Origin of the sequence: Nitrosomonas sp. Nm58 (assembly GCF_900107335.1) — a bacterium.
Classification (GTDB): domain Bacteria; phylum Pseudomonadota; class Gammaproteobacteria; order Burkholderiales; family Nitrosomonadaceae; genus Nitrosomonas.
The window spans coordinates 57,672-115,342 of record NZ_FNPQ01000003.1; the positions used below are offsets into that span (position 1 = coordinate 57,672).

Consider the following 57,671-nt stretch of genomic DNA (forward strand, 5'->3'; position numbering starts at 1 on the left):
CCCCATCCTGCGCAATCCTATGGATAGCTGCAGGAAGCTCATCGACGTGCTCGATATAAATGGGTTCCAATTTTCCCTGCACTCTAATGGCGCGGGCGAGTGATTTGCTATCTGCAGCAACGATAGGATCCTCCCCAGCCGCATAGACCTCGGTCAGCAGTAATGCATCAGCGGTAGACAATACCCTGACGAAATCTTCGAATACATCACGCGTACGGGTATAACGGTGGGGTTGAAAAACCAATACCAGCCGTCGGCCAGGAAATGCGCCTCGCGCTGCGGCCATGGTTGCAGCAATTTCCACAGGATGATGACCATAGTCATCAATCAAGGTAAAGCTGCTTTGTCCGGGTAATTTGACCTCGCCATAGCGTTGAAAACGTCGCTCGACCCCTCCAAACGTCGCCAGAGCACGAATGATGGCAACATCAGCCACGCCAAGCTCGTTACCCACTGCTATGGCTGCAAGGGCATTCTGGACATTATGCAGGCCCGGCAAATTGAGCGTGACATCAAACTGCCGTGCTGTGCCATTTACACCCACTCGCGCACGGAAATGCATTCTGCCGCCATCATGCCGGATATCGGTCGCACTAATCTGCGCACTCTCTGACAAACCATAGGTTGTTACAGGCTTGGTCGTTGCCGGTAAAATATCACGTACATTTTTATCATCCAGACACAATACCGCCATGCCGTAGAAAGGTAAGTGCTCGATGAATTCGACAAATGTTTGTTTGAGCTTACTGAAGTCATGACCATAAGTCGCCATATGATCAGCATCGATATTGGTCACTACTGCCAGAATGGGCTTCAAATAAAGAAAGGAAGCATCAGACTCATCGGCCTCTACCACGATAAACTCGCCACTACCGAGTTTGGCATGGCTGCCTGCTGCTTCAAGTTTGCCACCAATCACGAAAGTCGGATCAAGCTCTGCTTCTGCCAAAATACTCGCAATCAAACTGGTTGTCGTCGTTTTACCATGGGTGCCCGCAACAGCGATCCCTTGGCGTAAGCGCAATAACTCCGCCAGCATCATGGCACGAGGCACTACCGGGATACGACGTTCACGCGCTGTAGCAACTTCGGGATTATCCGGCTTTACCGCGGTTGAAGTCACAACAACGTCGGCAGAAGCAATGTTCTCCTTGGCATGGCCAATATGAATTGTTGCCCCTAGCCCCTGCAAACGCTCAGTGGTCAGATTATTGGACAGATCCGAGCCACTCACGTGGTAACCCTGATTAATCATGACCTCAGCAATTCCTCCCATGCCGGAGCCGCCAATCCCTACAAAATGCACATGTCTAACTTTATGTTTCATCTTCCGGATTCTCCTATTTCCAGACAAGCTTCTGCGGCCATTCTGGTTGCATCCGGTTTTGCCAGACTGCGTGCAAGTGTTGCCATTGCCAGTAACTTTTTGCGCGTAAACCCCCTGATCAAATCTGCCAGATCTTCAGGATTCAATCTCCTTTGAGGCAATAATAGTGCGGCATTATGTTTGCTTAGAAACTGCGCATTCGCAGTTTGATGATCATCTACTGCAAATGGATAAGGAACAAGAATACTGGCTACCCCCGCCACCATCAGCTCAGATAGGGTCAGCGCACCTGCACGGCAGATAACCAGATCACATTCAGCATAGCTTGCAGCCATATCCTCGATAAAAGATACCAAGTCACCTTCTACGCCAGATTCAGCGTAATTCCGCTGCAGCTCATCCAAATGCTTTTTTCCTGCCTGGTGCGTGACCCAGGGGCGCTCATTTTCCGGAATCAGTTTCAAGGCCTTTGGCACAATCGTATTCAATATATGCGCGCCTAAACTGCCCCCGATTACCAATATCTTAAGTTTCCCGGTACGGCCGGCAAAACGTTGTTCAGGAGCTGGCAGCCGTAAAATGTCATCTCGCACCGGATTCCCGGTCACTTGTACTTTGCCGTTTGCGCCTTTTATGGCATCAGGAAAGCCCAGTAAAATTTTGTCAGCGATTTTTGCGAGAATTCTATTGGTAAGACCAGCAATCGCATTCTGTTCATGGATTAAGAGCGGCTTGTTTAACAATGAGGCCATGATACCGCCTGGAAAAGCAGGATAGCCACCCATCCCCAATACTACATCCGGCTGAGTGCGGATGATTATTCGGGCGCTCTGCCAGAAAGCCAATAACAATCGCCATGGCAACAATAGCCAGTCCATCGCCTTTTTTCCGCGAAGACCGGAAAACCCAATGAGTTCAATATGATAGCCATGCTGCGGTACCAATGCTGCCTCCATGCCATGATGCGTACCCAACCATACGATATTCCAATCTAACAACTTCATATAATCAGCCACCGCCAATCCCGGGAAAACATGACCACCCGTTCCACCAGCCATAATCATGATTGTTCGCGCCACCTTCACATCTCTAGAGTAGTTACCATAATCATCACACGCTTAATCCTTTTACTTTTTGCCGGTTCTCCCAATCCACTCGCAGTAAAACAGCAAGCGCAATACAGGTAATGACGATACTACTGCCCCCAAAACTCATAAGCGGTAGTGTCAATCCCTTAGTCGGCAGCACGCCCATATTCACACCCATATTGATAAAGGCCTGGAACCCTAGCCAGACGCCAATACCTTGCGCCACAAGTGCTGAGAAATAGTTTTCTAGCATGGCAGCGGTGCGGCCGATGACAAAAGCGCGCACGAGTATACAGGCAAACATCGCCATGACCGTTGCCACCCCCACAAACCCCAATTCTTCAGCAAGCACAGCAAACATAAAATCAGTATGTGCTTCCGGCAAATAAAACAACTTTTCTACACTCCCCCCCAGACCCACACCCAACCATTCACCTCGTCCAAATGCAATCAATGCATGACTTAACTGATAACCCTTGCCATAAGGATCAGCCCATGGATCCAGGAAACCATCAATACGGTTACTACGATAACCTACTGTTACAATTAATAAACTCAAACAAACGATTAACAGACCAGTCACTCCGGCAAACAGCTTTAGATTCATCCCCCCCATGAACATGATGGCAATCGCAATGCCAGTCACGACCACAAATGCGCCGTAATCAGGCTCCCGCAGTAACAAAAAACCTACCGCTGATATCAGCGCCAAAATAGGCAAAAGACCTTTACGCCAGTGATCCAGGTAAGCCAATTTACGCGCTACATAATCCGCAACATAAATCACCATCAACAGCTTCATCAGCTCAGATGGCTGAAAGTTGACTATTGCCAATGAAATCCATCGCTGACTGCCATTAATTTCACGGCCAATTCCTGGAATCAATACTAAAATTAATAATATAATTCCGACTAAAAACAAATACGGACAATATTTCCGCCATGCGCGCATAGGGAATTGGAAAGCAAAAAAACCCATCAATAGACCCACAAGCAAGTAAATGCCATGGCGTATCAAATAATGGTATGAGCCACTTTCACCATATTCCGACTCGGCGATTGCGATTGATGCAGAATAAACCATGACCAGCCCTAAGCTTAGCAATACCAGTGCCGACCAAATTAGATAGAAATCATAATCGGTTGTTATTTTCTGGCGATTAACAGCGGGTTGGTCTATCATGGATCAATGACTCTCCTGATCAGAACAAATAAACTTTTCCTCAATTTCTTTGACAGCAGCAATAAAAACCTCTGCCCGGTGGATGTAATTCCTAAACATATCCAAACTGGCGCAGGCTGGAGACAGTAGTACCGCATCACCGGGTCGTGCCAATAAAAAACTTATCCGTACAGCTTCATCCATTGCTGCAGCATAATGGATCGGAACCTGGCAATCGCTGATCGCATCAGCGATCTCTTTAGCATCACGACCAAGCAGCACCACTGCCTGCGCGTAGTCAGCTACGGGTTGCTTCAACGGAGAAAAATCTTGCCCTTTTCCATCTCCCCCTGCAATCAGCACAATGTTTTTCTGCATCCCATTCAACGCTACGATCGCAGATCCTACATTGGTGCTTTTGGAATCGTCATAAAAAGTAACATTATTAATAACAGCGATTTTCTGCATGCGATGAGGCAATCCCTTAAACTCACGCAAAGCTTTTAACAAGGGCTCATAGGGCAATGCTACGGCACGACACAACGCCATCGCCGCCAGGGCATTGGCAATATTATGCATACCCGGAATCATCATCTCTTTAGTGTTCAGTAAGTACATTCCCCCCTGAACTAGCCACAGATCTGCTCCACTTCGCAGCAGGCCAAAATCCATATCAGAGATGGGTTCATCCAAGCCAAAAGTCATCTGTTTTCTGCCAGGTATTGCCATGGCACGTACTGTTGCATCATTCCGATTCAGAATCTGGATACTTTTGTTATCACCGGCAAACAGTCTTGCTTTGGCTGCAGCATAGTCATGCATCCCTGCATAGCGATCAAAGTGATCTTCACTTAAATTGAGCACTGCCGCTGCATCAGCACCAAGATTTTGTGTTGTTTCTAGTTGAAAACTAGAAAGCTCCAACACCCAATACTGCGGCAATTTCCCTAAATCCATGCGTTGCATCAGTGTTTCCAATACCGCTGGACCAATGTTACCTGCCACTTCAACATCCCATCCTGCATTTCTAACCATGTCACCGACCATCGTTGTGACAGTCGTCTTTCCGTTCGATCCAGTAATTGCCAGAATTTTGGGTCTCGGTTGCTCAAGCTGATCCAGCGCCTGGACAAATAATTCAATATCTCCTACCACAGGGATTTCACGCTTCACAGCCTCTTGCACAAGCGGCTCAGCCAACGGTATGCCTGGGCTGATCGCAATGAGCTCAGCATCATCAAATACTTCTGCCCTGAATGGTCCGTTGTATATTTTTGTGGCAGGAATCACCTGTTCCAGTGCTTCACGATTAGGTGGCGCGGTACGGTTATCAGCGATACGCACCTCTGCACCCAGGCGGGTCAACCATTTCGTCATGGATAGACCGGTTTCACCCATCCCCAGAACCAGCACTTTTTTATCACGTAAATTCATCGCAGCTTCAATGTTGATAATCCCACTAATACTAGAATGATCGTCAGGATCCAGAATCTGACGACCACCTGATTCTCCTGCCATCCTTTCAATTCATAATGATGATGAAGAGGTGCCATACGGAAGATACGCTTACCGAATAACTTAAATGAAGCTACTTGCAGCATCACCGACAAGGCTTCCATGACAAATACTCCCCCCATGATGACCAACACGATTTCCTGGCGAATAATCACGGTTATCACACCTAATGCTGCACCCAGTGCAAGCGCGCCAACATCGCCCATAAATACTTCGGCCGGATAAGTGTTAAACCAGAGAAATGCCAGACCAGCACCCGCAAGGGCGCCACAAAAAACAGCCAGCTCACCTGCGTCGGGGATATAAGGAATGCCAAGATATTTTGCAAAGACAACGTGGCCGGCTACATAGGCAAAAATTGCCAGCGCACCACTGATCATGACCGTTGGCATAATGGCAAGGCCATCCAGCCCATCTGTTAAATTCACGGCATTGCTCGTTCCCACGATGACGAGATAAGTCAGCAGTACAAAACCAGATATACCCAAGGGAATCGCTACTTCTTTAAAAAATGGCACAATCATATTGGTCTGCTCCGGGAACTCGGCAATTGAAACGAGATACCATGCCACACAACACGCAATGAGTGATTGCCAGAGAAGCTTCGCTGATGCAGAAAGACCCTTGGAATTACGATGCACTACTTTGCGATAATCATCTATCCAGCCAATGATACCGAACCCCAAAGTTGTCAATAAAACAGTCCAAATATAATGATTAGACAGATCCGCCCATAACAGTGTTGTAATCATGATTGCAACGAGTATCAACGCTCCCCCCATCGTTGGGGTACCCGCCTTAACAAGATGAGTTTGCGGACCGTCATTGCGCACGGACTGGCCGATTTTATATGCCGTTAGCTTGCGTATCATCGCCGGGCCGACGATGAATGAAATCACCAGGGCGGTAAGTGCAGCCAGCATCGTGCGTAAAGTAATATAGCTAAAAACATTAAATGCACGAATATCTTGTGCAATCCATTGGGTGATTACTAATAGCATTTTTATCCTTAGAACAATACAGGTTGCTGATATTGCATTTGACTACCACTGCCATCCACTTCTCGTCAAGAATCCATAGCGCCTTAAACCTCTAATCGTCTTATCACCCGTTCCATCTGCATAAAACGCGAGCCTTTTACCAATATGGTGACATTGATGTCCAGTAACTTCTCAGCTTCCACCAGTAAGGCATCCATACTTGTAAAATGGCGGGCGCTGCTACCAAATCCAACTGCTGTATGCTTGCTTAGATCACCCAACGTAAGCAATTCCGTTATTCCGGCATGACTCGCTTCCACGCCAATCTGGTAATGGAAATCTGCTGCGCCTGTACCTAATTCCCCCATATCACCAAGCACCAGCACTTTTTTTCCAGGCGAATTAGCCAGCACTGCGAGTGCTGCCCGCATTGATTCCGGATTGGCATTATAAGTGTCATCAATTAAAGTCGCTTTGTATAAGCCAAGTTTCTTTTGCATACGCCCCTGCACGCCACTGAACGCTTGTAATCCTGCTGCGATTGTCTGTTTATCGATACCAACAGCAACCGCTGTCGCCGCGGCTGCAAGAGCATTGTAGATATTATGTTGCCCGGGTACTTGTAATCGCATCTCCTCACTCCCCTCTGGAAGTTTCAGTATCCATACATCTCCGGAAGAATCAGATTGGTGATAAGCAGTTACTTGCGCTGGACTATTCAAACCGAAATCAATGATCCGCCTATTTTCTGCCAGCTCGCGCCATAGTGAAGCATGATCATCATCTGCATTGATAATGGCTACTCCTGTATTGCTCATCAAGCCCTCAAAGATTTCACCTTTGGCCCGCGCCACCGCTTCTACTGAACCCAGTCCTTCAATATGGGCTGCGCCAGCATTGGTAATAACAGCTACGGTTGGTTTAGCCAACCGAGTTAAATAAGCGATCTCACCGGCGTGATTCATTCCCATTTCAATCACGGCATAAGCATGCTGTTCACGCAGCCTTAACAGCATTTGTGGCACACCGATATCATTATTAAGGTTACCTAAGGTTGCCAGCACACTGTCTGAAGCAGAATCGCTTTGATCAAGGTGTGTCTTAACAGCCTCACGAAAAATGGAGGCTATCATTTCCTTGACAGTCGTTTTACCATTGCTTCCAGTGACTGCCACGAGTGGCAATGAAAAGCACGTGCGCCAATAACCTGATAATTGACCTAGACCTAGTCGGGTATCACAGACTTGTATCCAGCCAAACTCTGATAGGGATTCTCCATTATCAGCCTTTTTCTCAACCAAGGCAGCAACGGCTCCTTTATCTCTTGCATTGGCAATAAATTGATAACCATCGAATCGTGCGCCGGGCAATGCTACAAACAGGTCGCCGTGTTTGATCGTTCGGCTATCGGTACTCACGCCTGTGAACAACACATTTTCACCCCACCAGTCTGCGTTAAGAACACGGGCAGCTTCCAGTACCGTCATCATCTTTGTGCCTGCAATTTCAGGTTAGTCAGGTCATGTAACACTTGTTGCGCAATTTCACGGTCATCAAACGGAATCTTTTGTCCCTTGATTTCCTGATACGCTTCAGATCCTTTACCGGCTATCAGCACCATATCCCCTTTACGCGCATTGTGTATCGCCTGATAAATTGCAGAGGCACGATCTTCTTCAATTGAATAATTATGGTGGGGTATACCCGAGACTATTTCGTCAATAATAGCTCGCGGCTCTTCACTGCGCGGATTATCACTGGTAATGATGACTTCATCGGCAAGCCTCGTGGTAATTTCGCCAGCTAAGCTGCGTTTTCCCCGATCCCGATCACCACCGCAACCAAATACACAAATCAGTCTCGGATTTCTTAAATCAAACTTATTTCTTGCTTGCCTGCTATAAACTGTTTCTCGTAGCTCCGTCAACACCTTTTCCAGAGCATCCGGGGTATGGGCATAATCAACGATTACCACAGGTTGATTTCCCCCGCCAAATTTCTCCATTCTGCCTGCAATCGGTTTAACCTGTGATAATGCAGCCACCGCCTCGTGGAAATCGATTCCATTCGCAAACAAAGTAGCCAGAACAGCCAGCAGATTCGAGGCATTGAATCTGCTCATAACATTAACCTGCAAGCTTCTCCGCTGCCCTTCAAACTCCACATCGAATTCCAGGCCATCGATGCTCACTTTAAGGTTCCTTCCCCGCAGTATCCTCAAGTTTTGTGGATGTCTTCCCATATTGTCTGGCTGGTTAAATCCATACCCGATAACTTGCATATCTTTGTGTGCAAGCTGACGAGACAATTCCATTCCCAGCATATCATCCAGATTTAATACTGCGCATTTAAGTGTTGGCCAGAAAAATAATTTTGCTTTGGCAGCAGCATAGGCATCCATACTTCCGTGATAATCAAGATGATCTCGTGACAAATTAGTCAACACTGCCACATCAAATTCAGCGCCATTAATTCTCCCCTGAACAAGACCATGGGATGAAACCTCCATCGCTACATACTCTGCACCGTCTTGCAATATTCTCGCAAATTCCGCCTGGAGCGACACTGCCTCCGGCGTCGTATTTTGCGACTGTTTTAGCGTTTCTAAAAATCCATTCCCTAACGTGCCAATAACTGCTGTTCTTTTCCCCAAAGCTGTCATTGCCTGAGCATACCAGTGGCTACATGAAGTTTTACCATTAGTGCCAGTAATGCCTACCAGCCATAATTCACGTGAAGGATATCCATAAACATGACCGGCAATCACTCCGGCTTTAGCTTGCAACCCTGCTACTGCACAATTGGGTATTTTCCATAGAGGATCCCAAGAAAATTGATTCTTCTCCCAAATCACAGCCTTAGCACCTACTGCAATGGCCTTAGGAATATCTTTACGCGCATCATATCTCTCACCGGCATAGGCAAGAAATGTATCACCTGGCTTCAACTTACGACTGTCCGCAGTCAAGTGCTCGACTGGCACGCCAAGCTGATCAAGAAGTTTGGCTACAAAATTTCCATCTGATTTCCGCATAGATTCTGGCGTCATCCCTCGCTCTTCAGCGTAACAGGCATAGGAGAAGTTACAATATTGCCAAGTGCATCATGTGGAACACCCAATTGTCGCAAAGCACCCGTCATCACTTGGCTGAATAGAGGGGCTGCTACGGCTCCTCCGTAATACTGACCTGCCGAAGGCTCATCAATCATGACTGCGACAACCAGACGGGGGTTAGATACTGGCGCATAACCAACAAATGTAGAGATATATCGGTTTTTTGCATAACCTTTCATACCTTCCAATGGCTTATGGGCTGTTCCTGTTTTTCCAGCAACCCGATAGCCGTTAACTTTAGCTTGTAACCCGGTACCACCAGGCTGGACCACGGTTTCCAGCATGCTGCTCATGGCCAACGCCGTTTTGCGAGAAATCACTTGCTGACCGACAGGGGGAGCGTCACGTTTCAATAGTGAAACAGGCTTTAACTGCCCTTCAGCAGCAAAGATAGTATACGCTCGCGCCAATTGCATTAAATTGACCGATATTCCATGACCGTAGGACATTGTGGCCTGCTCGATCGGTCGCCACTTATGATACGGGCGCAATCGACCGTTGACCTCCCCAGGAAAATTCGATCCTGTCGGCATACCAAAACCGGAACGGCTCAACATTTCCCACAATGTTTTAGGAGGTAATAGCAAAGCAATTTTTGCGGCACCCACATTACTCGATTCTTGGATAACTTGTGATACGGAAAGTGTTCCTTTATTACGGACATCACGTATGGTAGCGTTTCCGATCTTGAGTGTACCTGGAGATGTTTGAAACAACGTATCAGGGTTAATCTTGCCTGTTTCCATCGCAACAGCAACAGCAAATGGCTTCAGGGTCGAGCCCGGCTCAAAGACATCAACCAATGCCCTATTACGTGTTTTTCCTGCTCGTATACTTGATCGTTGGTTAGGATTGTACGTAGGATAATTGGCTAATCCCAACACTTCTCCTGTCTGCACATCCAGCACGATAACACTACCCGCCTTGGCATGATTGGCTTTTACTGCTCGCTTTAGCTCCCGGTGGGCAAGATACTGTATTTTACTATCAATCGATAACGTCAAATTTTGACCAGGCCTAGGCGAGCGAATTTTCTCGACACTCTCTATGACACGCCCGATACGGTCCTTAATCACACGACGGCTACCGTGCTCGCCAGTAAGGATATCTTCCCATCCCAGCTCCACGCCCTCCTGCCCCTTTCCGTCTATGTTAGTAAAACCAAGAATATGGGCAGCCACCTCACCTGTTGGGTAATATCGATAAAATTCCCGCTTAAGATACACACCGGATATATTCAAGTTAGCCACACCAGATGCCATTTCCGGTGACAACTGCCTTCTTAGATGGACAAATCTCTTATCTTGATCAGAAATCCGCTTACGAATATCGCCCACATCTATTTCGATTAAATGAGCTAATGCCTGCAATTGCTCCGGCGTAGCATTCACTTTCTGCGGATCAGCCCAAACAGATTTTACGGGCGCACTGATCGCCAGTATTTCACCATGCCGATCGGTTATTTTCCCACGTTGCGCATTCAATTCCACGATACGGCTATAGCGGGATTGCCCTTGTTGTTGCAAAAAATCCTTATTCAGCCCTTGCAAATAAATGGCACGTCCCGCCAACGCAACCAAACCCAGCAGCAATAGCATTATCAGCAAGCGTGAACGCCAGATAGGTAAAACTAAAGACAATGCAGAGTCGCGCCTCATGATTAACGAAACTCCTTAGAAGAAGTAGAATAAGCTGGACCTGCGGAATGACCGGGCAAAATAACCCGAATGCTTTGGGGTGTCGGCACGATCATATCAAGCTGCCCCCGGGCAATTTTTTCAACATGGCCATGCATTGCCCATGTTCTCTGTTCAAGTAGCAACTGATTCCACTCTATTGTCAGTTGATCAGCTAGTTCCTGTTCTTTCTCCAGCGATATGAAAAGCTTACGTGCTTCGTGCTGCGAGGTTACTATGCCTAACCCACAAATAACAAGAATTATAGCCAGGGAAATATTCAGTTTAATCATATAATTACTCATTAATTATGATTCTTTCCGCCACACGCATGACTGCACTTCTAGCTCGTGGATTAACCGCTATTTCCCGTGCACTGGGACGCAGTGCCTTACCTATTATTTGCAACCGCTGCTTACTCAGATCCTTCACCTCTTTATCACGCAGAGGAAGTTTGCGCGGCAACCTGTCTGGACTTGCTTCAGTGCGCATGAAACGTTTTACTATACGATCCTCAAGCGAATGAAAACTGATTACAACCAATCGCCCTCTTGGGTTTAATAAATCTACACATTGTGGCAAGGTTAATGACAATTCTTCAAGTTCTTGATTGAGATGAATTCGTATCGCCTGAAAAGTACGTGTTGCCGGATGCTGCTTTCCTCCCCGCTGATACTCATTCGTACGCACGACCGCTGCTACGATCTCGGCAAGCTGAATCGTGGTTGAAATGGGTTGCCGTGCTCGTGCCATAACAATTGCCCTTGCAATCTGCTTAGCATGCCGTTCTTCACCATAGTTTCTAATCACCTCTTCCAATTGCGGTTCTGTAACAGAATTAAGCCACTCTGCTGCTGTTTCTCCACAGCTGGTATTCATACGCATGTCAAGCGGCCCTTCCGAGCGGAAACTGAATCCACGCGTGCCTTCATCCAATTGCGATGATGAAACCCCAAGATCCAGCAGCACCCCATCTATCCGCTCTACCTTTAATGCTTGCAATTCCTCCCGCATCTTGACATAACTGCTATGTCTTATATCGAATCGCTTATCATCAATCTGCGCTGCCACTTTAACTGCGTCCAAGTCCTTATCAAACGCAATCAGGCGGCCTTTCTTACCCAATCGAGATAAAATCAAACGACTATGTCCACCGCACCCAAACGTCCCATCCACATAAACACCGTCTGTTCTGAGTATCAGCGCATCGACAGCTTCATTTAGCAAAACTGGCAAATGCACAGCAATACCACAACATTACAATGAGAATCCTTCAAGCTCGGGTGGCATATTGCCATCTTTGTAAACAAGTGCTGCCTCAATTTCCTGATTCCATTTCTCAGCATCCCACAACTCAAATTTTTCACCCTGACCTACCAATACAATATCCTTGGTCAAACCGGCAAACTGGCGTAATGGCGTCACTACCAGTATCCGTCCAACACTATCCATCTCAACATCACATGCATTACCCACAATAAGACGCTGCAAACTACGGCTCTGTGGATTGAAACTAGAAAGACTATTCAGTTTTTTTTCTATAGGTTCCCAGGCGGGTTGGGGATAAATCAGTAAACACCTTGAAGGATCAGCAGTAATCACCAAATTCCCGGCACAACTGGACAATAATTCCTCACGGTACCTTGCAGGCACCGCAAATCTACCCTTGCCGTCCAAGCACAGTTGTGTAACGCCACGAAACATGCTGCCCCTTTATTTCCCAGAAAACGTTACCCTACACCCAATACTCCCACGATTCCCCACTTTAATACTCTTAACCCCACTCTTTTCCACTCTAATCAAAAAAATGAGCTCAGTCAAGTAAAAAACCATGCACTTTTACTTTAACGACAAAGACTTAAGAGCAAGCGAACAAAACCTTAAAAATAAATAAGATAGAGGTAATATTGCGAGTAAATTGCCGATTAATATCGCTAGCGCATCATGTAAAATGATCTCTCGATCAAGCAACAAATTATTTTTAGCTACGAAAGCAAATACGGTAAAGAATGGTTTTACTCAGGAAAGAACAACGTGTAGCGCCCGTATTCTGGGAACAGGCGACGGATAATTTGGCAAAACGAGATCCCGTCATGCAACGGCTCGTTAGCCAGTTTAGCGAATCAACGCTTCACTCACACGGAAACGCTTTTACTACACTGGCTCGCGCCATTGTTGGCCAGCAAATTTCAGTCAAAGCTGCAGCAAGTGTATGGCATAAACTAGAGATTGCTTTGTCAGAGACCACCCCTGAGAACCTGTATAGCATCGATGCTAATACATTACGGGCATGCGGCCTGTCTGCTAGAAAAATAAGCTATCTACAAGATCTATCCCAGCGATTCATAAACGGCGGATACGACGAAACTGCCTGGCAGGAAATGAATGATGAGGCGCTGATTGCTCACCTTATCCAGATAAAGGGTATTGGTCGGTGGACCGCGGAAATGTTTCTGATCTTTCACATGCAGCGACCAGACGTATTACCATTAGACGACATCGGGTTGCAACGGGCTATCAGCATTCACTACAACGCCAATCAGCCAATAGAGAAGAGTAGAATACAAACCATTGCTACAAACTGGCAGCCTTGGCGTTCGGTTGCAACATGGTATTTATGGCGCAGCCTCGATCCCATACCCGTTGATTATTAGGCAGAAAGTATTCTATGAAGCATAGGCACAGCATCCATTGCATTCATTACCCCAGCCTGATTCTTGGATCTACCAGGGTATAGGATATATCGGTCAATATCAGGCCTATGATATAAAACAATGAGCCCAGAAAGACCATAGCACGCACTACGGCAAAATCCTGCGAATTGATAGCTTCGATGGTATAGCTTCCCAATCCAGGTATGCCAAAAAACGATTCGGCAATCAGGCTGCCAAGAAACAATAATGGAATCACTACCACTGCGCCCGTAAGAATCGGAATCATAGCATTTTTAAGCACATGTCTGAATAATACAATGCTTTCTGGCAAACCTTTTGCGCGTGCAGTCCGGACATACTCCTTATTCATTTCTTCCAGAAAAATTGTGCGATACCATCGCACATTTGCACCAGCACTGCTCACCACCCCGATGATAATGGGCAAAAGCAGAAATCTGCCTGCATCCAGTCCATTACCATAACCAGAAATAGGTACTAAATGCCATAGCTTACCCACAAGGAATTGTCCACCAATAATGTAAAACAGACTTGAAATCGACATGAGCGCCACACACAATACAACGCCCCAGAAATCTATATAAGTCATGCGAAAAAAAACCATAACTAGCGCAAAAGTAATATAAACCAGCAATCCCAATAAAAATACTGGCAACGCAATGGCTAAACTGGGCAGCATTCGGGATTTAATTTCGTGCGCAATATCGCGTCCATCATCAGCACGGCCAAAATCAAACACGAACATTGCAATCGATTTCTCAAAGAAAATAGTGCTCGTCAATTTTGCAGCACCTTCAGCCACTGTGTTATACAGCAAAGGCTTGTCATAACCGCGCTCTTGTTTCCATTTTATGATTGCCTCATCAGTCACATACTTGATACCTAGATGCATTCGCGCCATATCATCAGGAGTGTTAACTACAAAAAATAAGGTAAACGTGATGAGATTAACACCCACTAAAATTGGAATTGCATAGAGAACACGTCTAATAATGTAATTAAGCATATTGACTTAAAAATTACCCTATAATTTATGCAGCGGATCTCTTGAGCTCGACCGTCCGCTCTCTACGGCGATAAGCAATGACTCCAGGAACAAGACTTAATACAAGCACAGTTACTCCCGCTCCTATTGGCCATATCACCGGCTCATTCCATTCACGCCGCTTTTGCTCACGCAAAGTAGGATCAATACGCAGATATTTAATATTGTTATAAGACAATTTATTAGGTTTCACATTTCCATACCAAGCATGATACAAAGCATAATCTTTTGGGTGGTACCCCCACAGCCAAGGCGCATCCTGACGTAGCATTCCTACCATACGATCGATGATCTGCTCTCGTTCTGGACTATCTTCCATTTTTTCCATCTGCTCGAACAAGCTGTTATATTCGGCATTATCATAATTAGCTGCGTTGTTCCCACTATTATTACCAGCTTTACCCTGAGGGCCGTATAGTAAAAACAGAAAATTTTCAGGATCAGGATAATCTGCATTCCAGCCCCACTCAAAAATCTGGGCATTACCTTTGCGTATCTTGTCCTGAAAGCGATTATAGTCAGTGCTTCGAACAACCAGCTGAATATTAATTTTTCTAAATTGTTTGCGCATCCAGTCAAGTATTGACTTGTCATCTGCGCTACGTGCAGTGACATCGAAATACAATACAAGCGGCGCACCGGTTTTAGCGTCTATACCGTTGGGATAGCCGGCTTCCGCCAGTAATGCTTTGGCCTCATTGATCGACCTACGATGTGCCCGCCCGTCTTGCCATTTATAGACGATCGGATTGACTCCCTCCTCGCCTTCTCGATAGCCGGTAATCCCAGGTGGAATAGGGCCCTGTGCAGGGATGCCTCGACCATTGGCAAATATCGAGACGTATTCCTCATAATCCACTACTATTGAAATTGCTTGCCGTAATTTACGGGCAGACTGCTTTTCTTGCTTAGTACGTCCTCCCACAACCGGATCAAGCATATTGAATCCGATATAATAAGTAGAGGGCGCCACGGCTGTCTCCAATCGTATTCCCTGAGACTTCATCACTTCTGTTACTGTTGCCTCACCTTGGCCACTTAATTGCACTGCCTGATCAAAACTATCAGAGCCGATTCCTGAAGCATCATAATATCCCTGCAGGAATTTGTTCCAACGCGGAATACCCTCCTTCTCACGACTGAATATAATCTTGTCTATGAATGGAAGGGGTTTACCGGCATCCTCCAACAATCCATTTTCTACATCATCAGGCATACCCTCGGAAGGATAAAGCTCTCCCTGAAAATGTGGATTCCTTTCCAGGACCATAATTCGATTAGGATCATTCTCAATAAGCATATAGGGTCCCGTACCTATGGGATACCAATCCAGTGTAATATTTTTTTCTGCAAGCCCTGACTGAGCGTAAAAGCGGTCCGCTTCCCATGGAATGGGTGAAAAAAACGGCATTGCCAGCCAATAAATGAATTGGGGATACTTACCTTTTATCTTGATTCGATAAGTATACGCATCCACCCACTCCACTCCTTCCAATCGAAATTTGCGCAAATCAAGGTAAGCATCTTTAGACGCGGCATCAGCCTCCTTTCTTAAGGTTTCAGCATACTCTCTGAGTCCTACGATATAGTCTGCCATTAAACCCAATATGGGGGAATGCAATCTTGGGTGTGCCAAGCGTTTGATTTGATAAATATAATCCTCCGCCAGCAATTCCCGTATACCCGTTTGAGAAAAATCGGTAAGCTTGAAAATTTCTCGCAAATCCTTTCGGGTTAGATCGTGATAGAGGAACGCTCCCTGATCATCCCTTGCAAATGCTGGATGAGGCTGATAATAGATACCTGGCTTAATAGAAATCTCATAAACAGAATAGGCAATGCTTGAGACATCACTCTCGGCAGGCAAGAGTTCTCCATCCACGTCGAAATATTGCACCACAGGCATCTTGTCCACCGTCTGCGGGATAAGGGCATAGGGACGTTTCAAATAGTGATACTGCAAAGGAGGTTGGTATATCTGAGCAGTAAACAAAATTTCATTGGAACTATATGATTGAACGGGATCAAGATGTTTCGGGCGTTCGGCAAATGCATTGTAAAGAATATTTTTTCCGGAATCATCCTTCGGATAGGGATGATTCCATATTGTCCCACTACAGGCCGTCAGGAATAAAATCAAAATAATAAGTGGATTCATTTTAAGGAATCCTTAAAAAAGAAATTGGATATCCGGGATAAAAAAGTATCCAGGTCATGTCACTGCGATTGGAAATCAATTATTCAATATGATATCGATGATGAGTCACTGTATCTACAGTATTTAGTTTATTCTCACCGCTTTTTTACGGGAGATAGTGTAGAAAAATACGATGATAGGTAGATATACATTTATATTTAGCTGTTCGACAATTTAGCAATCCCCGCTATACTCCTTTATCATAAACCTTAAGCTATAATTATTTTAAATTCGACAAACGGAAGGACATATATGGGATTTCTAGACAATAAGCGCATCCTCATCACCGGGTTACTCAGCAATCGATCTATCGCCTATGGTATAGCCAAAGCCATGAAACGTGAAGGTGCACAACTTGCCTTTACCTTCCAAGGAGAAGATGTAAGAGATCGCGTTGCAAAACTAGCTGGTGATTTTGAGAGTCGCTTGCTGTTTCGTTGTGATGTAAGAAATGATGAAGAAATTAACCAGTGCTTTGAAGATTTAGCTAAAGAATGGGACGGCCTTGATGGCATTGTACACTCCATCGCATTCGCACCACGAGAGGCATTAACTGGAGATTATCTTGAAAGTGTAAATCGTGAAGCATTTCATATTGCCCATGATGTCAGTTCTTATAGTTTTACAGCATTAGCAAAAGCTGGCCTGGCATTAATGCAAGGAAGGAATGCTGCACTTTTAACACTCAGTTATCTGGGTGCTGTCCGCGTTATGCCAAGTTACAATGTCATGGGCCTAGCTAAAGCCAGTCTGGAAGCAAATGTACGATTCATGGCTTCCAGTCTGGGCAAAAAGGGTATACGCGTAAATGCAATCTCCGCTGGGCCGATTAAAACACTGGCCGCATCCGGTATAGGAAATTTTGGAAAGCTTCTGGGTTATGCTGAAAAGGTTTCCCCATTACGAAGAAATGTAACGACCGAGGAAGTTGGTAATGCTGCCGCTTTTCTCTGTAGTGATTTAGCAAGCGGTATTACGGGTGAAATTACCTATGTTGATGCTGGATTTAATACAATCGCTTTTGATCTCGATGAATAATAATCTTTTAAGCTGTTAGTAGCTTTCTTCCTGGATTTTTACATCGTATCGCTGCCTAAGGCCAAGTTGATACGATGATAATTCCTCCTGAACAAGCATCTGTTTTAATTGATTAGCAAGAGCCTGATATTGAGCCTTATCCTTATCTGAAGAAATTGGTTCAATAACACGATTAATACGGATCAAGTTGAAGTTGCCATCTGACCCCACTATTCCTGTATAAACTGGTAACTTATCTATTTCTGTTTGGAAAATAGTACGCAAAATACCTATATCTATCCCTTGCGGTTGCATATAAGATATCTCTTTAGCATCACCCCATGAAATTGATTCGTCTTTACCTGCCTGTAATAGAGCCAGTTTGGCTCTACCTTCTTTCTCAGCCATTTCAGTAGCGAGCTGTCGCTTCACTCGCTCACTGATTTCATCTCTAACCACATCTAATGATTGAATTGCGGCTGACTCGTGCTCCAATACCCTAGCAGAAACAAAAGTATCAGGCATTACTTCGATTGCTTCTGTATTGCGCTTATCATTAACAGCATCCTCTGAAAAAATCACTTCCAGCAATTTTTCGTTAGCAATGATGGCGGGTTCCTTCGATTTTCTATCGACCCACCCGCTTTGTTTAATTGACAAGCCAAATCTTTCCGCGGCTAGTTGCAAAGTATCACTTTGCTCGTATACCGTATTACTAAAATCTTCTGCAATTTCACCAAAATTACTTGCAGCCTTCTGACGCTTCAGAATTTGCTCAATGTCATCTCTTACCTCTTCCAAGGGCGCCACATTGGCCGGTTTTATTTCTGAAAGCTTGACGATATGAAAACCAAAAGCTGTTTCAATGGGACCTCGAATTTCATCAGGCTGCATCTGGAATAGTTCATCTTCAAACTCCTTAACCAACACGCCACGCCTTAAGAAACCGAGCTCTCCTCCCAATTTTGCTGAGCCAGGATCTTCCGAATGCTCACCTGCTAGCTCAGGAAATTTCGCTGGCTCTGCTTTTAATTGAGACAGTAAATTCTCCGCTTTGCCACGCGCCACAGCTTTCTCATCATCTGAAGCTGTTCCAGAAACAGCTATTAAAATATGACTGGCTTTTCGCTCTTCCTCCTGCCCATACTCACTTTGGTGTTCATCAAAATATTTTTTGATTTCATCTACGCTAACTTCTTCTTGCTGAGCCCATTCTTCTAGAGATAACACCAAATACTCGATGCGCACTCGCTCAGGCAAAAGAAAATCCGCTTGATGATTATCATAATAAGACTGTATTGCTGCTTCCTCCGGAATAATCTGTGATACGAATTGCTTCGGCTCAATCAGAGCTTGATTTATTTCACGCTTCACTTCACTTAAGTGAGCTACATTCCGGGCTACAGTCTCTGGAACCATCGCGCTTTTTGCAATTGCTTCTTGCAACTGCTGCTGCATAATCTCAGTCGCCACACGCGACTCAAACATCGCTGGTGTCATTTCCTGGCGACGCAGTAACTCCTCATAGCGCTGGTAAGAAAACTTTTGATCATCGTGAAAAGCTGAAATACTCTGAATCTCACGTGCCAATTGTGAATCCAAAACAGTCAGTCCGACATTAACTGCCTCGCGTTTCAACAACTTTCTCTGAATCAAGTTATCTAAAACTGCTAGACGCATCTCAGGATTATCTAATAGCGCGCTATCAAAATTATCTCCCAGCATATTACGCATAGTCTCATGTTGATTCCTAAGCGCTTGCTCAAACTCTCTCCGCTGAATCTCTTCACCTTCAACAACTGCAACATAGCTCTCCCGACCGTCAGCACGATACGACTCCATGCCCCAAAACATAAATGGCAACACAGCCAGCAACAAAATAACCTGAACGATCGTCCTTTTTCGATGAACAAAATCAAACACAGCTAAAATCCAGTGAAATAAATGAGAAGTAAGGCTAAATAGTGCTAGGACAACACTATTTAAATTCGCCCTTAATAATTATACTGACTTGGCGGAGTGGACGGGACTCGAACCCGCGACCCCCGGCGTGACAGGCCGGTATTCTAACCAACTGAACTACCACTCCTAACCTATAAAACCAATTCTTGCTCGCTGATTGGTGGGTGCTGACGGGATCGAACCGCCGACATTCGCCTTGTAAGGGCGACGCTCTACCAGCTGAGCTAAGCACCCCACCCTTGCCCCCTAAGGAGATGCTTAGTTTACCGCATCTTTGAGCGCTTTACCAGCGGTGAATTTGGGCACTTGGGCTGCTTTGATTTTTATGACTGCTCCAGTACGGGGATTGCGACCGGTACGGGCCGCTCTTTTTCCTACTTTAAAAGTGCCAAAGCCAACCAACGTGACACTTTCATTCTTTTTAAGCGCAGCTTTAATCGCAGATAGCGCTCCATTTAATGCATCTCCTGCAGATGCTTTAGAAATACCGGCAGACTCTGCGATGGCATCAATGAGATCAGATTTATTCATTTAATTCCCCTTTTGGGTTATTGATAGTTAAATCACAAACAGAAAGTCTTGCAGATGCCCTTATATCAAGCCATTCTCACCTGGTCAAGTCATTGCCTGAAAATTTCTTTTTTTGGGTATTTTCAACCACAAATCCACAAATATAGAGATAATCTCTTAAAGAGCAGCAAGTAAGAGCCAAGGAAACCAAACCCAAACTCGGCAAAATCTCATATTAAAAAATAAGTACCAATAGATTTTAAAAATACACATTTACTCAATGCGTCACAGTTCATTCCAAGCATCAATAATTAACCAAACTCTGTTTTTGGTTCACGGTCGAGAATTTTTTTAACAACCCTTTCAGCAGGCACGTCATCATAAATAATACTACACACCGCTTCTGTCACAGGCATCTCAATCTTTAAGCGCCGACTCATTTGCTCTGCCTCTCGCGCCGTATGCACCCCTTCTGCCACATGCCCGATTTTCTGTAAAATCTCAGGTAGCAATTGGCCAGCAGCCAGCATCATCCCTACTTGCCGGTTACGCGACATGTCGCCGGTACAAGTTAATATCAGATCGCCAATTCCAGCCAACCCCATAAATGTCTCTCTACACCCCCCTAACGCCACGCCCATACGCGTAATTTCTGCTAAACCACGAGTTATCAATGCAGCGCGCGCATTATTACCCAGCTTCAATCCATCAGAAATCCCTGCAGCTATAGCAATAACGTTTTTTATTGCTCCAGCCGTTTCCACACCAACCACATCGCTACTCGAATAAATACGTAAGTAGGCTGTGTGAATTTCACCAATAATATATTTAGAAAACGTATCGTCATCTGACGCCAATGTTAGTGCTGTAGGCAATCCCCGCGCCACTTCTTGTGCGAAGCTTGGGCCTGACAAAATACCATAAGGCGCTGTTGCAGAGTATACCTCCCGCACTACTTGATGGGGCAGCATTGCTGACTGTACCTCAAAACCCTTGCACCCAAGAATTACTGGTAATGCTCTACCTGTTCCTCTAATTTTCTGCAATAACTCACGCAATCCAGCAACAGGGATAGCCATCAGAATAAATTCAGCAGCTTTAACAGCAGAATCAAGCTCTGATGTCAATCTCAAGGAATCAGGCAAAAATAAACGGGGAAGATACCGCCGATTGACCCGATGCGATACAAGTTCAGCCAGTTGACCCGAATCTCTCGTCCACAATGTGACCTGATGACTTGCAGAAAGATTGATAGCCAATGCTGTGCCCCAAGCACCCGCACCCAATATTGCAATCTTCATGAGCCCCAGACCTGATTAGATCTGATATAACCAACTTGACCATCCCGGCGTCGTACTTTAACCCAACCAGCGATGTCGGAACTTAACCATTCTACAACCACATTCCTTTCGACCTGAAAAACAAGAGGTGAATGAACATCCGCTGACTGATATACATCAGCAAATGGAGCTGTCACAATTACAAAGCGCTTATCACTTAGGAATTTCTTCTCTATCCATGCAATCGCGCCACTACTGTCGCGTACTTTAACCCAACCTTCAACTTTTGCTACTACTTCTAGTGGCAAATGAAGGCTTGCCACATATAATTTTTCAGCATTCAGCGAGGGAGCGTCATACATTACGACAGCATTCTCCGAGATAGAGAAAAATTCTGTTTCTGTAGCTACACTCCAACGCGGAAAAACAAGCAAAAAAAACAGAAAGAAACTTCCGACCAAGCCCCTTCTTTGCACCAAGTAGACCTCCTTCTAGTGCACGCTTTCTGTTTCAGATGTTTTTTGACCCACCCCGATTTCTGATTCGGCCTGCTGTTTTTTCTGATGATAAATCGCCTCAAAATTGACGGGATTAAGGATAACTGGGAGAAAACCTGCGCGTGTCACGATATCCGATACAGTTTCGCGCAAATAAGGAAATAAGATATTTGGACATACGATACCCAACACAGGATTAATCTCATTTCCCGGCACGTTACGTATCCGAAAGATCCCTGCCTGGTGAGCCTCAACCAGAAACATGGTTTTCTCCTTAACTCGGGCAGTAACAGTGATCGTCAACATAACCTCGTATATATCCCCCTCAATACAGGCATCTTGAGTGCTCAACTGCAAGTTAATCTCAGGAACTTCCCGGTCAAGAAAAATATGCGGTGCATTTGGAATTTCAAGAGAAAGATCCTTGACATAAATTTTCTCAATAGCAAATACTGGCTGCTGCTCACTCATGTTAGATTCCAATTGGAATAATTGATAATAAAGATTATTAAATGATAAAACATCACTAAGAAATTAGGCTGATAGCAGTTTTATGACGCCTCCCTGCTGATCGAGTCGCGCAAGATCATCATAGCCTCCTATGTGCGTCTCCCCAATATAGATTTGGGGAACGGTTCGACGCCCAGTTTTTCTTATCATTTCAGCGCGCTGATCAGGATGCAAATCAACCCTGATCTTATCTATTTCCTCAACGCCCCTGGATCGCAATAATTTCTCTGCCATTGTACAGTAAGGGCAATAACCCGATACATACATGACCACCTTTGCCATATCCTCTTCCTACCTGTTTAGCGATTTTTTACCATTGGAAGATTTTCTCGTCGCCACGTATCGATCCCACCACTAAGATTGTAAACCTTCTTAAAGCCATTCTTACGCAAAACCGCACCAGCATGACCGGCACGCAACCCAGGTCGAAATATCACAACGATGGGTCTGTCCTTGAATTTCTCTAACTCATGCCAACTTTCATCTATCTTCTCAGAAGAAATATGTTTAGAATCAGGAAGATGCCCTTCAGCATACTCACTATCATCCCTAACATCAAGTATTAGTGCATTATCGTAATTAATAAACCTGATCGCTTGCTGAACATCTATTTCTTTGGCAGAGTTGCGTGAAATCATTGGCCATAACAGCATTCCACCACTCATAATAGCAGCAATAATGAAAAAAATATTTTCCTGTAAAAAGGTTGGTTCCATAGAAGTAAGCGCCCGTTTTAGTTTTGCCATTCGGCTTTTTTAATAACCTGTTATTTTAGCAAAGTATTCAAGAATCTCCATCTTTAAAAAAATCTGTCAGCGATGATAGCAAGACAACACTATAAGTCATCATGGAGATTCCGATAACCCTTAGAGCACCTTACGATATTGGATCCAAGATCTCCACTGAAACTTGCATACATATACATACATAGAGAGAGCGTTACCCAAACAGAAATACAACTATATTTTTTATATGATTACGAAATGATCTAATACAAACAACAAAAAATGAAGATCACTGCAACATGCTGCGTTCTTTGTCAAAATATAATAAAATTCTGGTACATCAGTCGCTTTTACAAACTACTAGCTTCTTCTTTTGAAGGTCAACATGAAAAAACTCGTTCTCCTGCGTCATGGAGAAAGCATTTGGAATAAGGAAAATCGTTTTACCGGCTGGACAGACGTAGATTTAACACCCAAGGGACTGGAAGAAGCCAGCTCTGCTGGCCGGCTTTTACGAGAAAATGGATTTATCTTTGATATTGCTTATACTTCAGTGCTAAAACGCGCCATACGTACGCTCTGGATCACACTTGATCAAATGGACCAGATGTGGGTTCCAATTAATCTTACCTGGCGACTGAATGAGCGGCATTACGGGGCTTTGCAAGGATTGAATAAAGCAGAAACAGCTACCCGCTACGGCGATAAGCAAGTCTTGCTATGGCGGCGCAGTTACGACATTCAGCCTCCAGCCCTTACAACTGATGATGAACGCTACCCTGGATTGGATCTTCGTTATAGCAACGTATCCAAACAGGACATCCCTCTGACCGAAAGCCTCAAAGATACGATTACTAGATTTTTACCTTTTTGGAACCAAACTATTGCACCTCAAGTCCAAGCGGGGCAACGAGCAATCATTGTGGCGCATGGTAATTCCTTGCGAGCACTCATCAAGTATCTTGATGATGTTTCAGATCAGGATATTCTTAACTACAACATACCTACGGGTATTCCCCTGATTTATGAGCTCGACGATAATTTAAAATCCATGCGCAGCTACTATCTCGGCAACTCAGCCGAAATTGAAGAAGCCACGTCAGCTGTAGCAAACCAGGCTAAAGCAAATGTTTAACTTAGCGTACCCTAGAAAATCTCGGATTCATATACATTTTGCACGATATTTGAAATAAACCATGTGTTACAGTGCAAGTGTTACACTGTGCAGAATCATGATGCTTCTTTTAGCTCTGATATGCACAGGCCAACTATATGCCAATCCCCAAGCGAGCAAAGAAAACTTAAAGCAATTACAAAATCGCATTAAAGCCTTACAACAAGATCTGGCCAACAAGGAAACATCTAAAACTGAAGCAGCAGATGCTCTACGCGACTCGGAACGTGCCATCAGCGAAACTAACCGAATCTTGGCTACGCTTGCTCAACAACAGATTGACGCCAATAGCAGTCTCGATCAATTACTGGATCAATCCAAACAAATTCAAAGCCAGATTAAAGTGCAGCAAGAGCAGCTCGGTAAAATGCTTTACTATCAATACCTAAAGGGACAGCAGGATTACATGCGGTTGCTACTCAGGCAGCAAGATCCCAATCAAATAGCACGCAATCTTCATTACTATGGATACCTAAAGCGAGCACGCTCTGAAAACATTGATACCCTACGTACTCAGCTTGAACGGCTAGACATATTAGCTGACGAGAGTCACATAAAAAGAGAAGAGATCGTAAAGATTCAAACTGAGCAGACCAACCGAAAGCATCAGCTGGAACAAGAAAAAAGCAAACGTGAAAAAATTCTTGCAAACCTCTCCGAAAAAATTACCCAGCAACAACAAGAAATCAGCAAACTCAAAAGTGATGAGCAACGCCTATCCAACCTGGTAAAAGAAATCAATAGACTACTCACTCAAAAAAAATCCTCCCCTCCTTCTGCTCATAAATCATCTCCATCCTCGCTTCATAACCGCTTGCTTCCTGATTCTTCTGTGAAGGGAAGTTCATTTGCATCGCTCAGAGGACAGCTACGATTACCGGTACGAGGGGAACTTGTCAATCGTTTTGACAGTCCACGGCAAGATGGAGGAATTAAATGGAAAGGATTATTTATTCGTTCCCAAAATGGTAATGAGGTAAAAGCCATAGCGAACGGACAAGTTGTATTTGCTGATTGGTTGCGTGGCTTTGGGAACCTTATGATTTTGGATCATGGCAATAACTACATGAGTCTTTATGGTTACAATGAAACTATCTACAAACGTGTTGGTGATCGGGTTCGGAGCGGCGACACGATTGCGACTGTAGGAAACAGCGGTGGTAATCGTGAATCGGGTTTATACTTTGAATTGCGACACCAGGGTAAACCATTTGACCCATTAACCTGGGTAAAAATAGAATGAAATTTATGGTAAAAATTGTAAAGTTGATAGGTGCGGAGAATACGTGATGCATAATTTTGTTAAAAAACTCAGTTTAGTCCTCTCCGGTGTTGCTGCCGGGGTGTTGATCAGTCTCAACTTTTCCGCTGTAGCCGATAAAGCGCTCCAAGCAGAGTTGCCTCCTCTCCCAATCGAAGAGTTACGTGCCTTTACACAGGTATTTGGTCGCATTAAAAGCGATTATGTGGAACCCGTCGAGGACAAAAAACTTATTACTGAAGCCATCAACGGCATGCTGGTTGGCTTGGATCCGCATTCTGCCTATCTGGATAGCGAGGAATACAAGGAACTACAAATTGGCACACAAGGCGAATTTGGTGGACTCGGTATCCAAGTTACCATGGAAGATGGTTTGGTCAAAGTCATTTCGCCGATTGAGGATACTCCCGCATTCCGGGTCGGCATCAAAACAGGTGATCTGATTATCAAACTGGATGATACCGCGGTTAAAGGCATGACACTCAACGAGGCTATCAAGCGCATGCGTGGTAAGCCTGACACCTCGATTACACTTACGATCGCTCGGGAAGGTGAAGCTGAACCCCTAGTATTCACATTAGTTCGCGCCATTATCAAAATCGAAAGCGTCAAAGCCAAGTTAATTGAGCCTGGTTACGGTTATTTACGTGTCACACAATTTCAAGAACATACAGGTGAAAATTTAGCTCAGGCGATTGAAAAATTATTCAAAGAAAGCAAAATTCCCATGAAAGGACTTGTGCTTGATTTACGAAATGATCCCGGCGGATTGCTAAACAGTGCTGTGGCCGTATCAGCCGCATTTCTTCCAACCAACGCACTCGTCGTCTATACAGAGGGGCGTACAAGCGATGCAAAAATGCGACTCATGGCTAGCCCTGAATATTACTTGCGTAATCCAGGTAAGGATTATTTAACAGGATTACCGTCGGAAATTAAAACGGTACCTATGATCACACTGGTAAACGGGGGCTCAGCCTCGGCCTCTGAAATTGTCGCAGGTGCCCTGCAGGATCACAAGCGCTCTGTCGTCATGGGTACCCAAACTTTTGGCAAAGGTTCAGTACAGACTATTCTTCCCCTTGGCAACAATACAGCAATCAAGCTGACAACAGCGCGTTACTACACACCTAACGGACAATCTATTCAGGCTAAGGGGATTACGCCGGATATAGTCGATGAAACGGATGATGCATCCCGGCAATTGCGTGAATCAGATCTTACCCGGCATCTGCGTAGTAACCAAAATGAGGGGAATAATGGAGATGATGTTACCCGCGCAAAAGAACCCAATGGATCTGAAGATAAACCCAAAAGTAAAAAATCTACAACTAAGAAAAAGAGTGCCCCCATGGAGTTTGGCTCGAGTGATGACCTTTTGCTCACCAAAGCCATTAAGCATCTAAAGGGAATTGAGGCAGATTCAAAAAGAAAGTCTACAAAAACTGCTAAAAAAGCAGCGAGTTCCTGAAATATAAAAAGCAATAGCTGAAAAAGTGAGGTGGGAGGGCCGTGAATGACAATCAGCTATTGCGTTATAGTCGCCATATTTTGCTGCCCCAAATCGATGTACGGGGACAAGAAAAGTTAACGCAATCAAGCGTCCTGATCATTGGGGCGGGGGGGCTTGGCTCACCCGCCGCGTTGTATCTTGCCGCCAGTGGTATCGGAAAAATCGTCATCTGCGATAAAGATAACGTCGATCTCACCAATCTACAAAGGCAAATCATTCACAACACCGACGCGATCGGCCTGCCCAAAACGGCTTCCGCCCGAAAAACCCTGCATCATATCAATCCAGAGATTGAAATCACGACCTTACAGAAACAGGTAACTGAAGAGGTTCTATTGCATCTGCTCTCTTCCGTTGATGCCGTGGTAGATGCCAGCGACAATTTTGTCACCCGCCATGCCATCAACCAAGCTTGTATCATTCAGAAAAAACCGCTGATCTCAGGTGCTGTTGTACGCTTTGACGGCCAAGTCTCGGTATTTGATCTGCGTTATGCCAACAGTCCTTGTTATCATTGTCTTTTTCCCGTTTCTGGCGAAGATGATGATCCCAATTGCGCTGTAATGGGCGTATTTGCACCCCTGGCCGGTATCATAGGCTGCACTCAGGCAGCAGAAACGATCAAGGTTTTGCTGGGCATAGGCGAAACGCTTAATGGTCGTTTGCTGATACTTGATGGGCTGACCATGAAATGGCGAACAATCAACTTAAAAAAAGATCCTGCATGCGAAGCATGCAACTGCAGCGCAGCAAGAAAAACCTACTGAAAGCTGGCAAATTAGTTTACGTGTCACCACACCACCCACTCATTGCATATGAAATTGTAACGATGCCAATCGCGCATAGAGCTCACTGGTTGCCATCAACTCCGCATGTGTGCCGAGTGCTTCTAAATATCCATGATTGAGGACTGCGATCCTATCTGCTGATTTTACAGTACTCAAACGATGCGCAATCGCTATCGTGGTACGGTGTGCCATCAATTGAGACAGCGCCTGTTGTACCCAGTATTCACTTTCCGCATCCAACGCACTGGTTGCTTCATCCAACAACAAAATCGGCGCACCGGCCAGAATCGCACGGGCAATGGCAATTCGCTGCTTCTGCCCGCCTGACAATCCCAATCCTGTATCACCCAAATGTGTTTGATACCCTTCGGGAAGACTAACGATAAACTCATGTGCAAAGGCTGCTTTGGCGGCGGCTTCCACTTCCGCATCCGTTGCGTCCTGGCAGGCATAGCGAAGGTTGTCGCTGATACTGCCATAAAACAAGACCGGATTTTGTGAGACCAGCGCAAAACAAGCTCGTAAGGCTGTGATTTCCAACTGACGGATATCGATACCTTCCAGCCTTATGCCACCAGATTGAGGATCAAAGAAACGTAATAGCAAATCAAACAAGGTCGACTTTCCTGCTCCGGATGGACCGACCAAAGCTAACATCTCACCTGCCCTAATAGTCAGTGACAATTCGTTGATAGCAAGCACCTCAGGACGGGAAGGATAAGCAAAACACAATCGTTCTATTTCGATGCGCCCCGTTAAGACCGGCAAAGATTTCGGGCTTGCTGGAGACACTATTTCACTGGGAGCAGACAATAACTCCACGGTACGTTCAGCGGCACCCGCAGCGCGCTGAAGCTCTCCCAGCACTTCCGAGATCGAGCCTACTGCAGAACCCACGATAATGCTGTAAAAAATAAATGCCGCCAATTCACCGCCACTAATCTGCCCTGCAATCACATCCATCCCGCCCACCCAAAGCATCAAACCGACTGCGCCGAACACCAACATGATGACCACGGTAATCAGCATGGCACGCTGAGTGGTGCGTTGCTTGGCTATGGCAAAGGCATCTTCGACATATCGATGAAAGATATCTTTATCGATCTCCTGATGGTTATAGGCTTGCACGGTCTTTATCTGCCCCAGAATCTCTCCAATGTAGGCGCCCACTATTGCAATTCTGTCCTGGCTTTGACGGGACAGACGCCGCACCCTGCGGCCAAACACCAAAATAGGCGCCACCACCAGCGGTACGCTGATCAACACCAGCGCTGTCAATTTGGTATTGGTTATAAATAACCAGACAATTCCACCGATCAGCATCACGAGATTGCGCAAGGCGACAGAAACGGATGAGCCAATAACGGATTGCAGCAAGGTCATATCCGCAGTCAGGCGCGATTGAATCTCGAGGCTGCGATTATTCTCAAAAAAACCAGGATGCAAATTGATCAAATGATCGAATACCTTACAGCGAATGTCAGCTACCACACGCTCACCCAGCCAGGTCACCCAGTAGTAGCGAGTAAAGGTCCCCACAGCAAGCGCGACAATGAGCAAAATAAAAATAACCATATACTGCGTCAGCAGCTCAATTGATTGGGTCGCCAAGCCACGATCGATCAATAACCGGATGCCTTGCCCGATCGAAAGCATAATCGTTGCTGTAAATAAGAGCGCCACTAGGCTGAAAGCGACTTGCCGTTTGTAGGGTGCAATAAAGGTCACCACCTTTCTGGCTTTCTGCCAGCTATCGCGCAGGGCATGCAACATCTTAATCATTTGAAGAAAATCGGTAAGAAATAAAGTGAGCTAATCAGCTTTCGGATAACACAGATATAATCATAGATAATGGACTTATCGGCGGCACCATACCAGCTAGAATACTGAATCCGCCTATTTAATGGTTGTACAACATATCATCTGCAAACACCAGTAAATTAATCACTACTCACAATCATACAAGTTAATGTTTCATTCCATACTCGCCATCTGCATTGGTGCATCGCTGGGCGCCGTACTACGCTGGTTTCTTGGAATTTCGTTCAATGCGCTGTTTCCAGCCATTCCACCGGGAACCCTCTTCGCCAATCTCATCGGCGGTTATCTGATCGGAGTGGCGCTTGCTCTATTTGCCAATCATCCCGAACTGGCGCCCGAGTGGCGCTTATTCATCATCACCGGTTTCCTGGGTGGACTCACCACTTTCTCCACCTTTTCTGCAGAAATAGTGACACTCATTCAACAGGGGCGGCTACTCTGGGCAGCCGGCGCCATCGGCTTACATGTGATGGGATCATTGTTGATGACGATGCTCGGGCTAGCGACGATTTCACTGTTCAGGAACGCCTAAATTCAAGGAAACAAGATTATGCGCGGCTATCAATTAACTTTTCTTACCCAGCAGTCCCGCCAACATGGTGGTTTACCCTTAGGCGAGTGGTTATTGCAGGAAGCGCGTAAACTTGGCATCAGGGGGGCCACCTTGTTTGTCGCAGCCGAAGGATTTGGTCATGACGGCAAGCTGCATTCAGCACATTTCTTTGAGCTGAGTGATCAACCCATTGAAGTCACAATGGCGCTCAGTGCAGCAGATGTTGAGCGCATGCTCACCCGGCTACGCGAAGAAGGAATCAATGTCTTCTTCATCAAAACACCTATTGAATATGGCATGAGCGGAGAAAACTGACGGAATATTATCCTTTCTCTGGAGCGGATCCAGCGTCATTGAATCTTTATTCATGTTAAAACGTTGCCTAATGAAAGCCGCTCTTTTACCGAGCGCTGGCAATCTTTTCGTTACAAAAATGTCACAAAAATAACATCTTCATCGTTTATAACTCCTTGCTCCCTATTCCTATTTGAAGTGAGGACAGATATGAGCGATAAAGATAACAATAGCGTGGAAAGCGATCATGGGGATGAACCCATGAGCAATCATTCGGACAATCCCCATTTTTCAACCCTCCTTGAGAAAAGATTGTCACGCCGGCAAATGCTGACCGGTAGTCTGAGTATAGCAGTGGCAGGCATGTTCGGTTTACCAGAGTTAACGACTCAGGCCGAGGCAGCATCAAGCGCCTCAATCGCCACAAAATTCACACAATCACCTAACCCGCCATTTGTATTGAACCCTACTTTAGGTTTCAATGCCATCCCCATCACGCGCTCTGATACCGTTACTATCCCACTTGGCTATAAAGCACAAACCGTGATTCCTTGGGGCACCCCCATTACCGGCAGTTACCCTGCTTATGCTCCGGATGCATCCAACTCCGGTGCTGATCAGGAACAGCAAGTCGGCGCGCATCACGATGGGATGCATTATTTTCCATTTGAAGATAACCCCAACACTCATGGTTTGCTGACTGTCAATCATGAATACGTCGACCAAAATGTGCTGCATACCCATGGCCCCAGCCTGATCGCTGGACAACGTCCAGCTGATGAAGTCAGCAAGGAAATTGCCGCACATGGTGTCAGCATCGTCGAAATCAGTAAAGACACAGACGGTAACTGGCGGATCATCAATGGACTTTATAACCGCCGCATCACCGCAGGCACACCCATGGAAATCAGAGGCCCCGTTCGCGGCAGCGATCTGGTCAAAACCAAGTATAGTCCTGCTGGAATCGAAGCACGCGGTACTATCAACAACTGTGGTAGTGGTTATACCCCTTGGGGAACTTACCTGACCTGCGAAGAAAATTGGGCGGGCTATTTTGTTAATCGGGCCAGTCTTCCCAGAGAACACAGTCGCTATGGAGTCAGTACCCATAATGGCCGTTACCGCTGGGAAACTGCACAAAGTGGCGCTGATGAGCACATTCGCTTCGACATATCGGTAAAAGGAAGCAGTGCAAACGAGGATTATCGGAACGAAGCCAATGGACACGGCTGGATTGTGGAAATCGATCCATTCAATCCCAACAGCAAGCCCATCAAGCGTACCGCCATGGGTCGATTTGCCCATGAAGGTTGCTGGGTCGCACCGCCACAACTCGGCCAGCCAGTCGTTTTCTACTCGGGTGACGATGCGCAAAATGAGTATATTTACAAATTCGTCACCAAGGCTCGCTACAGCAAAGAGATCAATGGGGATATTCTGGATGAAGGCATTCTGTATGCAGCCCGCTTTAACGATGATGGTACGGGAGAATGGCTCGCGCTGGATATCAATGATCCGTATTTTCATGCCATGTCACTCAGCAAGAGTGTTTTCTTCATGGATCAAGCCGATGTCCTAGTCAATACCCGCTTGGCAGCCGATGTGGTAGGCGCAACCAAAATGGATCGGCCAGAATGGGGTACGGTGCATCCGCAAACCTGTGAAGTCTACATGACCCTGACCAACAACAGCAGCCGCAGTGCAGGTACCATTGATGCCGCCAATCCACGGGCCCCCAATCCTTATGGCCATATCATCCGCTGGCGCGAGGAAGGCAATCGCCCCTGGGCAACCCAATTCACTTGGGATATTTTCGTGCTGGCTGGCCCTGAAACTGACAGTCAGATTCTGCCAGAGCAAGGCGGCCTCGCCTTGACTCAGGATAATATCTTTGCCAGTCCAGATGGTCTCTGGATTGATCAAAATGGCATTCTCTGGATTCAGACCGACATGAGCGGCTCACAACAAAGTAGCGGTCCTTTTGGCAACAACCAGATGCTGGCCGCCCATCCCTTTACCGGCGAAATCAAACGTTTCTTGGTGGGACCACAGGACTGTGAGGTAACTGGTATCACCTCAACCCCCGATGGCAAATCCTTGTTTGTCAACTTGCAACACCCTGGAGACCGATCCGGCGCAAACAGCTTTACCAGTAACTGGCCGGATAATGGCAAAGTCTTCAGACATCCCGGCGAGCCAGCTGTAGTGGTTAATCCCAGCGGCGCGCGTCCACGTTCCGCCACAGTAGTCGTATCCCGTGAAGATGGCGGTGTAGTAGGCATGTAAGCATTGCTAGCAGCAAATGATGGCAGAATCAGATTAGCATGGCCTTGATTCTGCCTGCCGCTATCCCAGCTGTGGTGTGCAATGTTGCTTTCAGGGAGGACGAATCAAAGAGGCCAGTTGGTCGGACTAATTGGCAATTGGGCCATAGGCACCACTTGGTGTGATTTTTCTCACAGATGATCCAATCTGGATCAGTTATCTTGTAATCATCATCGGTCACTTGCAATCTATAGCACACAAGCTGGATCAAGAGAGATGATGACGTACTACCAACCAAAGCTTGCGTCTCCTCTAAGGGTTATGACGCATTTATTGATGAAAAACTAACGAAAAGAGAAAAAAATGGCATTTTCAACTCCCCCTAACAATAAAGCGTTCAAATCTGCTCCTATACTCAATCCAGGCAATGTCAATGTTGCTACAGCAAAAGCAATTGCTAAGCTGACCAATCCTCTCGCTGACGCGGTGAAAGAAGATCATAATCCAGACTCAAAATCATTGGAAATGCCGTCGGGATCAGGGATTTGTTCAGCATGCATTGCAGCGGAAATGATAGAGCTGCTGTATTGGATGGCTATTCTGCGTGGCGTGCCTCTAGCAGATATTACTGGTGCCAACGCAGATATATCATCAGTTATCGAAGAAGTTTCGCTGGCGTATTCCAGGGCGCTTGAGGATAACCTATCCGCTGGCCGTATTCAGTGAGGTGTGCCTTGCCAAGAAAAGATTACATGACAAAGGATATAGGCCTCCTCTCATCAGCCAATTCTCCGTCCGCAGCATTCCTTGGGTGCCCAGACTAACGTGAGTAACGCACAGCTCGATGACAGCAATTATTGAGGCGGCATTTCATAATCTGCGGTCAGCATTTCCAGCAGATGGCCATTCTGATCACAGAAATAAACTCCGCGCCCACCATAATTATGATTGATTGTCATATTCTCGGCCTCGCCGGGGCCGCTGCCATATTTGAGCTTTTCCGCTTGCAGGCGCGCAAATATTTCATCAAATTCCTGCTCGGAAACCTTAAATGCATAATGATGGGATTCAAATTTCTCCCTGTTATCAAAATCCAGACACAGCGTATCATTCACGCGCACCACGATGAAACGAGAAAAATTACCCAAATATTCAAAGCCAAATAGTCTGCAATAAAGCGCTGCGGATGCCTGCTTATCAAAACACGGAACAATAGTATGGTTGAGTGTAATCGTCATAACGCGCTCCTTTCACAAGAGATTTAACCGGGAAGCCTTCCAGGTTAGAATTTCTCCTTTAGAATATCACCAATTCTGCGTCAACAACGAAAGAAGCACCATCGCTCAGGCGGTAATGTTCAATTACGCAACTCAAAAAACACCTTTCTTTAAAAAGTTGGAATGCTCTTGGCGCTAAAAAAAGGTTGTAATCGCCGTTAATAAAAACATGACTACTTTAATCCCTAGCTACTCTAGCTGCGTTTCCCGCATGACTGCCGGCGAAAGACGTTTCGCTCAGCGTCTGGAAACAAAGCTGGAAGACGATTACCTTTGTTGGTATGACATCCCTATCGGTCAATCGATGAGGCATCCGGATTTTATTGTGCTGCACCCCAAACGTGGCTTGCTGATTCTGGAAATCAAGGACTGGAAACGGGATAGCATCCAGGTCATTACCAAAACGGATGTGACTTTGCTTATGCCCGAAGGATTGATACACAAGCGCAATCCGCTTGAACAAGCTCGTCAATATGCTCAGGCAGTGGCCGATATGCTGCAAAGAGATCCGCAACTGGTTTTTAGCAATGGCCGGATGCAGGGTCAGCTCCTCTTCCCCTGGACGTATGGAGTGGTGCTCCCCAATATCAGCCGCAAGCAGTTTGAAAGCACTGATTTAGGTGAAGTATTGGAACCCCGCCGTGTCATCTGTCAGGATGAAATGGTTGAATCGGTGGAGATGGAAGTGTTCCAGAAACGCTTGTGGGATATGTTTACCGTGAGTGGTTATGGCAATCTGAGCCTGCCGCAGATGGATCGGATACGCTGGCATATGTTCCCGGAAATCCGGATACCCGAAAAACAGGACGAGCTATTGAACAGTGCTACAGAACCGGTTGGCGAGCTACCGGATATTTTACAAGTCATGGATTTACAGCAGGAACAACTTGCGCGCAGCCTTGGCGAAGGTCATCGAGTTATCCACGGGGTGGCGGGCTCTGGTAAGACGCTGATTCTCGGCTACCGCGCAAAATATCTTGCCAAGGTTTGCGCTAAACCGATTCTGATACTTTGCTATAACAGGATACTTGCCAAACGCCTTGAACATTGGATACAGCAAAAAGAAATCGGCAGCAAAGTCAATGTCCATACTTTCCATGCCTGGTGTCGTCGCCAGCTCACGACTTATCACGTTGACTTACCTGAAGGAAATGGCGAGCGCGATGGTTATTGGGATGACATGGTGAATCGGCTCATCCGCGCGGTAGATAACAAACTCATTCCTTCTGGACAGTACGAAGCAGTGTTAATCGATGAAGGCCATGATTTTCGTCCGGAATGGCTCAAGCTGGTAGTCCAAATGGTAGATGCACGCACGAATTCACTGCTGGTTCTGTATGATGACGTTCAATCCATTTACCACACAAAAGAAAAACGCCACTTCAGCTTTAAGAGCGTGGGCATCCAGGCACAAGGGCGAACCACCATACTCAAAATCAACTACCGCAATACCCAGGAAATTCTTCAATTTGCGGGTCAATTTGCCAGACAGTTGCTCACGCCCACCGAAACAGACGAAGACAGTGCACCGAGGCTGATGCCGGTTTCTGCCGGACGCCAAGGTCCTAAACCATTGCTGATCAAGCTCCCCAGTCTTCAGGAACAAGCAAGATACATCACTAAGCAACTGAAAGCGGCCCATCAAGACGGCATGCCCTGGAAGGAGATGGCGATTCTTTATCGTCACTGGGATCCCGTAGGCAAGACTATCAATAATGCGCTTACTGGTGCAGGAATTCCCTTTAGCTGGAAAGACACTATTCAATTTAGCGAAAAGCAGAACACCGTCAGACTGCTCACTTTTCACAGCAGCAAAGGACTGGAATTTCCACTGGTCGCCATTCCCGCGGCAAACATGCAAGCTGACGCAGACACGAGTAATGAAGAAGAAGCATGCCTGTTATATGTTGCCATGACACGCGCAACACGCAAACTGATTGTGCTCGATAGCGCAAACTAAGGATAACCTCAGGCGGTTGCGTCCTGCATCGCTTCAGGTTTCCGCAAAGGAGCCTGGCAAAGCCGGTTTTGATTTAGAATGTAAATGAGCCATGCACTTTCAAATGTGCTTCTTTATGTGTAAAACTTTTTTCACGGCTGGCTAGAAAACCGTTCCAGTCGCATAGTTACCAATATGCTGTTCGGTCTAAGTCTCTGTCGAAGACCAGCATTGACGCAGTCTGGCGGTTCGACAAACTCCCGCAAGCGGTAATGATTCTACCAGGCGGATGACTTTTCATTAGGGGGAAGTAGCTAATGGGAGAGGAAAAGAAAAAAATCACGGTCTATTACGATGGCGCCTGCCCGGCTTGCATCAAGGATCGGCAAAATTATGAAAAACTGGCAGGCAAAGGGGGTGAGGACGTATGCTGGTTCGATATTACCGGGCAGGACGCCCACCTGCATGATATCGGCATCGATCCGCACAAAGCCTTGAGCGAACTGCATGTTCACGATGAACACCAGCGGATCGTTTCTGAACTGGATGCTTATATTGTGCTGATGGCCCGGGTGCCGCTACTCAAACCGCTCGCCTGGTTAATCGGTCTGCCAGTGATTCGGCCCTTGCTGTCGCGGCTCTATCACTGGATGGTCAATCGCCGCTTGAAAAAAAGTGGACGCCTGCAAATGGATGAAAAGCGGCATTTCCAGAGTAAAGACGGCGTCACGCTCACCTACCGGCGATGGACACCCGCACAAAATGAAAAAAGCATGCCTCTCGTGCTGCTGCATGGTGCTGCTAGCAACTCCAGCCGCTGGTGGTATTTCACTCAGCACAGCCGCCTAGCAGCCGGCCGGCTGCTGCTGCGCCCGGATCTGCGCGGTCACGGCGAATCGATTTGGCGTGGCCCGGCACACATCGAGAAATGGTGTCAAGATATCGCTGAGTTGCTGCAGCACGAGCAGCAATCGCGCGCGATTATCGTCGGTCACTGCCTCGGCGCCAACATCGCGCTCAACTTTGCCGCGCGCTATCCCGATCGCTGCGCTGGACTGGTGCTGATCGAACCGATGGCCCCTGAAGCTGTCACTGGCGTGCTCGCCCGGCTGCGGCCATTCATTCCGCTGCTGCGTGTTGCCGTAGCGCTGATCAAACTATTCAACTGGCTCGGCTTCTATCGGCGCCAGCTCGGCACGCTGGACCTGCAGGTGCTGGATCGCCGCGTGCATCAAGCAGGCCCAGACGAGTTGAAAACAATGCTGGCAGACTATGGCAAACCCAAGCATGACCTCAAGGTGATTCCGACCGCGCAGTACCTTAACAACCTGATCGAAATCATGCGCCCCTTGCCCGTTGCTGAGGTGCGTTGCCCTGCCCTCGTCATCCAGTCAGGCGGGCTCAGCATCACCGACCCAAAGCGCACCCAAGTCCTGCTGCAGCAATTACCGCAAGTAGAATTTGCCACAGTCGACTCTGAACACTGGTTGCCCGCCACCCATCCTGATGAACTGTGCGAGCTGATTGATCGCTGGGTGTTGAAGAATCGCATTTGAATATCCGTATTGAATATAGCCTGCTTGACTCATGCGTTGCCAAGTGCTCAAATCGGCACTCCTTGAATGAACATAACCATGCAGCAACCCTATGAACCTTGCAGAACAGCAATTCCTCAACGATCTCGACAAACGCCTGTGGACCATGGCCAACAAGTTGCTGCCCATGCTCGATGCTGCTGTCTACAAGCATGTCGTGCTCGGCCTCATTTTCCTCAAATACGTATCGGATGCGTTCAAGGAACGCCGCGCGGAGCTGCAAGCCGCGTTTGCCGATCCGAACCATGACTACTACCTGGGCGATGACGGTGCGGAGCTGATCGAGCAGGAGCTCGAAGCCCGTGACTACTACACCGAGAAGAACGTGTTCTGGGTGCCGGCGCTGGCGCGTTGGGATTTCCTGCAGGCCCATGCCAAGGTTGCGGTCGGCACCGTGCTCCAGGTCAAAAACGGCAAGACCTCCGACTACAAATTCAACGGCATCGGCCGCCTGCTCGACGACGCACTCGAAGCGGTGGAAAAGGAAAACCCCAAGCTCAAGGGCGTGCTGGAAAAAGACTACGCCCGCAAACAGATCGACACCGCGCTACCGGGTCTGATCGACCTCATCGCGGAAATCCCCTTTAAGCACGGCACGCTCCACGCCAAGGATATCCTCGGCCACGTCTACGAATACTTCCTCGGCGAGTTCGCCATGGCCGAGGGCAAGAAGGGCGGGCAATACTACACCCCCAAGAGCATTGTCACGCTGATCGTCGAAATGCTCGAGCCCTACCAGGGCCGCGTGTACGATCCCTGCTGCGGCTCCGGCGGTTTCTTCGTGCAATCGGAAAAATTCGTCGAAGAACACGGCGGCCGCATCGGCCAGATCGCCGTCTACGGGCAGGAATCCAACCCCACCACCTGGCGCCTGGCCTCGATGAACATGGCCATCCGCGGCATGGACTTCGACTTCGGCAAAGAACCGGCCAACACCTTCAGCCGCGACCAGCACCCCGACCTGCGCGCCGACTACATCATGGCCAATCCGCCGTTCAACATGAAGGAGTGGAACACCGGCGTGAAAAACGACGACCCGCGCTGGCAATACGGCATCCCGCCCGGGGGCAACGCCAACTTTGCCTGGATGCAGCACATGATCCACCACCTGGCGCCGCATGGCAGCATGGCCCTGCTGCTCGCCAACGGCTCCATGAGCAGCAACACCAACAACGAAGGTGAAATCCGCAAGGCGCTCATCGAAGCCGACTTGGTCGAATGCATGGTCGCGCTGCCCGGCCAGCTGTTCACCAACACCCAAATCCCCGCCTGCATCTGGTTCCTCACCAAGAACAAATCCCCCTCTCCCTCCGGGAGAGGGGCTAGGGGTGAGGGTGCAGGGGCAAGAACGCGCGACCGCCGCGGCGCAACCCTGTTCATCGACGCGCGCAACCTCGGCTACATGAAAGACCGCGTGCTGCGCGACTTCGCGCCCGAAGACATCCGCAAGATCGCCAACACCTTCCACACCTGGCGCACTACCCCCCCTCTCCCTCTGGGAGAGGGCTGGGGTGAGGGCCAAGGTGAGGGCCAAAGCGAGGGCCGGAATAAGGGCCGAGGAAAGAACCAAGGAGAAAGTCGGAGTGAAGAGAAAAAACTACCGAAATACCTGCTGGAAAACGCCCGCGAGCTGCGAAAAAACCAGACCGATGCGGAATCCCTCCTCTGGCAGCTCATTCGCGACCGGCAGATTGCCGACTGCAAATTCCGCCGCCAGCATCCTGTTGCGCCTTATATCCTCGATTTCTATTGCCATGAAAAGAAACTCGCCATAGAACTGGATGGAGGTCAACACAATACCGAGTCAGCAATCGGTCAAGATCATAAAAGAACAGAATTTCTGGCATCCCAAGGCATAACCGTTCTGCGCTTCTGGAATAATGACGTCTTACAAAATACAGAAGCGGTATTGCAGAAAATCTATGACACCCTGAGCCCTCACCCCAACCCTCTCCCAAAAGGAGAGGGCGCAATACACCCTTCTCCCGCTGGGAGAAGGTGGCCCGAAGGGCCGGATGAGGGAAAAGACCAAGACACCTACCAAGACATCCCCGGCTTCTGCAAATCCGTCACGCTGGCTGAAATCAGAAAGCACGATTACGTACTCACCCCCGGTCGCTACGTCGGTGCAGCGGAGCAAGAAGCCGATGGCGAACCGTTTGAGGACAAGATGGCGCGGCTCACCGCGCAGCTGAACGAGCAGTTCACCGAAAGCGCGCGGCTGGAAACGGTGATACGTGAGAATTTGGCGAGGTTGGGTTATGGATTATAAAGAATACCCATTCGGTGAACTTGTCGAAAAATGGATAGATAACAGAGGCAAAACACCTCCGTTAGCAGATTCTGGTATACCACTTTTAGAGGTAAAACATTTGCCTGAAAGCGGTATTTATCCACTATTGGAGGGAACCAAGTTTGTTTCAAAAGAAACTTATAAATCATGGTTTCGTGCTTATCTGCAACCTATGGATATATTGTTCTCAACTGTAGGGACAACAGCTCGCGTAACACTAACACCGGATTTCCCAATAGTTGCTATTGCACAGAACGTGCTGGGGATTCGATTTAAAGAGGAATTAGTAGACCCTGTATATATGTTTTACTACATGCGTGGCAAACAGTTCCAGCACGACATAGAAGCGCGTCTGGTAACTACTGTACAAGCTAGTATTAAACGGGCAGACATGGTTGGTATTCCAGTATCTTTACCAACAAAAGATACTCAGAGAAGTATTGCTGAAAAAGCAATTTCGTTTGACAAAAAGATCGAACTCAATCGCCGCATGAACGAAACGCTGGAAGCTATCGCGCGGGCGATCTTCAAGTCCTGGTTCGTCGACTTCGACCCCGTTCGCGCCAAAGCCCAGGGCGAGTCGCCCGAATCCATCTGCCGCCGCTTACGGCTCACCCCCGACCTCCTCGCCCTCTTCCCCGACCGTTTCGTCGATTCCGAACTCGGCGAGATTCCGGAGGGGTGGGAGGTGAAGCCATTCTCAGAAATAGTCCAAATCATCGGAGGCGGTACTCCAAAAACCTCCGTAGCCGGGTATTGGGGGGGTGACATCTCTTGGTTTTCCGTTGTTGATGCTCCGGCAGAGAGTGATGTTTTTGTCATTGATACGGAAAAAAAGATTACGCAAGCCGGCCTGGATAACTCATCAGCAAGAATACTTTCGGTGGGAACAACCATAATCTCAGCCCGTGGTACAGTTGGAAAGGTTGCATTGGTAGGCATGCCAATGGCCATGAACCAATCCTGCTATGGTTTGCGTGGCCTTGATGGTAGTACATTTTTTACCTATTACGCCACTCGTGAACTGGTCGCAACACTCAAGCAACATAGCCATGGAGCGGTGTTCGACACAATTACCAGGGATACGTTTGCTGGTGTGCACGTCGTCACGTTCCAAGCCGTAGCGACCGCGTTTGAGGCTGTGATTGCTCCCCTAATGGGAAAGATAAAAGCTAATAGCACTCAAAGACGTACTTTGGCAGAGTTACGCGATGCGCTTCTCCCCAAACTCCTTTCTGACGAACTGCGCGTGCCAGAAACCGTAGATACCGTTTAAAAACGCTACGCTCGTTACGTGTCGTTCTGGGCCTGATGCTTATTTAGGCACTAACCAAGTACTATGGACAAAGATTACATAACTTATTGTATAAGAATATATTTTTCATTTAGTTGCAAACCCTGAGCTAGTATGACATGACCGAAAACGACCTCGAACAACTCGCCCTAACCTGGTTCCAGGACACCGGCTGGGAATACCGACACGGCCCGGACATCGCGCCGGATGGTGATACACCCGAGCGCGCCGATTACCGGCAGGTGTTGTTACCGAGGCGCTTGTTCGATGCACTACGCCGGTTGAATCCGGCTGTGCCGGATACGGTGCTGGAAGAGGTGTTGCATCGGGTTGCCACACTGCACGAACCCTCGCTGATCCAGAGCAACCGCGGCTTTCATGAGGCGCTGATCGATGGGTTACCTGTCATCGTCGAACAGCAGGGCGAAAAACGCGGCGACCGCGTGCGCTTGATCGATTTTGCGCAGCCGCAACAAAACCAGTTTCTGGTGGTGAACCAGTATACGGCGCAGGGAACCAAACAGCCGCGCCGGCCTGATCTGGTGTGCTTCATCAACGGCCTGCCGATTGCGGTGATCGAGCTCAAGAACCCGGCGGCTGAGCAGGCGGATATCTGGGCGGCCTTCAATCAGCTCGAAACTTACAAGGCTGAGATCGCAGATCTGTTCATGTTCAACGAGGCGCGGGTGATTTCCGACGGGCTGCATGCGCGCGTGGGCTCGCTCACCGCCGACCGCGAGCGCTTTCTGCCCTGGCGCACGATCCGCAACGAGAATGACCGGCCGTTGCTGGAGTTCGAATTGGAGAAGGTGGTGCGTGGCTTCTTCTCGCCCGAGCTGCTGTTGGATTATCTGCGTTATTTCATTCTTTATGAGCAGACCGACGATGGCCTAATCAAGAAGATCGCGGGCTACCACCAATTCCATGCGGTACGGGAGGCGGTACGAGTCACGGTGATTGCCGCCACGCAGCCACAGGTCGAGCAAAACACGCAGCGACAGGAACGCGCCACCTATGGCAAGCAGGTGGTGCCCGGTTCGCGCAAGGGCGGCATTGTCTGGCACACCCAGGGCTCGGGCAAGAGCATTTCCATGGTGTGCTTTACCGGCAAACTGATGCAGCAGCCGGAAATGCAGAACCCCACCATTGTCGTCGTCACCGACCGCAACGATCTGGACGGGCAGTTGTATCAGACTTTTGTCGGTGCGCGCTCATTGTTGAAGGAAACGCCGCAGCAGGCAGAAAACCGCGAGCAATTGCGGGCGTTGCTGGCAGGGCGGCCATCCGGTGGCATCATTTTCACCACGGTACAGAAGTTTTCCCCAGAGAAAGACGAAGACCAATTCCCGTGCCTGACCGAGCGCACCAACATTGTGGTGATTGCCGATGAGGCACACCGTTCGCAGTATGGCTTTCGCGCGGTGCTCGACAAGCAGTCCGGCCAATACAAATACGGTTTTGCCAAGCACCTGCGCGATGCCCTGCCCTACGCCACCTTTGTCGGCTTTACCGGCACGCCGGTGGAGACGGATGACAAGGATACGCGCGCGGTGTTCGGTGATTACGTCAGTATCTACGACATCCAGGATGCGGTGGATGATGGCGCCACGGTGCCGATTTACTACGAAAGCCGCCTGGCCAGGCTGGATATCAATCAGGCGGAGATCGAACAACTCAGCGACAAAGTCGAGGAAATCTTCGAGGACGAAGAGAGTATCGCGCTGCGCGAGGCGGCCAAGACCAAGTGGGCCGCGTTGGAGAAGCTGGTCGGCGCTGAACCGCGTATCCAGCAAGTCGCGGTCGATATCGTGCAGCACTTCGAAGCGCGCAATGCAGCAGTAGAGGGCAAAGGCATGATCGTAGCCATGAGCCGCGAGATTTGCGTTCACCTCTATAACGCTATCGTGGCGCTGCGACCGGAATGGCATAGCCCTGACCCGGCGCAAGGGGCAATCAAGGTGATCATGACCGGCTCGGCAGCCGATAGCGAACTGATGCAGCCCCACATCTACAATGCCGCCGCCAAAAAGCAACTGGAAAAGCGCTTCAAGCACCCCAAAGACCCGCTCAAGCTGGTGATTGTGCGCGACATGTGGCTCACCGGTTTCGACGTGCCGTGCCTACATACCCTATATGTGGACAAGCCGATGCGCGACCACAACCTGATGCAGGCCATCGCCCGCGTGAACCGCGTGTTCCGCGACAAGGAGGGCGGACTGGTGGTGGACTACATCGGCATCGCCGCCGAACTGCGCCGAGCCCTCAAGATCTATACCGACAGCCGTGGCAAGGGCCAGCCCACTTTGGATGCCGCCGAAGCCTTGGCCAAGCTCAAGGAATTGATGGAAGTAGCGCGTAGCCTGCTGCATGGCTTCGACTATGCCTCTTATCGCACTCAGGCGACAAGCTTGCTGCTGCCCGCCGCCAATTTTGTACTGGGACTGGAAGACGGCAAGAAACGCTGGGCTGACGTGGTGCTGGCCATCACTAAAGCCTTCTCCCTGTGCGGAACGCTGGACGAGGCGATGGAACTACGCGAAGAAATCGCCTTTTTCCAGGCCATCAAAAGCGTGATCGCCAAGGCCACTGAAACCGACAAAAAGCTGTCGGAAGATCGCAAGCATGCGGTGCTCAAGCAGATTCTGGACAACGCGGTAATCGCCGAGGGCGTCGAGGATATTTTCAAGTTGGCGGGACTGGAACGGCCGGACATTGGCATCCTGTCCGATGGTTTTCTGGAAGAAGTGCGCAATGTGCCGCAGCGCAACTTTGCCGTCGAGCTGCTGCAAAAACTGCTCAATGACGAAATCAAATCCCGCAGCAGAGCCAACGTGATTCTGGAGAAGAAATTCAGCGACCGCCTGCAGGAAGCGTTGAATCGCTATCGTAACCGGGCCATTGAAAGCGCTCAGGTGATCGAAGAATTGATTCAGATGGCCAGGGAATTCCGCGAAGCAACCAAGCGCGGCGAGAATCTGGGACTGAATCAATCCGAGTTGGCTTTCTATGACGCTCTAGCCGACAACGAAAGCGCGGCACGTGAGCTGGGCGACGACATCCTGAAAAAAATCGCACACGAACTCACCGAAAAGTTGCGCCACAGTACCACGGTTGACTGGCAAAAGCGCGAAAGCGTCCGCGCGCGATTGCGCAATCTGGTGCGCATCACCTTGCGCCGCTACAAATATCCACCCGATAAACAAGAAGATGCCATCAAGCTAGTGCTGGCACAGGCAGAGCGGTTGTCTGACGAGTGGACGAAGTAGGTATCAACAATGGTGTTTTAGTACCCTAATCAGTATTCAATGATTAGGAATAAGATAGGGTGCCACCTTGCGCACTATCTTGAATATATACTCATCGTACTTCAAAATTCAGCATCAATACCTTCTCCCGCTGGGAGAAGGTTGGGTGAGGGATTATGAAAACCGAATTTTGAAGTACGATGCATATAAGTGACGGTTTGTTGAATGAGACCTAACTTATAACCAGCATAACCTCAACACGATTCCGACAGTCCAGAACTTCGGCCACCCCCTTGAGATCATGCCTTTCATGCTAATAAATCGTGTTTACTTCCCTGCTTCACAGGGCTGGCGCAGCATCTTTCTGACCGCATCAGCATGCATCTCTTCTGCCACAATCTGGCTGCGCGCATATTCTTCCAGCAAGATCGACTTGCCCTGGGCCAGTTCCAGCAATTGATAATAGCGCTCCAGCGACTGGCTTTCATGTACAAGAGATTCCTGCAGGATGTCGCCAACGGGAACTGAGCAGACTAAGTCGGTATCATGCGTATGCGTCTCCAGCAATGAACCGATGGCAAGCGAGGGATGTCCTCCCAACAGAGTAACCAATTCACCTGCCTTTCGCGCATGCAACAAGCCTTCCTCTGCTTGTTTGTTTAGCCACTCGACAATGGGAATGCGATTATAACCATACACCATCAAGGCGTAGTGGGTATAACGCACCACGCCGGCCAGTTCGAGTTCCATGATCTGATTCAGTAATGCGACTGCTTTATCTTTATCGAGACTCATGTGTTCCTCCTTTCAGCTCTGAAGTTATGAGAACCGAAGTTTTAATAAAACTTCGGTTTATATGAGACTCCTTTTCTCGTTGCTGCGTTCCATCCACCTTGCGCTGGAAGCGCCTGCCCCGATTCCTTCACAACCTCTTTGTTAAAAAGCCAGCGTGGCGCGGTTGATTCGGCCTTACAGTTTGTCCGCGTGGCTGCTGAGATATTCTGCCACCCCTTCAGGACTCGCTTTCATGCCGGGTTGACCACTTTTCCAGCCAGCCGGACAAACTTCGCCATGTTCCTCATGGAAACGCAATGCGTCGACCATGCGCAGCATCTCGTCGACATCGCGCCCCAACGGCAAATCATTGACCACCTGATGACGCACGATACCCTGCCTGTCAATCAGGAAAGAGCCGCGCAGCGCAACATGACCAGGATGGGTTACGCCATAAGCATTCATCACCTCGCCGCCCAGATCGGCCACCAGCGTAATATCGATCGGACCGAGTCCACCTTTGGTGATGGGGGTGTTACGCCAGGCGTAATGCGTGAAATGGGAATCGACTGAGACGCCGATTACTTCCACATTACGCTGCTGAAAATCTTTTGCTCGATGAGAATGTGCGATGATTTCCGATGGGCAGACAAAGGTAAAATCCAAGGGGTAGAAAAACAGCACTGCATATTTGTTACGAATATGCGTATAAAGATTGAAATTTTCATCGAAACTGCCATTAGGCAACACAGCAGGTTTAGTAAAATCAGGTGCAGGTCGCGTGACGAGTACAGTCATAGTATTTCCTTTCTAGTTGAGTAAATTTGATTTGGTAATAATTGAATTGACCTGTATGGGGTCAACTTTATGATTAAATCTTTTCTTCTTCTTTCTCTTTCTTAGACCATATACTAGATACCCTGGACACAAAAGTAAATAACATAAATTTCGCGATTGCATCCGCATCGAAATCAATCGCGCTCGCCAGTTCTTGATTCTAGATAACGTGATGTTGTAGGAATGCCCTCTTAACCACCGCACGACGAAGGAGAAAACCGATGAGTAATGCTATGCAACTGGATACCGTTATTGTTGGCAGAAGAATTACCGTTCTTTATACTTGATGCCCGTTATAGCATCAGGAGCAAAAATCATCCCTCCTTTTTACCCAGATCAACAAGAAATCGGTCCAAGATTTCCTGACCAGCATGAGGCATCACGACAACATGTGCACAAGGCGCTTGTTGCCCATCGATACTCAGTCCCATGGTCGCTAAGCTATAGCGATTCACTACGGCATCACTCGGTTTTCTGAAATAAATCGTATTGGATTGGTGGTTGGCTCTCACAGGATGTAAATCGCTATAGTGAGTCGTCATCTCCTTCAACAAATATGCCGTATTGTCTAGCATGACCTTGGCATCAGCGGCCTGTTTTGTAAATGACGACTCTAAGCTAAAGAAATAAAACTCAGCAGGTTTTACCGCATCGCGCGAACAGGTAATGGTGCCAGGTACCTGCAAAATATACTCACATTCATGAACCTGGCCAAACTGGGCATGAAACGCCTCAAAACTTGTCTTGGGCGTGATGAACAAGCCTGCCGGTGAAGGGAAACCAAAAAATTTGTGGCATGAGACGGCAATGGAGTCGTAGCGTTTTACCTTCTTCCCTGTTCTCTGATCAGAAACTTCGTGCCAAAGATCACTCGCAAATTGGGTATGAGGTAGATAGCCACCAAACAGTGCAGCATCCAGATGAAGATAAGAGGTTCGACCTTTAAGCTTTGATTGAATACCATCAATGGAATCAACTGCACCTTTGAAGGTCGTGCCAATCGTTGCGACCACTAGGGCCGGGTGGTTGGGATTTGCATTCAGTTGCCGTTCCAGATCGTCAATATCCATGCTGCCATCGCGAGAAGTGCCAACCACCACCCATTCCAGATTCAATAAGTCTCTGAGAATCTGAATCGAATAATGAGCTTCCTGCGTGAAATATATCTTGGGCATCTCTCCTGTTTGGCTTTTTAGAATCGTGCGGCCCATATACAACCCGTGCATATTGCTGTCCGTACCACTATTGGTAAGAAAGCCCCAGATATTGTCTGGTGAAAAGCCATACACCGCACCAAACCGGTTTATCAGCTCTTTTTCAAGAAGATGGCTATTAAAAGGAATGTGGCTATGATCGTAGGGATTGCCTACGTTGTTAAAACTAAACTGATTAAGACCCACATCAAATAGCTCCTTGCGCCAGGCGAAAAATTCCTCTGGTGGCGTAGTCATATTGATGGGATATCCCAGAAGCAAATTTTTTTGCTGTGGAAGTCCTTGCATGCTTTTTAGCATTGCGGAAGAAGCATACTGCGGACGATTCAAAAAGGATTGGCCCAGCACCCCATTAGGTGCGCAAGTCGCCACCAAAGCAGTCGCACCGGTCAAGCCAATAAATTGCCGTCGATTCATCAACATGGTATTGATCTCCTGCTCACTGCGCACATCTGGATTAAGATAATGAATAAGAGGATCAAGACAAAAAAAGTTTATTCTTGTCGCTTTCCTTCCTTCTTTATTTATTTATTTAGATAGATAGGTAAAACAAAGGACAGGGATTATCACACCATTCTATAAAGAACCAGGAATCTGCCCCCTTCCTCCAGTATATAACGCCAGTCGAGCAGATTCCTCCATTTCGCTGTAAAAACTACATGCCCCCCATCAATGCTGACTGAAGTGCACTGGCAACGGAGCTTCCACCCGTACCTTGAACATATTGCACAACGATGGGTATGAATTTTTGTACCATGTCAGGTGCCAGGCCGAGTTGCTGGAATGAGCCTGCCATACCAGGTAAATTTCCAGCCGGCATACCAGGTAAATTTCCAGCCGCCATGCCTGCTAAATCCCCCATCATACCCCCTCCCCCGACAGCACCTGCACCAGCAGCAGCAGGTGCAGGTGCAGATACGGGTGCGGGTGCAGCAGCCAGCAGGCCTTGCATATCGGGAACCGAATTACTCAGAGTCGTAAAATCCCCTGCCGACATTCTGGATTTGGCATGCTGGAATAGCGTCCCTGCTCCACCTTCTGCTTGCGGCTGGGTCACGCCTAGTTGCTGCATCAATAGCCCGATCAGACCGGTTCCGGAAGTCGTTGCGGGTACAGCCGTTGTCGCAGCCTCGCCAGCCTGTAGCACTTGTGCACCTTTCTGTACAGTTCCGGCTGCACCAGAAAGATCATCCAAATCAACCGCATACACATGGCTGGTCAAGAATAGCGCAATGCTCAATGTAAAACATGCGCTTAACCATCTGATTGCTTTCATCGCTTACCTCCTTTATGAAAAGAACAGTTCTTGATAAGGAATTAGGATCTGATTAGAAAATTAGGTACTTAGCCTAAACACCTTCCCACTCTTTCCGTAATCATCAGAATTCATGGGAATAGTTAGCTTACCACCGATCCCGCCACTTTTTACTACAGAATGTCCAGAATGATTTGCACTTGAAATGGCCTCGCTCGTGCTCTAAGACACTTTTTATTTATTGGCTTGCCTGGAAAATGTCATTGAACGACATCATCCTTGCTCCTTGAATCTGTGAAAACAAACTTTAGGAACCATCAGGATAGACTGATATTCCAATGATTAACCCGGATATTTCATAAATTCGCGTGATGATCACGCAGGATTTTGATTAATAGGGAAGTTTTGAGAAAGAGGGGTGTAGTGACTCATACACCCGACTGAGCAAAATCTTTCTTATTAATCAAAAGACAAGTGAGGACACGTGCCAATTTATGAAATATTCGGGTTAAGTTGCCGCGTGACGGTATCTTTCCATAAAACCAAGCCATGTCTGGATCCACTCCTCGATCGAAGGTGAATCATCATGAAAGATTGGAATGTTGTGGTCACTGTTGCAGAAAATTGCTTCAAGGACGGTTTATCGCTCCTGTCGAATTATGGTCATGTCGAAAAGACGCCCTTTTATAATGTGCTGACCCTCAAGGTGGTGGATATCGAAGCGTTTCTCGAGTCTTTTCTTGAGAACAGGCGAGCAGATCCAGCCTATCTCCACGTATTTTGCCGGGTCATCCCCTGCACCCATGGTTTCTTTTTTCAAACGGTTGAAGCATTTGAAGAAAAAGCCAAGCAGTGTATCCAGTCATTCTTACCCCAATTGGCTCATCGAAGTTTTCATGTCCGCATGCATCGCCGGGGTTTTCATGGGACGATAAAAAGCCAGGATGAAGCAGGTTTGCTCGGTGATTATCTGGATGAACAACTGCGATCACAAGGGGCAGCGGGTAAAGTGACCTTTGATGATCCTGATGTGATTCTGGACGTTGAAATCGTCGCTCAGCAGGCAGGCTTGTCATTATGGTCCCGCGATCAGCGCAAGCGCTATCCGTTCCTGAAATTGGACTGACTCTGCATGGGGTGATGAGCCACCATGAAACGGCGAGATTTTCTAATCCGATCATCAGCCACGCTGCTGACGCTGATGACCGGCATGGAGAAAGCCATGTCAATAACCGAGGCTAAAGAATCCACAATGAAAACGCCCATTACACTGTTTTTGTGTGGCGATGTGATGACTGGCAGGGGAATCGATCAATTATTACCTTATCCCAATAACCCGCGCTTGTATGAGCCCTATGTACGAAATGCGCAACGCTATGTCGAGCTGGGCGAGGAAATCAATGGCGCGATCCCCAAGCCCGTCAGCTTCGACTACATCTGGGGCGATGTGCTTACCGTGCTGGAAAAAACAGCGCCCGATGCACGCATCATTAATTTGGAAACAAGTGTTACCTCGAGCAATGACTACTGGCCAGACAAAGGCATACATTACCGCATGCATCCGAAAAATGTCGCCTGTCTTACCGCCGCAAACATAGATTGCTGTGTGCTGGCGAACAATCACGTTCTAGACTGGGGATATGCCGGTTTGACGGAAACGCTGAGCACTCTGAGAAATGCCCATATTAAAACGGTGGGTGCCGGCGCAAATTTGCAGGAAGCACAATCTCCAGCCATTCTGGATGTGCCCGCTAAAGGCAGGATCCTGGTATTTTCCTGTGGCACAACATCCAGCGGCATTTCAAGAGAATGGGCTGCTCAGAGCAGGAAAGCGGGCGTCTATTTTTTAACGGATCTATCCCGCAGGATAGTTGATCGCATCGCAATGATCGTGCATCAAACCAAGCGCCCTGGTGATATTGTGGTGCTTTCCATACACTGGGGCGGCAATTGGGGATATGAAATTCCCCAAGAACACATCGACTTTGCTCACATGCTGATCGACTCCGCTAATGTTGATATGCTACATGGTCATTCCTCCCATCATCCTATTAGCTTGGAAGTGTATAAGGAAAAACTCATTCTGTACGGATGCGGCGATTTTCTGAATGATTACGAAGGGATAGGCGGTCATGAACATTATCGTGGCGATTTATCCCTGATGTATTTTGCCAGTATCGCACCCGCTACCGGAAAATTGATCGCACTGGAAATGGTACCGATGCAAATCAAACGCTTTAAATTAAACCGCGCCTCGCCAGAAGATGCAAGCTGGCTGCAACGTACATTAGACGAACACAGCCGCAAATTCAATTGCAGGATTGAACTAACCTCAGACCAGATGCTGAAAGTTGTGTATTAAGCTGCCACCCATTCATTTTGTGAAAGTGGGTAAACATACCGAAACGCATAGTTAAATTTGCACCCTACGGCGGATGGCGCAAGCTTATCCGCCCTACTACGCTGCGCCTATAAAACAGCGCGACAAAGTACCGTGCAGCAGAGCAAATCAGCTTGATGGGTGTGTAACACTCAATTTCACAAGAAATGCTCAATCCAGACTCACGGATCATTTTTGCCTTAGCGCGTTCTTTACAGACTACCTCAGGCCACATCTGGATTCGGAAGTCCTTGACACTGCGATCTGATCCAGTTTATTAAACTGGTTTTCTTTCCCGGTCGTTTCCCGCCAGTTAGATTTTAAATGATTGTAATGACCATCCTGCCATATTCATTTCTTCGGATTATGCTGCTTTGCCTTAGCATCCAACTCACGGAGATGAGCCAGTTTTTCAGCGATTTTCGCTTCCAGACCATAGGTGGTTGGATGATAAAAATCTGCTGGCGGCATGCCATCTGGGAAGTAATTTTCACCCGCGGCATAAGCGCCTGGTTCGTCATGCGCGTAGCGGTAATTTTGTCCGAAACCCATGTCTTTCATGAGTTTGGTGGGCGCATTGCGTAATCGTACTGGTACGCGGCGTGAGGGGTCATGTTCGATCAATGAGCGGGCTTTTTTATAGGCAAGGTAAGCCGCGTTGCTTTTCGGGGCGCAGGCCAGGTAGAGCGCTGCCTGCGCCAAGGCCAATTCCCCTTCTGGGCTGCCGAGACGCTCGTAAGCGTTACAGGCATCCAGGGTAATGGCGAGTGCACGCGGATCGGCAAGGCCGATATCTTCCGTCGCAGTACGAATCAGCCGCCGGCCAATATAAAGCGGGTCAGTGCCACCGTCGAGCATGCGGCACATCCAGTAAAGTGCGGCATCCGGGGAGGAACCGCGAATGGATTTGTGTAATGCTGAAATCTGGTCGTAAAACTCATCGCCGCCTTTATCAAAGTGACGCATGCTACGCGATAACACATTGCGCACATAATCCGCATCGATCTCGGTCACGCCTTCGGTCCCGGCAGCGATATCCGCCTGCTCAAGCAGGTTCAATAGACGCCGTGCGTCGCCATCGGCAAAGGTGATCAACAGGTTTTTCGCTTCGTCGGAAAAATGCAGTTTTGGCAAATCCGCTTGACAGGCGCGCTCAAACAGATGCTTGAGCTCGTCTTCGGATAAGGGACTCAGCGCATAGACCTGCGAACGCGAAAGCAGTGCGCGATTGACTTCAAATGAAGGATTTTCTGTGGTGGCCCCGATAAACGTGATTAGCCCCTGTTCCACATAAGGCAGAAAGGCGTCCTGCTGCGCCTTGTTGAAGCGGTGCACTTCATCAACGAACAAAATGGTGTGCCGGCCCGATTGCTGGAGTACATGCTGAGCTCGTTCGATGGCGCCACGGATATCTTTTACACCGGACAGCACTGCTGACAGCGCAATGAATTCAGCATCAAACACGCGCGCCATCAGGCGTGCCAGGGTGGTTTTTCCGCTGCCTGGCGGCCCCCATAAAATCATGGAGTGCGGTTTACCGGATTCAAAGGCAAGACGCAACGGTTTGCCAGCACCTAACAGATGCGCTTGACCGATGACATCATGCAGTGATTGAGGACGTAAGCGCTCAGCTAACGGTGCAACAGGTTTTTGCGGTGCAAATAGCTCAGTCACTGATCACATCGGCCCCTTCAGGCGGGGTAAACTGAAATAAATCGGGAGCGAGCACAGGATTGGCAGTAAGATCTGTAAATACCAATAAAGTAAATTGTCCGAAGTTGTCGCGCAGCACCATTTCGCGCAATTCGCCTGTTTGGGAAAACCCCATCCGGATCAATTCAAACGTGCTTTCTTGAGCCTTAGGTATGGCTTCCAGCCATTCGATCTCATCATCCACCTCGATTTCTGTCAGATCAAAATCCCGTTCGATGGTACTGCTGCCCGCCAGCAAGGCAGCCGGGCTGCTGCCAATCGCCAGATCCAGTTGACGTACCGTGACCTGATTAAGATCCTGATCATAAAACCATACTTTTTCACCATCCCCAACAATCAATTGCTGATAAGGTTTCTCATACGTCCAGCGGAATTTGCCGGGTCGCTCAAACATCATGACGCCACTGGCTTCCTGCACGATCTGAAGGTTTTTATCAAGCAAGGTTTGTGAAAACACTGCCTTGAAAGTTTGCGCTTTTTGAACGAATGTCCTAAGGCTATCGATAGCGGAAGCCTGAGTAACAAGGGAAAATAAGCAAAGTAACCAGAATAAGCTCAATCGAATCATGCTGCCCCTCATAAAATTAGCCGAATGGAACCCGTACAGTCAAACATACTTTTGTCACCCACCAAGGCTTCCTCAATCATCCCGGTTAGGTGCCAGCACCTCCCGGTTACCATTGCTCTGCATAGCGGAAACGAGGCCGGCGCGTTCCATTTCTTCGATCAAGCGAGCTGCGCGGTTGTAGCCAATACGCAGTTGTCTCTGCACCAGCGAAATCGAAGCCCGGCGTGATTTCACCACAATGGCGACCGCCTCATCATACAGCGCATCCGTTTCACCTCCCGCCTGCCTGCTTGTTTCACCATTTTCGCCAGTCAACTCGTTCTCTTCATCATTCGCTTTGAGAACTTCCTCGACATAACACGGCTCACCGTGTTCCTTGAGATATTCCACCACTTTGTGGACTTCATGATCAGCCACGAAAGCGCCATGGACACGTTGCGGATAACCGCTGCCGGGAGGCAGATAAAGCATGTCACCCTGGCCGAGTAAGGCTTCTGCACCCATTTGATCAAGAATGGTACGTGAATCGATTTTGCTGGAAACCTGGAAAGCGATTCGTGTCGGAATATTGGCTTTGATCAGGCCCGTAATGACATCAACCGAAGGCCGTTGCGTCGCCAGCAACAGATGAATCCCCGCCGCACGGGCTTTCTGGGCAAGCCGCGCGATCAATTTTTCGACTTTTTTCCCCATGATCATCATCAGATCAGCCAGCTCATCAATCACCACCACAATCAAGGGCATTTCTTCCAATTGCACCGGTGTATCAGGCGTCGGGCTAAGTGGATTGGTCAGCAATTCCTCATTCTTTATGGCCTCACGGACTTTCTGATTATAGCCAGCAAGATTACGCACCCCCAGGGAGGACATCAGCTTATAGCGCCGTTCCATTTCAGCCACACACCAGTTGAGTGCACTGGCCGCATCGCGCATATCGGTCACTACCGATGTCAACAGATGGGGAATCCCTTCATAAACAGACAGCTCCAGCATTTTCGGGTCGATCAGAATCAACCGGACCTGCTCGGGCGTGGCTTTGTAAAGCAAACTCAGGATGACCGCATTGATCGCAACCGACTTACCGGAGCCAGTGGTTCCTGCCACCAGCGCATGCGGCATTTTCGCGAGATCAGAGACAATAGGGCGTCCACTGATATCCTTGCCGAGTGCAATGGTCAACGGTGATGGCATATCAGCATACGGCTGAGAACTGAGGATTTCATGCAAACGCACCATTTGCCGCTTGGGATTGGGAATCTCCAGACCCATGGTGGTCTTCCCAGGAATGGTTTCGACCACGCGGATGCTCGCAACCGAGAGGGCTCGCGCCAAGTCCTTCACCAGATTGATGATCTGATTGCCCTTGACGCCGACAGCGGGTTCGATTTCATAACGGGTGATGACCGGGCCAGGATGGGCTGATACGACTTTAACTTCAACACCAAACTCCTGCAGCCGGCGCTCAATCAGGCGAGAGGTAAATTCCAGCGTGTCATTGGATAGCACTTCGACATTTTTCTGAGGCTCATCCAGCAGATGGAGTGGCGGCAGGAGCGCATCCGGTGAATCGCTAGAAAAAGAGGTTTGTTTTTCTTTGACGATGCGCGCGGGTTTCTGCACAGGGGGGTCAGGCAGCTCTATCCGCAAGGGAGAAGAGGGTTCGACAGGCTTTCTATAATCCTCTCTTACCGGTTCCTTCTCGTCCTTGACGCGCATGAACGAGGAAGCCACTTCGGCACGCCGGTCTCGCAGGGCCAATAAGCGATTCCAGAGGGAAAAGCATGACTCTTCAATGGTCTCGCCTATTTTCTCGGAAATACGTACCCAGGACAGCCCTGAAAAAAGACTGAAGCCGATCGCCATCAGAATCACCAGACCGAGCGATGCGCCAGTAAACCCAAGTATCAGGGAAAGATTTTTACTGAGGATTTCACCCAGCACCCCTCCAGGCACGAGGGGGAGCGAGATATTAATCGTATTGAGACGCAGCGATTCAAACCCACTGCTGGCAGTGAGCAGCATCATAAAGCCTGTCAGTGAAATCAGCAGCGTGCGTGGATCAAAGATGCTGGCAATATCGATGCGACGATAACTCCACAGCACTGCCGAGAGAAAGAAAATGACCCACCACCACGCTGAGGCACCAAACAGATAAAGCAGTAAATCTGCCAGCCAGGCACCCGCTCTGCCCCCTGCATTACCCACCTGATCGATATGATCGCTATGTGACCAGCCAGGATCAGTACGGTCAAAGCTCATAAAGATTAATATCAGATACAAAGCGACGCCACCCAGTATCAAGCAGCCCGCTTCTCGTAATAATTTGGAGATTCTCGGTGGCAAAGGATTATTGTTAGCCTTCTTCGCCATCGACTTATTGACAGCACTCATGCAAATATCAGGAAAATAGAGATAAAAATCAGTTTGATGATATGGAAATCATATAGAAATTCTTGAGCAAGTTCTTGTCATCATCGGTTGATCGACTTATGAACCAGCGCAATAACCTGTTATTGCAAGGCGCCCGATCACAAGCAAGTACTACGACTTTTGGGAGAAGCTATATTCTCACGAGTTCCAGGCGCGCTCCAAACTCAGAAAAGCCCGCCTACTTTTGGGCAGCTTTAAGCAATTCAATAATAGACGAATTATTGGCAATATCCAGCGCGGTCTTGCCACTCACGCTCTTGAGCGCGGGGTTGGCGCCTTTGGCTAACAACAGTTTGACGATATCCTCATGCTCATGCAATGCTGCCCACATCAAGGCAGTGATACCGTCCTGATTCTGCTGATCAATGCTGGCCCCTTTTGCCAATAAAGTTTCAACGACAGCCGTTTGGCCATTCTGCGCAGCGAGTATCAATGCTGTAAAATCGTTGGTAGCCTTTAAATCAGGCTGTGCACCACTTGCCAGCAATGTTTCGACGACTGCCTGGTGACCGGATAAAGCAGCCAAAATCAGTGCAGAAGCGCCGTTTGCGTCTTGCAAATCAGGCTCCGCTCCTTTTGCCAGTAAGGCTTTTACAATTTCCAAGTGGCCATTCTGCGCAGCCAAGTGGAGTGCCGTCGTTTGATTCTCATCTCGCAAATCAATCTTGGCTCCTTTTGCCAGTAAGGCGTTGACAATTGCGCTATTGCCTTTGGCCGAGGCAAGCATCAAAGGCGACAAGCCATTTTTGCTTTGCAGATCCGGGTTAGCGCCTTTTGCGAGCAAAGCCTCGACAATGGCTTCATGGCCATTTTTAGTCGCCAGCAGCAACGCAGTTCCCCCTTGAACATTCTGTAGATCCAATGCTGCTTTATTTTCCAATAGCAACTTCACAACGGCAGCATGACCATTCTGCGAAGCAACCGCCAGCGCAGTAAACCCATCAGGGTTCTGCAAATCGATTTGGGTTCCTTCTCCCAGCAATTTTTCGACAGTTGCGGCGTCACCGGTCAGGGCCGCCTTGAGAAAATCCACTTCCTTTTCAGCAAAACTCACCGATGCCTGAGTAACCAGAATGGTTACTATCGCCATAAAAACTAAACGTCTGAATTGCGGGCCGAACAAAATTTTCATATGTTTCATTAATCTACCTGAAATAACGTGATCTGTAATGGTGGTCAAGTATAACGCACCCTATTTTTAGCCGTGTTATTTTTTATAAACTGGAAAATAATCCGATCCAAGCGTCCCTATCGCCGAAGCGGAAAAAACTTTCAGATACGTGCAATCGCTACAACAAAATAAAAAAGTGGCAGCCAAGATGTCAATCGAGTTCAATCTGTACAGCGTAGTGCCTGGGCAGCAAATTCAAGCAGATCCCGGGTACGGTGTTCGATCACGTCGATCAAAATTTGCATATCTAGTTCTTGATATTCATGCACCAAAATATTACGAAATCCAACCATTCCTTGCAGTTTACGCATCATTTCTTCGTCAATCACGCCGGCTTGCGTCAGCAAGGTAAAGGATTCACGGCTATCGCGTGGCAATCCGAGCTTGCGAATTTTCACCAGATGATTGGCGATATCAATAGTTAATTCTGCAGCACGCTGTAGATTCATCGCTACCGCATCCAGGCGAAGCTGATCCTTCACAAAAGGCAAGCCTGTTTCTAGATGATAATATTGATCGATTTGCTTGAGGCAACGTTCAATGCTGACTTTCTTGCTGAGAATAATGTCATTCATGGGTCGTAGAATTTTCCACTGCGCAAGCCTTCATTCAAAATAGCCGCTCGCTCCTCGTTGAGTTTCTGATAGCGCGAAAGCACCCGCATTTCGAATTCATCAACGGCCGTTCCATCTGCCTGAAAAAACCGCCGCCCGCTCATGATAATCTCTTTTTGCAACAC

Annotated in this window: 49 protein-coding genes and 2 tRNA genes (2 of these 51 cut by a window edge); 17 read left to right on the top strand and 34 right to left on the bottom strand. The window is 47.9% G+C overall.

Translation table 11 applies throughout. The features are described 5' to 3' along the window. From murC to mraZ, 11 genes are all read right to left on the bottom strand, one after another. A protein-coding gene (gene murC, locus BLW34_RS02685; protein ID WP_090575250.1) for a UDP-N-acetylmuramate--L-alanine ligase crosses the window boundary here: on the bottom strand, nt 1-1,327 show its 5' portion. The gene continues 92 nt to the left of window position 1, outside the view; only the first 1,327 of its 1,419 coding nucleotides appear in the window; it begins with the start codon at nt 1,325-1,327; its stop codon lies beyond the left edge, outside the window. Beyond that, nucleotides 1,324-2,391 (bottom strand): undecaprenyldiphospho-muramoylpentapeptide beta-N-acetylglucosaminyltransferase, encoded by a 1,068-nt coding sequence (gene murG / locus BLW34_RS02690; RefSeq protein ID WP_090575388.1) that lies wholly within the window; start codon nt 2,389-2,391, stop codon nt 1,324-1,326. Before murG ends, murC begins: the two co-directional genes overlap by 4 nt. A gap of 46 nt (nt 2,392-2,437) precedes the next feature. Further along, the gene (gene ftsW, locus BLW34_RS02695) at nt 2,438-3,598 is read right to left on the bottom strand and encodes a putative lipid II flippase FtsW (RefSeq protein ID WP_090575253.1); all 1,161 of its coding nucleotides are present in this window, start codon (nt 3,596-3,598) and stop codon (nt 2,438-2,440) included. Nucleotides 3,599-3,601: 3 nt separating this feature from the next. Further along, nucleotides 3,602-5,011, bottom strand: coding sequence for a UDP-N-acetylmuramoyl-L-alanine--D-glutamate ligase (gene murD / locus BLW34_RS02700; protein ID WP_090575256.1), 1,410 nt, complete (start codon nt 5,009-5,011; stop codon nt 3,602-3,604). Continuing rightward, a complete protein-coding gene (gene mraY / locus BLW34_RS02705; protein WP_090542309.1) occupies nt 5,008-6,093 on the bottom strand; it encodes a phospho-N-acetylmuramoyl-pentapeptide-transferase in 1,086 nt (361 codons plus the stop codon). The genes murD and mraY overlap by 4 nt, the downstream gene beginning before the upstream one ends. 83 nt (nt 6,094-6,176) lie before the next feature. Further along, nucleotides 6,177-7,562 carry a UDP-N-acetylmuramoyl-tripeptide--D-alanyl-D-alanine ligase gene (gene murF / locus BLW34_RS02710; protein WP_090575259.1) on the bottom strand — a complete coding sequence of 462 codons (1,386 nt, stop codon included), beginning with the start codon at nt 7,560-7,562 and terminating at the stop codon, nt 6,177-6,179. Next, nucleotides 7,559-9,121 (bottom strand): UDP-N-acetylmuramoyl-L-alanyl-D-glutamate--2,6-diaminopimelate ligase, encoded by a 1,563-nt coding sequence (locus tag BLW34_RS02715; RefSeq protein ID WP_090575262.1) that lies wholly within the window; start codon nt 9,119-9,121, stop codon nt 7,559-7,561. Before BLW34_RS02715 ends, murF begins: the two co-directional genes overlap by 4 nt. Beyond that, nucleotides 9,118-10,845, bottom strand: coding sequence for a peptidoglycan D,D-transpeptidase FtsI family protein (locus BLW34_RS02720; RefSeq protein WP_090575265.1), 1,728 nt, complete (start codon nt 10,843-10,845; stop codon nt 9,118-9,120). The genes BLW34_RS02715 and BLW34_RS02720 overlap by 4 nt, the downstream gene beginning before the upstream one ends. A 2-nt stretch (nt 10,846-10,847) precedes the next feature. Continuing rightward, on the bottom strand, nt 10,848-11,156 hold the full coding sequence (gene ftsL / locus BLW34_RS02725) for a cell division protein FtsL (RefSeq protein WP_090575268.1): 309 nt from the start codon (nt 11,154-11,156) through the stop codon (nt 10,848-10,850). Between the two features lie 4 nt (nt 11,157-11,160). Next, nucleotides 11,161-12,105 carry a 16S rRNA (cytosine(1402)-N(4))-methyltransferase RsmH gene (gene rsmH / locus BLW34_RS02730; protein ID WP_090575272.1) on the bottom strand — a complete coding sequence of 315 codons (945 nt, stop codon included), beginning with the start codon at nt 12,103-12,105 and terminating at the stop codon, nt 11,161-11,163. Nucleotides 12,106-12,120: 15 nt separating this feature from the next. Continuing rightward, nucleotides 12,121-12,567 carry a division/cell wall cluster transcriptional repressor MraZ gene (mraZ, locus tag BLW34_RS02735; protein ID WP_090575275.1) on the bottom strand — a complete coding sequence of 149 codons (447 nt, stop codon included), beginning with the start codon at nt 12,565-12,567 and terminating at the stop codon, nt 12,121-12,123. A 305-nt stretch (nt 12,568-12,872) separates the two neighbouring features. Between mraZ and BLW34_RS02740 the strand changes: the two genes are divergently transcribed. Further along, nucleotides 12,873-13,517 carry a DNA-3-methyladenine glycosylase family protein gene (locus tag BLW34_RS02740; RefSeq protein WP_090542296.1) on the top strand — a complete coding sequence of 215 codons (645 nt, stop codon included), beginning with the start codon at nt 12,873-12,875 and terminating at the stop codon, nt 13,515-13,517. A 46-nt stretch (nt 13,518-13,563) separates the two neighbouring features. Here the strand turns inward: BLW34_RS02740 and BLW34_RS02745 are convergent, their stop codons facing one another. Together BLW34_RS02745 and BLW34_RS02750 are read right to left on the bottom strand one after the other, a co-directional pair. Next, complete coding sequence (locus BLW34_RS02745; RefSeq protein WP_090575278.1) at nt 13,564-14,541, bottom strand: ABC transporter permease; 978 nt, start codon at nt 14,539-14,541, stop codon at nt 13,564-13,566. A gap of 25 nt (nt 14,542-14,566) precedes the next feature. Next, nucleotides 14,567-16,738, bottom strand: a complete 2,172-nt coding sequence (locus tag BLW34_RS02750; RefSeq protein WP_090575280.1) for an ABC transporter substrate-binding protein — start codon at nt 16,736-16,738, stop codon at nt 14,567-14,569. 291 nt (nt 16,739-17,029) lie between these two features. Here BLW34_RS02750 and BLW34_RS02755 point away from each other — a divergent pair, with 291 nt between their 5' ends. Next, nucleotides 17,030-17,815 (top strand): enoyl-ACP reductase FabI, encoded by a 786-nt coding sequence (locus BLW34_RS02755; protein ID WP_090542290.1) that lies wholly within the window; start codon nt 17,030-17,032, stop codon nt 17,813-17,815. Between the two features lie 15 nt (nt 17,816-17,830). On the opposite strand, the gene BLW34_RS02760 is transcribed toward BLW34_RS02755, so the two are convergent. From BLW34_RS02760 to BLW34_RS02800, 9 genes are all read right to left on the bottom strand, one after another. Continuing rightward, nucleotides 17,831-19,717, bottom strand: coding sequence for a SurA N-terminal domain-containing protein (locus BLW34_RS02760; RefSeq protein ID WP_090575283.1), 1,887 nt, complete (start codon nt 19,715-19,717; stop codon nt 17,831-17,833). Nucleotides 19,718-19,806: 89 nt separating this feature from the next. Beyond that, nucleotides 19,807-19,883, bottom strand: a tRNA-Asp gene (locus tag BLW34_RS02765). A gap of 31 nt (nt 19,884-19,914) precedes the next feature. After that, a tRNA-Val gene (locus tag BLW34_RS02770) sits at nt 19,915-19,990 on the bottom strand. 24 nt (nt 19,991-20,014) lie between these two features. Next, complete coding sequence (locus BLW34_RS02775; RefSeq protein WP_090542286.1) at nt 20,015-20,287, bottom strand: HU family DNA-binding protein; 273 nt, start codon at nt 20,285-20,287, stop codon at nt 20,015-20,017. Between the two features lie 290 nt (nt 20,288-20,577). Further along, a complete protein-coding gene (locus tag BLW34_RS02780) occupies nt 20,578-21,567 on the bottom strand; it encodes an NAD(P)H-dependent glycerol-3-phosphate dehydrogenase (RefSeq protein ID WP_090575286.1) in 990 nt (329 codons plus the stop codon). Beyond that, nucleotides 21,564-22,022, bottom strand: coding sequence for an SH3 domain-containing protein (locus BLW34_RS02785; RefSeq protein ID WP_256203545.1), 459 nt, complete (start codon nt 22,020-22,022; stop codon nt 21,564-21,566). The genes BLW34_RS02780 and BLW34_RS02785 overlap by 4 nt, the downstream gene beginning before the upstream one ends. A gap of 15 nt (nt 22,023-22,037) precedes the next feature. Further along, nucleotides 22,038-22,514 carry a protein-export chaperone SecB gene (secB, locus tag BLW34_RS02790; protein WP_090542282.1) on the bottom strand — a complete coding sequence of 159 codons (477 nt, stop codon included), beginning with the start codon at nt 22,512-22,514 and terminating at the stop codon, nt 22,038-22,040. Between the two features lie 63 nt (nt 22,515-22,577). Further along, complete coding sequence (grxC, locus tag BLW34_RS02795; protein ID WP_090575289.1) at nt 22,578-22,835, bottom strand: glutaredoxin 3; 258 nt, start codon at nt 22,833-22,835, stop codon at nt 22,578-22,580. 17 nt (nt 22,836-22,852) lie between these two features. After that, on the bottom strand, nt 22,853-23,299 hold the full coding sequence (locus BLW34_RS02800; RefSeq protein WP_090575292.1) for a rhodanese-like domain-containing protein: 447 nt from the start codon (nt 23,297-23,299) through the stop codon (nt 22,853-22,855). A gap of 364 nt (nt 23,300-23,663) precedes the next feature. On the opposite strand from BLW34_RS02800, the gene gpmA reads away from it, so the two are divergent. From gpmA to BLW34_RS02820, 4 genes are all read left to right on the top strand, one after another. After that, a complete protein-coding gene (gene gpmA / locus BLW34_RS02805) occupies nt 23,664-24,413 on the top strand; it encodes a 2,3-diphosphoglycerate-dependent phosphoglycerate mutase (RefSeq protein ID WP_090575295.1) in 750 nt (249 codons plus the stop codon). A 97-nt stretch (nt 24,414-24,510) separates the two neighbouring features. After that, complete coding sequence (locus BLW34_RS02810; protein WP_256203542.1) at nt 24,511-25,695, top strand: murein hydrolase activator EnvC family protein; 1,185 nt, start codon at nt 24,511-24,513, stop codon at nt 25,693-25,695. A gap of 46 nt (nt 25,696-25,741) precedes the next feature. Beyond that, nucleotides 25,742-27,184: a S41 family peptidase gene (locus tag BLW34_RS02815; protein ID WP_090575301.1), complete on the top strand. Its 1,443-nt coding sequence runs from the start codon at nt 25,742-25,744 to the stop codon at nt 27,182-27,184. Nucleotides 27,185-27,225: 41 nt separating this feature from the next. Continuing rightward, complete coding sequence (locus BLW34_RS02820; protein WP_090575303.1) at nt 27,226-27,993, top strand: HesA/MoeB/ThiF family protein; 768 nt, start codon at nt 27,226-27,228, stop codon at nt 27,991-27,993. A gap of 39 nt (nt 27,994-28,032) precedes the next feature. On the opposite strand, the gene BLW34_RS02825 is transcribed toward BLW34_RS02820, so the two are convergent. Then, complete coding sequence (locus BLW34_RS02825; RefSeq protein WP_090575307.1) at nt 28,033-29,796, bottom strand: ABC transporter transmembrane domain-containing protein; 1,764 nt, start codon at nt 29,794-29,796, stop codon at nt 28,033-28,035. Nucleotides 29,797-29,983: 187 nt separating this feature from the next. On the opposite strand from BLW34_RS02825, the gene crcB reads away from it, so the two are divergent. The 4 genes from crcB to BLW34_RS02845 all read left to right on the top strand — a co-directional run bounded on the left by crcB (nt 29,984) and on the right by BLW34_RS02845 (nt 33,673). After that, on the top strand, nt 29,984-30,367 hold the full coding sequence (gene crcB / locus BLW34_RS02830) for a fluoride efflux transporter CrcB (protein WP_090575310.1): 384 nt from the start codon (nt 29,984-29,986) through the stop codon (nt 30,365-30,367). Nucleotides 30,368-30,385: 18 nt separating this feature from the next. Next, on the top strand, nt 30,386-30,703 hold the full coding sequence (locus BLW34_RS02835) for a DUF190 domain-containing protein (protein WP_090575313.1): 318 nt from the start codon (nt 30,386-30,388) through the stop codon (nt 30,701-30,703). Nucleotides 30,704-30,892: 189 nt separating this feature from the next. Continuing rightward, entirely contained in the window at nt 30,893-32,968 is a 2,076-nt protein-coding gene (locus BLW34_RS02840; RefSeq protein ID WP_090575316.1) for a PhoX family protein, read from the top strand. 342 nt (nt 32,969-33,310) lie between these two features. Further along, a complete protein-coding gene (locus BLW34_RS02845) occupies nt 33,311-33,673 on the top strand; it encodes a hypothetical protein (protein ID WP_090575319.1) in 363 nt (120 codons plus the stop codon). Between the two features lie 128 nt (nt 33,674-33,801). Here the strand turns inward: BLW34_RS02845 and BLW34_RS02850 are convergent, their stop codons facing one another. Beyond that, nucleotides 33,802-34,185 (bottom strand): VOC family protein, encoded by a 384-nt coding sequence (locus BLW34_RS02850; RefSeq protein WP_090575322.1) that lies wholly within the window; start codon nt 34,183-34,185, stop codon nt 33,802-33,804. A 250-nt stretch (nt 34,186-34,435) separates the two neighbouring features. Between BLW34_RS02850 and BLW34_RS02855 the strand changes: the two genes are divergently transcribed. The 5 genes from BLW34_RS02855 to BLW34_RS02875 all read left to right on the top strand — a co-directional run bounded on the left by BLW34_RS02855 (nt 34,436) and on the right by BLW34_RS02875 (nt 44,611). Then, on the top strand, nt 34,436-36,184 hold the full coding sequence (locus tag BLW34_RS02855; RefSeq protein WP_090575325.1) for a DEAD/DEAH box helicase: 1,749 nt from the start codon (nt 34,436-34,438) through the stop codon (nt 36,182-36,184). Between the two features lie 296 nt (nt 36,185-36,480). After that, a complete protein-coding gene (locus BLW34_RS16000) occupies nt 36,481-37,719 on the top strand; it encodes an alpha/beta fold hydrolase (RefSeq protein ID WP_177165937.1) in 1,239 nt (412 codons plus the stop codon). A 91-nt stretch (nt 37,720-37,810) separates the two neighbouring features. Further along, nucleotides 37,811-40,030, top strand: coding sequence for an N-6 DNA methylase (locus tag BLW34_RS16740; protein WP_090575328.1), 2,220 nt, complete (start codon nt 37,811-37,813; stop codon nt 40,028-40,030). Then, complete coding sequence (locus BLW34_RS02870; RefSeq protein WP_090575331.1) at nt 40,020-41,327, top strand: restriction endonuclease subunit S; 1,308 nt, start codon at nt 40,020-40,022, stop codon at nt 41,325-41,327. The genes BLW34_RS16740 and BLW34_RS02870 overlap by 11 nt, the downstream gene beginning before the upstream one ends. Before the next feature lie 137 nt (nt 41,328-41,464). Continuing rightward, nucleotides 41,465-44,611, top strand: coding sequence for a type I restriction endonuclease subunit R (locus BLW34_RS02875; RefSeq protein ID WP_090575334.1), 3,147 nt, complete (start codon nt 41,465-41,467; stop codon nt 44,609-44,611). A 306-nt stretch (nt 44,612-44,917) separates the two neighbouring features. Here BLW34_RS02875 and BLW34_RS02880 read toward each other — a convergent pair whose 3' ends face one another. The 4 genes from BLW34_RS02880 to BLW34_RS02895 all read right to left on the bottom strand — a co-directional run bounded on the left by BLW34_RS02880 (nt 44,918) and on the right by BLW34_RS02895 (nt 48,691). Next, nucleotides 44,918-45,385: a ferritin-like domain-containing protein gene (locus BLW34_RS02880; protein WP_090575337.1), complete on the bottom strand. Its 468-nt coding sequence runs from the start codon at nt 45,383-45,385 to the stop codon at nt 44,918-44,920. A 174-nt stretch (nt 45,386-45,559) separates the two neighbouring features. Next, on the bottom strand, nt 45,560-46,162 hold the full coding sequence (locus tag BLW34_RS02885; protein WP_090542178.1) for a peroxiredoxin: 603 nt from the start codon (nt 46,160-46,162) through the stop codon (nt 45,560-45,562). 353 nt (nt 46,163-46,515) lie between these two features. Then, nucleotides 46,516-47,838: a pyridoxal-dependent decarboxylase gene (locus BLW34_RS02890; protein ID WP_090575340.1), complete on the bottom strand. Its 1,323-nt coding sequence runs from the start codon at nt 47,836-47,838 to the stop codon at nt 46,516-46,518. A 232-nt stretch (nt 47,839-48,070) separates the two neighbouring features. Further along, nucleotides 48,071-48,691 (bottom strand): DUF2780 domain-containing protein, encoded by a 621-nt coding sequence (locus BLW34_RS02895; RefSeq protein ID WP_090575343.1) that lies wholly within the window; start codon nt 48,689-48,691, stop codon nt 48,071-48,073. Nucleotides 48,692-49,256: 565 nt separating this feature from the next. Between BLW34_RS02895 and BLW34_RS02900 the strand changes: the two genes are divergently transcribed. Both BLW34_RS02900 and BLW34_RS02905 read left to right on the top strand, forming a co-directional pair. Further along, entirely contained in the window at nt 49,257-49,796 is a 540-nt protein-coding gene (locus BLW34_RS02900; protein WP_090575346.1) for a THUMP domain-containing protein, read from the top strand. A 24-nt stretch (nt 49,797-49,820) separates the two neighbouring features. Beyond that, nucleotides 49,821-51,032: a CapA family protein gene (locus BLW34_RS02905; RefSeq protein WP_256203543.1), complete on the top strand. Its 1,212-nt coding sequence runs from the start codon at nt 49,821-49,823 to the stop codon at nt 51,030-51,032. A 369-nt stretch (nt 51,033-51,401) separates the two neighbouring features. Here BLW34_RS02905 and BLW34_RS02910 read toward each other — a convergent pair whose 3' ends face one another. From BLW34_RS02910 to BLW34_RS02935, 6 genes are all read right to left on the bottom strand, one after another. Beyond that, on the bottom strand, nt 51,402-52,724 hold the full coding sequence (locus BLW34_RS02910) for a replication-associated recombination protein A (protein ID WP_090575349.1): 1,323 nt from the start codon (nt 52,722-52,724) through the stop codon (nt 51,402-51,404). Further along, entirely contained in the window at nt 52,717-53,331 is a 615-nt protein-coding gene (gene lolA / locus BLW34_RS02915) for an outer membrane lipoprotein periplasmic chaperone LolA (RefSeq protein WP_090575352.1), read from the bottom strand. The genes BLW34_RS02910 and lolA overlap by 8 nt, the downstream gene beginning before the upstream one ends. Nucleotides 53,332-53,403: 72 nt before the next feature. Continuing rightward, nucleotides 53,404-55,722: a DNA translocase FtsK gene (locus BLW34_RS02920; protein ID WP_090575355.1), complete on the bottom strand. Its 2,319-nt coding sequence runs from the start codon at nt 55,720-55,722 to the stop codon at nt 53,404-53,406. A gap of 217 nt (nt 55,723-55,939) precedes the next feature. After that, the gene (locus BLW34_RS02925) at nt 55,940-56,902 is read right to left on the bottom strand and encodes an ankyrin repeat domain-containing protein (protein WP_090575358.1); all 963 of its coding nucleotides are present in this window, start codon (nt 56,900-56,902) and stop codon (nt 55,940-55,942) included. 191 nt (nt 56,903-57,093) lie between these two features. Then, complete coding sequence (locus BLW34_RS02930) at nt 57,094-57,507, bottom strand: type VII toxin-antitoxin system HepT family RNase toxin (RefSeq protein WP_090575361.1); 414 nt, start codon at nt 57,505-57,507, stop codon at nt 57,094-57,096. Continuing rightward, nucleotides 57,504-57,671: the final stretch of a type VII toxin-antitoxin system MntA family adenylyltransferase antitoxin gene (locus BLW34_RS02935; protein WP_090575397.1), read on the bottom strand. 246 nt of this gene lie beyond the right edge of the window; only the last 168 of its 414 coding nucleotides appear in the window; the start codon falls outside the window, past its right edge — the gene reads right to left on this strand; it ends in the stop codon at nt 57,504-57,506. The genes BLW34_RS02930 and BLW34_RS02935 overlap by 4 nt, the downstream gene beginning before the upstream one ends.

Coding starts and splice junctions, on each gene's coding strand:
- murG (WP_090575388.1), bottom strand. CDS start 2,391: ATGATTATGGCTGGTGGAACGGGTGGTCATGTTTTCCCGGGATTGGCG.
- ftsW (WP_090575253.1), bottom strand. CDS start 3,598: ATGATAGACCAACCCGCTGTTAATCGCCAGAAAATAACAACCGATTAT.
- murD (WP_090575256.1), bottom strand. CDS start 5,011: ATGAATTTACGTGATAAAAAAGTGCTGGTTCTGGGGATGGGTGAAACC.
- mraY (WP_090542309.1), bottom strand. CDS start 6,093: ATGCTATTAGTAATCACCCAATGGATTGCACAAGATATTCGTGCATTT.
- murF (WP_090575259.1), bottom strand. CDS start 7,562: ATGATGACGGTACTGGAAGCTGCCCGTGTTCTTAACGCAGACTGGTGG.
- BLW34_RS02715 (WP_090575262.1), bottom strand. CDS start 9,121: ATGACGCCAGAATCTATGCGGAAATCAGATGGAAATTTTGTAGCCAAA.
- BLW34_RS02720 (WP_090575265.1), bottom strand. CDS start 10,845: ATGAGGCGCGACTCTGCATTGTCTTTAGTTTTACCTATCTGGCGTTCA.
- ftsL (WP_090575268.1), bottom strand. CDS start 11,156: ATGATTAAACTGAATATTTCCCTGGCTATAATTCTTGTTATTTGTGGG.
- mraZ (WP_090575275.1), bottom strand. CDS start 12,567: ATGTTTCGTGGCGTTACACAACTGTGCTTGGACGGCAAGGGTAGATTT.
- BLW34_RS02740 (WP_090542296.1), top strand. CDS start 12,873: ATGGTTTTACTCAGGAAAGAACAACGTGTAGCGCCCGTATTCTGGGAA.
- BLW34_RS02745 (WP_090575278.1), bottom strand. CDS start 14,541: ATGCTTAATTACATTATTAGACGTGTTCTCTATGCAATTCCAATTTTA.
- BLW34_RS02750 (WP_090575280.1), bottom strand. CDS start 16,738: ATGAATCCACTTATTATTTTGATTTTATTCCTGACGGCCTGTAGTGGG.
- BLW34_RS02755 (WP_090542290.1), top strand. CDS start 17,030: ATGGGATTTCTAGACAATAAGCGCATCCTCATCACCGGGTTACTCAGC.
- BLW34_RS02775 (WP_090542286.1), bottom strand. CDS start 20,287: ATGAATAAATCTGATCTCATTGATGCCATCGCAGAGTCTGCCGGTATT.
- BLW34_RS02780 (WP_090575286.1), bottom strand. CDS start 21,567: ATGAAGATTGCAATATTGGGTGCGGGTGCTTGGGGCACAGCATTGGCT.
- secB (WP_090542282.1), bottom strand. CDS start 22,514: ATGAGTGAGCAGCAGCCAGTATTTGCTATTGAGAAAATTTATGTCAAG.
- grxC (WP_090575289.1), bottom strand. CDS start 22,835: ATGGCAAAGGTGGTCATGTATGTATCGGGTTATTGCCCTTACTGTACA.
- BLW34_RS02800 (WP_090575292.1), bottom strand. CDS start 23,299: ATGGCAAAACTAAAACGGGCGCTTACTTCTATGGAACCAACCTTTTTA.
- gpmA (WP_090575295.1), top strand. CDS start 23,664: ATGAAAAAACTCGTTCTCCTGCGTCATGGAGAAAGCATTTGGAATAAG.
- BLW34_RS02810 (WP_256203542.1), top strand. CDS start 24,511: ATGATGCTTCTTTTAGCTCTGATATGCACAGGCCAACTATATGCCAAT.
- BLW34_RS02815 (WP_090575301.1), top strand. CDS start 25,742: ATGCATAATTTTGTTAAAAAACTCAGTTTAGTCCTCTCCGGTGTTGCT.
- BLW34_RS02825 (WP_090575307.1), bottom strand. CDS start 29,796: ATGATTAAGATGTTGCATGCCCTGCGCGATAGCTGGCAGAAAGCCAGA.
- crcB (WP_090575310.1), top strand. CDS start 29,984: ATGTTTCATTCCATACTCGCCATCTGCATTGGTGCATCGCTGGGCGCC.
- BLW34_RS02835 (WP_090575313.1), top strand. CDS start 30,386: ATGCGCGGCTATCAATTAACTTTTCTTACCCAGCAGTCCCGCCAACAT.
- BLW34_RS02840 (WP_090575316.1), top strand. CDS start 30,893: ATGAGCGATAAAGATAACAATAGCGTGGAAAGCGATCATGGGGATGAA.
- BLW34_RS02845 (WP_090575319.1), top strand. CDS start 33,311: ATGGCATTTTCAACTCCCCCTAACAATAAAGCGTTCAAATCTGCTCCT.
- BLW34_RS02850 (WP_090575322.1), bottom strand. CDS start 34,185: ATGACGATTACACTCAACCATACTATTGTTCCGTGTTTTGATAAGCAG.
- BLW34_RS02855 (WP_090575325.1), top strand. CDS start 34,436: ATGACTGCCGGCGAAAGACGTTTCGCTCAGCGTCTGGAAACAAAGCTG.
- BLW34_RS16000 (WP_177165937.1), top strand. CDS start 36,481: ATGGGAGAGGAAAAGAAAAAAATCACGGTCTATTACGATGGCGCCTGC.
- BLW34_RS16740 (WP_090575328.1), top strand. CDS start 37,811: ATGAACCTTGCAGAACAGCAATTCCTCAACGATCTCGACAAACGCCTG.
- BLW34_RS02870 (WP_090575331.1), top strand. CDS start 40,020: ATGGATTATAAAGAATACCCATTCGGTGAACTTGTCGAAAAATGGATA.
- BLW34_RS02875 (WP_090575334.1), top strand. CDS start 41,465: ATGACCGAAAACGACCTCGAACAACTCGCCCTAACCTGGTTCCAGGAC.
- BLW34_RS02880 (WP_090575337.1), bottom strand. CDS start 45,385: ATGAGTCTCGATAAAGATAAAGCAGTCGCATTACTGAATCAGATCATG.
- BLW34_RS02885 (WP_090542178.1), bottom strand. CDS start 46,162: ATGACTGTACTCGTCACGCGACCTGCACCTGATTTTACTAAACCTGCT.
- BLW34_RS02890 (WP_090575340.1), bottom strand. CDS start 47,838: ATGTTGATGAATCGACGGCAATTTATTGGCTTGACCGGTGCGACTGCT.
- BLW34_RS02895 (WP_090575343.1), bottom strand. CDS start 48,691: ATGAAAGCAATCAGATGGTTAAGCGCATGTTTTACATTGAGCATTGCG.
- BLW34_RS02900 (WP_090575346.1), top strand. CDS start 49,257: ATGAAAGATTGGAATGTTGTGGTCACTGTTGCAGAAAATTGCTTCAAG.
- BLW34_RS02905 (WP_256203543.1), top strand. CDS start 49,821: ATGAAACGGCGAGATTTTCTAATCCGATCATCAGCCACGCTGCTGACG.
- lolA (WP_090575352.1), bottom strand. CDS start 53,331: ATGATTCGATTGAGCTTATTCTGGTTACTTTGCTTATTTTCCCTTGTT.
- BLW34_RS02920 (WP_090575355.1), bottom strand. CDS start 55,722: ATGAGTGCTGTCAATAAGTCGATGGCGAAGAAGGCTAACAATAATCCT.
- BLW34_RS02925 (WP_090575358.1), bottom strand. CDS start 56,902: ATGAAACATATGAAAATTTTGTTCGGCCCGCAATTCAGACGTTTAGTT.
- BLW34_RS02930 (WP_090575361.1), bottom strand. CDS start 57,507: ATGAATGACATTATTCTCAGCAAGAAAGTCAGCATTGAACGTTGCCTC.